The organism is Prochlorococcus sp. MIT 0701 (assembly GCF_000760295.1).
Classification (GTDB): domain Bacteria; phylum Cyanobacteriota; class Cyanobacteriia; order PCC-6307; family Cyanobiaceae; genus Prochlorococcus.
The window spans coordinates 1-54,088 of record NZ_JNBA01000011.1 but is presented as its reverse complement, the minus strand read 5'-3'; the positions used below and the strand labels follow the sequence as shown (position 1 = coordinate 54,088).

Annotated in this window: 58 protein-coding genes and 1 tRNA gene; 29 read left to right on the top strand and 30 right to left on the bottom strand. The window is 53.4% G+C overall.

The genetic code is table 11. The features are described 5' to 3' along the window. On the bottom strand, positions 1 to 257 hold a 257-nt coding region (locus EV12_RS02595), incomplete at its 3' end, for an S-layer homology domain-containing protein (protein WP_036911549.1). Positions 258 to 640: 383 nt separating this feature from the next. Here EV12_RS02595 and EV12_RS02585 point away from each other — a divergent pair. The 3 genes from EV12_RS02585 (at position 641) to EV12_RS02575 (ending at position 5,699) form a co-directional block, all read left to right on the top strand. Continuing rightward, entirely contained in the window at positions 641 to 2,206 is a 1,566-nt protein-coding gene (locus EV12_RS02585; RefSeq protein WP_241466481.1) for an ArnT family glycosyltransferase, read from the top strand. 449 nt (positions 2,207 to 2,655) lie between these two features. After that, on the top strand, positions 2,656 to 4,203 hold the full coding sequence (locus EV12_RS02580; protein ID WP_036911545.1) for an ArnT family glycosyltransferase: 1,548 nt from the start codon (positions 2,656 to 2,658) through the stop codon (positions 4,201 to 4,203). Positions 4,204 to 4,250: 47 nt separating this feature from the next. After that, positions 4,251 to 5,699, top strand: coding sequence for a DUF2079 domain-containing protein (locus tag EV12_RS02575; RefSeq protein WP_241466480.1), 1,449 nt, complete (start codon positions 4,251 to 4,253; stop codon positions 5,697 to 5,699). A 115-nt stretch (positions 5,700 to 5,814) separates the two neighbouring features. Here EV12_RS02575 and EV12_RS13945 read toward each other — a convergent pair whose 3' ends face one another. From EV12_RS13945 to EV12_RS02565, 3 genes are all read right to left on the bottom strand, one after another. Continuing rightward, the gene (locus EV12_RS13945; protein ID WP_193742120.1) at positions 5,815 to 5,991 is read right to left on the bottom strand and encodes a hypothetical protein; all 177 of its coding nucleotides are present in this window, start codon (positions 5,989 to 5,991) and stop codon (positions 5,815 to 5,817) included. Positions 5,992 to 6,008: 17 nt separating this feature from the next. Beyond that, positions 6,009 to 7,637: a DUF2079 domain-containing protein gene (locus EV12_RS02570; RefSeq protein ID WP_241466479.1), complete on the bottom strand. Its 1,629-nt coding sequence runs from the start codon at positions 7,635 to 7,637 to the stop codon at positions 6,009 to 6,011. A gap of 234 nt (positions 7,638 to 7,871) precedes the next feature. Further along, positions 7,872 to 8,867: a hypothetical protein gene (locus EV12_RS02565; protein ID WP_036911541.1), complete on the bottom strand. Its 996-nt coding sequence runs from the start codon at positions 8,865 to 8,867 to the stop codon at positions 7,872 to 7,874. A 624-nt stretch (positions 8,868 to 9,491) separates the two neighbouring features. Here EV12_RS02565 and EV12_RS02560 point away from each other — a divergent pair. The 4 genes from EV12_RS02560 (at position 9,492) to EV12_RS02545 (ending at position 11,657) form a co-directional block, all read left to right on the top strand. Next, positions 9,492 to 9,755, top strand: a complete 264-nt coding sequence (locus tag EV12_RS02560; RefSeq protein WP_036911563.1) for a hypothetical protein — start codon at positions 9,492 to 9,494, stop codon at positions 9,753 to 9,755. A gap of 41 nt (positions 9,756 to 9,796) precedes the next feature. Then, positions 9,797 to 10,474 (top strand): ABC transporter ATP-binding protein, encoded by a 678-nt coding sequence (locus tag EV12_RS02555; protein ID WP_036911539.1) that lies wholly within the window; start codon positions 9,797 to 9,799, stop codon positions 10,472 to 10,474. Between the two features lie 23 nt (positions 10,475 to 10,497). Further along, positions 10,498 to 10,569: transfer RNA gene (locus EV12_RS02550), tRNA-Asn, on the top strand. Between the two features lie 281 nt (positions 10,570 to 10,850). Then, on the top strand, positions 10,851 to 11,657 hold the full coding sequence (locus tag EV12_RS02545) for a response regulator transcription factor (protein WP_036911537.1): 807 nt from the start codon (positions 10,851 to 10,853) through the stop codon (positions 11,655 to 11,657). Here EV12_RS02545 and EV12_RS02540 read toward each other — a convergent pair. From EV12_RS02540 to EV12_RS02530, 3 genes are read right to left on the bottom strand one after another with little or no spacing between them, the layout of a single operon-like run. After that, on the bottom strand, positions 11,654 to 12,634 hold the full coding sequence (locus EV12_RS02540) for a DNA polymerase III subunit delta' (protein ID WP_036911535.1): 981 nt from the start codon (positions 12,632 to 12,634) through the stop codon (positions 11,654 to 11,656). The genes EV12_RS02545 and EV12_RS02540 overlap by 4 nt on opposite strands. Then, on the bottom strand, positions 12,631 to 13,281 hold the full coding sequence (gene tmk, locus EV12_RS02535) for a dTMP kinase (protein WP_036911533.1): 651 nt from the start codon (positions 13,279 to 13,281) through the stop codon (positions 12,631 to 12,633). The genes EV12_RS02540 and tmk overlap by 4 nt, the downstream gene beginning before the upstream one ends. Further along, the gene (locus tag EV12_RS02530; protein ID WP_036911530.1) at positions 13,278 to 15,611 is read right to left on the bottom strand and encodes a heavy metal translocating P-type ATPase; all 2,334 of its coding nucleotides are present in this window, start codon (positions 15,609 to 15,611) and stop codon (positions 13,278 to 13,280) included. Before EV12_RS02530 ends, tmk begins: the two co-directional genes overlap by 4 nt. 144 nt (positions 15,612 to 15,755) lie before the next feature. Here EV12_RS02530 and EV12_RS02525 point away from each other — a divergent pair, with 144 nt between their 5' ends. Then, positions 15,756 to 16,277, top strand: coding sequence for a photosystem I assembly protein Ycf3 (locus EV12_RS02525; RefSeq protein WP_036911528.1), 522 nt, complete (start codon positions 15,756 to 15,758; stop codon positions 16,275 to 16,277). 14 nt (positions 16,278 to 16,291) lie between these two features. On the opposite strand, the gene radA is transcribed toward EV12_RS02525, so the two are convergent. Continuing rightward, a complete protein-coding gene (gene radA, locus EV12_RS02520; RefSeq protein ID WP_036911526.1) occupies positions 16,292 to 17,683 on the bottom strand; it encodes a DNA repair protein RadA in 1,392 nt (463 codons plus the stop codon). 105 nt (positions 17,684 to 17,788) lie between these two features. Here radA and rpaB point away from each other — a divergent pair, with 105 nt between their 5' ends. The 5 genes from rpaB to EV12_RS02495 are packed head-to-tail and all read left to right on the top strand — an operon-like array spanning position 17,789 to position 22,570. Beyond that, the gene (rpaB, locus tag EV12_RS02515) at positions 17,789 to 18,535 is read left to right on the top strand and encodes a response regulator transcription factor RpaB (RefSeq protein WP_036911524.1); all 747 of its coding nucleotides are present in this window, start codon (positions 17,789 to 17,791) and stop codon (positions 18,533 to 18,535) included. Then, positions 18,516 to 19,886 (top strand): phosphate acyltransferase PlsX, encoded by a 1,371-nt coding sequence (plsX, locus tag EV12_RS02510; RefSeq protein ID WP_036911522.1) that lies wholly within the window; start codon positions 18,516 to 18,518, stop codon positions 19,884 to 19,886. The genes rpaB and plsX overlap by 20 nt, the downstream gene beginning before the upstream one ends. 31 nt (positions 19,887 to 19,917) lie before the next feature. Next, the gene (locus tag EV12_RS02505; RefSeq protein ID WP_036911521.1) at positions 19,918 to 20,937 is read left to right on the top strand and encodes a beta-ketoacyl-ACP synthase III; all 1,020 of its coding nucleotides are present in this window, start codon (positions 19,918 to 19,920) and stop codon (positions 20,935 to 20,937) included. 28 nt (positions 20,938 to 20,965) lie between these two features. Continuing rightward, positions 20,966 to 21,862: an ACP S-malonyltransferase gene (gene fabD / locus EV12_RS02500; protein WP_036911519.1), complete on the top strand. Its 897-nt coding sequence runs from the start codon at positions 20,966 to 20,968 to the stop codon at positions 21,860 to 21,862. Positions 21,863 to 21,898: 36 nt separating this feature from the next. After that, positions 21,899 to 22,570: a lysophospholipid acyltransferase family protein gene (locus EV12_RS02495; RefSeq protein WP_193742123.1), complete on the top strand. Its 672-nt coding sequence runs from the start codon at positions 21,899 to 21,901 to the stop codon at positions 22,568 to 22,570. Here EV12_RS02495 and EV12_RS02490 read toward each other — a convergent pair. The 3 genes from EV12_RS02490 to EV12_RS02480 are packed head-to-tail and all read right to left on the bottom strand — an operon-like array spanning position 22,506 to position 24,069. Beyond that, positions 22,506 to 23,147 carry a YdcF family protein gene (locus tag EV12_RS02490; RefSeq protein ID WP_036911516.1) on the bottom strand — a complete coding sequence of 214 codons (642 nt, stop codon included), beginning with the start codon at positions 23,145 to 23,147 and terminating at the stop codon, positions 22,506 to 22,508. The genes EV12_RS02495 and EV12_RS02490 overlap by 65 nt on opposite strands. Continuing rightward, a complete protein-coding gene (gene tsaB / locus EV12_RS02485) occupies positions 23,144 to 23,821 on the bottom strand; it encodes a tRNA (adenosine(37)-N6)-threonylcarbamoyltransferase complex dimerization subunit type 1 TsaB (protein ID WP_052039445.1) in 678 nt (225 codons plus the stop codon). The genes EV12_RS02490 and tsaB overlap by 4 nt, the downstream gene beginning before the upstream one ends. Beyond that, entirely contained in the window at positions 23,818 to 24,069 is a 252-nt protein-coding gene (locus EV12_RS02480; protein WP_036911514.1) for a Ycf34 family protein, read from the bottom strand. The genes tsaB and EV12_RS02480 overlap by 4 nt, the downstream gene beginning before the upstream one ends. Here EV12_RS02480 and EV12_RS02475 point away from each other — a divergent pair. Both EV12_RS02475 and EV12_RS02470 read left to right on the top strand, forming a co-directional pair. Then, a complete protein-coding gene (locus EV12_RS02475; RefSeq protein ID WP_036911513.1) occupies positions 24,068 to 25,306 on the top strand; it encodes a tRNA nucleotidyltransferase in 1,239 nt (412 codons plus the stop codon). The genes EV12_RS02480 and EV12_RS02475 overlap by 2 nt on opposite strands. Before the next feature lie 70 nt (positions 25,307 to 25,376). After that, positions 25,377 to 25,820, top strand: coding sequence for an RNA recognition motif domain-containing protein (locus EV12_RS02470; RefSeq protein WP_036911511.1), 444 nt, complete (start codon positions 25,377 to 25,379; stop codon positions 25,818 to 25,820). A 41-nt stretch (positions 25,821 to 25,861) separates the two neighbouring features. Here EV12_RS02470 and EV12_RS02465 read toward each other — a convergent pair whose 3' ends face one another. Next, a complete protein-coding gene (locus EV12_RS02465; protein WP_036911509.1) occupies positions 25,862 to 26,803 on the bottom strand; it encodes a phytoene synthase in 942 nt (313 codons plus the stop codon). Positions 26,804 to 26,806: 3 nt separating this feature from the next. Further along, positions 26,807 to 28,225 (bottom strand): 15-cis-phytoene desaturase, encoded by a 1,419-nt coding sequence (gene pds, locus EV12_RS02460; RefSeq protein ID WP_036911507.1) that lies wholly within the window; start codon positions 28,223 to 28,225, stop codon positions 26,807 to 26,809. A 108-nt stretch (positions 28,226 to 28,333) separates the two neighbouring features. Here pds and EV12_RS02455 point away from each other — a divergent pair, with 108 nt between their 5' ends. Further along, positions 28,334 to 28,681 (top strand): NAD(P)H-quinone oxidoreductase subunit M, encoded by a 348-nt coding sequence (locus EV12_RS02455; protein WP_036911505.1) that lies wholly within the window; start codon positions 28,334 to 28,336, stop codon positions 28,679 to 28,681. Further along, entirely contained in the window at positions 28,678 to 29,331 is a 654-nt protein-coding gene (locus EV12_RS02450) for a DUF3172 domain-containing protein (protein WP_036911503.1), read from the top strand. Before EV12_RS02455 ends, EV12_RS02450 begins: the two co-directional genes overlap by 4 nt. An 8-nt stretch (positions 29,332 to 29,339) precedes the next feature. On the opposite strand, the gene EV12_RS02445 is transcribed toward EV12_RS02450, so the two are convergent. Beyond that, a complete protein-coding gene (locus EV12_RS02445) occupies positions 29,340 to 30,311 on the bottom strand; it encodes a LysR family transcriptional regulator (protein ID WP_036911501.1) in 972 nt (323 codons plus the stop codon). 133 nt (positions 30,312 to 30,444) lie between these two features. Here EV12_RS02445 and EV12_RS02440 point away from each other — a divergent pair, with 133 nt between their 5' ends. The 5 genes from EV12_RS02440 to EV12_RS02420 all read left to right on the top strand — a co-directional run bounded on the left by EV12_RS02440 (position 30,445) and on the right by EV12_RS02420 (position 37,546). Continuing rightward, a complete protein-coding gene (locus EV12_RS02440) occupies positions 30,445 to 31,146 on the top strand; it encodes an NnrU family protein (protein ID WP_193742122.1) in 702 nt (233 codons plus the stop codon). 34 nt (positions 31,147 to 31,180) lie between these two features. Then, positions 31,181 to 33,193, top strand: coding sequence for an NAD(P)H-quinone oxidoreductase subunit 5 (locus EV12_RS02435; RefSeq protein WP_036911498.1), 2,013 nt, complete (start codon positions 31,181 to 31,183; stop codon positions 33,191 to 33,193). 89 nt (positions 33,194 to 33,282) lie between these two features. Continuing rightward, on the top strand, positions 33,283 to 34,974 hold the full coding sequence (locus EV12_RS02430) for an NAD(P)H-quinone oxidoreductase subunit 4 (protein WP_036911496.1): 1,692 nt from the start codon (positions 33,283 to 33,285) through the stop codon (positions 34,972 to 34,974). Positions 34,975 to 35,419: 445 nt separating this feature from the next. Then, positions 35,420 to 36,322 carry a segregation/condensation protein A gene (locus tag EV12_RS02425; RefSeq protein ID WP_036911557.1) on the top strand — a complete coding sequence of 301 codons (903 nt, stop codon included), beginning with the start codon at positions 35,420 to 35,422 and terminating at the stop codon, positions 36,320 to 36,322. A 45-nt stretch (positions 36,323 to 36,367) separates the two neighbouring features. After that, the gene (locus tag EV12_RS02420; protein WP_036911494.1) at positions 36,368 to 37,546 is read left to right on the top strand and encodes a nucleotidyltransferase family protein; all 1,179 of its coding nucleotides are present in this window, start codon (positions 36,368 to 36,370) and stop codon (positions 37,544 to 37,546) included. On the opposite strand, the gene EV12_RS02415 is transcribed toward EV12_RS02420, so the two are convergent. After that, positions 37,527 to 38,420, bottom strand: a complete 894-nt coding sequence (locus tag EV12_RS02415) for a methylenetetrahydrofolate reductase (protein ID WP_036911555.1) — start codon at positions 38,418 to 38,420, stop codon at positions 37,527 to 37,529. The genes EV12_RS02420 and EV12_RS02415 overlap by 20 nt on opposite strands. An 86-nt stretch (positions 38,421 to 38,506) precedes the next feature. Between EV12_RS02415 and pedR the strand changes: the two genes are divergently transcribed. Continuing rightward, on the top strand, positions 38,507 to 38,785 hold the full coding sequence (pedR, locus tag EV12_RS02410; protein ID WP_036911492.1) for a photosynthetic electron transport-dependent transcriptional regulator PedR: 279 nt from the start codon (positions 38,507 to 38,509) through the stop codon (positions 38,783 to 38,785). Further along, the gene (locus EV12_RS13940; RefSeq protein ID WP_193742124.1) at positions 38,736 to 38,975 is read left to right on the top strand and encodes a hypothetical protein; all 240 of its coding nucleotides are present in this window, start codon (positions 38,736 to 38,738) and stop codon (positions 38,973 to 38,975) included. The genes pedR and EV12_RS13940 overlap by 50 nt, the downstream gene beginning before the upstream one ends. 43 nt (positions 38,976 to 39,018) lie before the next feature. Here EV12_RS13940 and EV12_RS02405 read toward each other — a convergent pair whose 3' ends face one another. From EV12_RS02405 to EV12_RS02365, 9 genes are all read right to left on the bottom strand, one after another. Then, positions 39,019 to 39,519 carry a CYTH domain-containing protein gene (locus tag EV12_RS02405; protein ID WP_036911490.1) on the bottom strand — a complete coding sequence of 167 codons (501 nt, stop codon included), beginning with the start codon at positions 39,517 to 39,519 and terminating at the stop codon, positions 39,019 to 39,021. A 5-nt stretch (positions 39,520 to 39,524) separates the two neighbouring features. Then, positions 39,525 to 40,475: an NAD(+) kinase gene (locus tag EV12_RS02400; RefSeq protein ID WP_036911488.1), complete on the bottom strand. Its 951-nt coding sequence runs from the start codon at positions 40,473 to 40,475 to the stop codon at positions 39,525 to 39,527. A 12-nt stretch (positions 40,476 to 40,487) separates the two neighbouring features. Continuing rightward, positions 40,488 to 40,817, bottom strand: a complete 330-nt coding sequence (nuoK, locus tag EV12_RS02395) for an NADH-quinone oxidoreductase subunit NuoK (protein WP_011827260.1) — start codon at positions 40,815 to 40,817, stop codon at positions 40,488 to 40,490. Positions 40,818 to 40,856: 39 nt separating this feature from the next. Then, positions 40,857 to 41,459 carry an NADH-quinone oxidoreductase subunit J gene (locus tag EV12_RS02390; protein ID WP_036911487.1) on the bottom strand — a complete coding sequence of 201 codons (603 nt, stop codon included), beginning with the start codon at positions 41,457 to 41,459 and terminating at the stop codon, positions 40,857 to 40,859. Then, positions 41,456 to 42,112, bottom strand: a complete 657-nt coding sequence (gene ndhI / locus EV12_RS02385; protein WP_036911485.1) for an NAD(P)H-quinone oxidoreductase subunit I — start codon at positions 42,110 to 42,112, stop codon at positions 41,456 to 41,458. The genes EV12_RS02390 and ndhI overlap by 4 nt, the downstream gene beginning before the upstream one ends. Before the next feature lie 127 nt (positions 42,113 to 42,239). Next, positions 42,240 to 43,358, bottom strand: a complete 1,119-nt coding sequence (gene nuoH / locus EV12_RS02380) for an NADH-quinone oxidoreductase subunit NuoH (RefSeq protein WP_193742121.1) — start codon at positions 43,356 to 43,358, stop codon at positions 42,240 to 42,242. Between the two features lie 60 nt (positions 43,359 to 43,418). Then, complete coding sequence (locus EV12_RS02375; RefSeq protein WP_036911551.1) at positions 43,419 to 44,609, bottom strand: citrate synthase; 1,191 nt, start codon at positions 44,607 to 44,609, stop codon at positions 43,419 to 43,421. Positions 44,610 to 44,634: 25 nt separating this feature from the next. Then, positions 44,635 to 45,135, bottom strand: coding sequence for a SixA phosphatase family protein (locus tag EV12_RS02370; RefSeq protein ID WP_241466478.1), 501 nt, complete (start codon positions 45,133 to 45,135; stop codon positions 44,635 to 44,637). After that, the gene (locus EV12_RS02365; protein WP_036911479.1) at positions 45,113 to 46,726 is read right to left on the bottom strand and encodes a DUF3352 domain-containing protein; all 1,614 of its coding nucleotides are present in this window, start codon (positions 46,724 to 46,726) and stop codon (positions 45,113 to 45,115) included. Before EV12_RS02365 ends, EV12_RS02370 begins: the two co-directional genes overlap by 23 nt. 339 nt (positions 46,727 to 47,065) lie before the next feature. On the opposite strand from EV12_RS02365, the gene hrcA reads away from it, so the two are divergent. Then, a complete protein-coding gene (gene hrcA, locus EV12_RS02360) occupies positions 47,066 to 48,064 on the top strand; it encodes a heat-inducible transcriptional repressor HrcA (RefSeq protein WP_036911476.1) in 999 nt (332 codons plus the stop codon). A gap of 238 nt (positions 48,065 to 48,302) precedes the next feature. Then, positions 48,303 to 49,088, top strand: a complete 786-nt coding sequence (locus EV12_RS02355; RefSeq protein WP_036911475.1) for a transposase — start codon at positions 48,303 to 48,305, stop codon at positions 49,086 to 49,088. A 228-nt stretch (positions 49,089 to 49,316) separates the two neighbouring features. On the opposite strand, the gene EV12_RS02350 is transcribed toward EV12_RS02355, so the two are convergent. From EV12_RS02350 to EV12_RS02340, 3 genes are all read right to left on the bottom strand, one after another. Continuing rightward, positions 49,317 to 50,426: an inverse autotransporter beta-barrel domain-containing protein gene (locus EV12_RS02350; protein ID WP_036911473.1), complete on the bottom strand. Its 1,110-nt coding sequence runs from the start codon at positions 50,424 to 50,426 to the stop codon at positions 49,317 to 49,319. 445 nt (positions 50,427 to 50,871) lie between these two features. Then, positions 50,872 to 51,132 (bottom strand): hypothetical protein, encoded by a 261-nt coding sequence (locus EV12_RS02345; RefSeq protein ID WP_036911471.1) that lies wholly within the window; start codon positions 51,130 to 51,132, stop codon positions 50,872 to 50,874. 558 nt (positions 51,133 to 51,690) lie between these two features. Further along, positions 51,691 to 51,882 (bottom strand): hypothetical protein, encoded by a 192-nt coding sequence (locus EV12_RS02340; protein ID WP_036911469.1) that lies wholly within the window; start codon positions 51,880 to 51,882, stop codon positions 51,691 to 51,693. Between the two features lie 26 nt (positions 51,883 to 51,908). On the opposite strand from EV12_RS02340, the gene EV12_RS13935 reads away from it, so the two are divergent. Beyond that, positions 51,909 to 52,067 (top strand): hypothetical protein, encoded by a 159-nt coding sequence (locus EV12_RS13935; protein WP_193742119.1) that lies wholly within the window; start codon positions 51,909 to 51,911, stop codon positions 52,065 to 52,067. 396 nt (positions 52,068 to 52,463) lie between these two features. Here the strand turns inward: EV12_RS13935 and EV12_RS02335 are convergent, their stop codons facing one another. Together EV12_RS02335 and EV12_RS13930 are read right to left on the bottom strand one after the other, a co-directional pair. Further along, on the bottom strand, positions 52,464 to 52,700 hold the full coding sequence (locus EV12_RS02335; RefSeq protein WP_036911467.1) for a hypothetical protein: 237 nt from the start codon (positions 52,698 to 52,700) through the stop codon (positions 52,464 to 52,466). A gap of 292 nt (positions 52,701 to 52,992) precedes the next feature. After that, the gene (locus EV12_RS13930; RefSeq protein WP_193742118.1) at positions 52,993 to 53,169 is read right to left on the bottom strand and encodes a hypothetical protein; all 177 of its coding nucleotides are present in this window, start codon (positions 53,167 to 53,169) and stop codon (positions 52,993 to 52,995) included. Positions 53,170 to 53,195: 26 nt separating this feature from the next. Here EV12_RS13930 and EV12_RS13550 point away from each other — a divergent pair, with 26 nt between their 5' ends. After that, positions 53,196 to 53,423: a hypothetical protein gene (locus EV12_RS13550; RefSeq protein WP_152563010.1), complete on the top strand. Its 228-nt coding sequence runs from the start codon at positions 53,196 to 53,198 to the stop codon at positions 53,421 to 53,423. 103 nt (positions 53,424 to 53,526) lie between these two features. Here the strand turns inward: EV12_RS13550 and EV12_RS02330 are convergent, their stop codons facing one another. Then, the gene (locus EV12_RS02330; protein ID WP_036911465.1) at positions 53,527 to 53,814 is read right to left on the bottom strand and encodes a hypothetical protein; all 288 of its coding nucleotides are present in this window, start codon (positions 53,812 to 53,814) and stop codon (positions 53,527 to 53,529) included. Positions 53,815 to 53,840: 26 nt separating this feature from the next. Between EV12_RS02330 and EV12_RS14425 the strand changes: the two genes are divergently transcribed. Next, positions 53,841 to 54,088 (top strand): hypothetical protein (locus tag EV12_RS14425; RefSeq protein WP_206537830.1); only part of this gene is annotated, 248 nt, incomplete at its 3' end.

The window sequence follows — 54,088 nt, the reverse complement described above, 5'->3', positions numbered from 1 at the left end:
GTCATTGCTCTGTTGCCGAGGTAGCTACCGCTTGGATAGCCAGCTACACAGCCGTAGCGCTCAATCAGGTTGCTAAGAGCCTGATAAGCCCAATCGGTTGGGTAAACATCTTGGAATTGGGAGATGCTGGTGACCTGCTCGCTGGAGGCCGAATAATCGGACACACCTTTGATATCTAGGTCTGCGGCATTAGCAGCCATAGGGGCCATCAGGCCCAAGGCAGCAGGTGCCACCAGCAATTGCTGGAAGAGTTTCATTTGGTTCCTCACACGGATGGGCGCAATGCGCCGTTTCGATGCTGGCCCTTACTCTCTGTTTAAACACCTGTTGGTGTGACAGATGTATCAATGGTTTCAATGGTGGGTATCAGAAACACCAAGTCAAACCATGCCAGCCAGCATCCCTTCTAGGTCTCGCCAGTGCTGACTTGCCCCCTGAAGTCATCCCTTGCGAACTGAACCAAGCTGAAGCAGAAAAAGGATGTGAATGACCAATAAAAAGGAACTTTTGGTCGACAGCTCTCATCCCGAATCCCCATGCCATGTTCGCCTACCAGCCCTAACCATTGCTCTCGCCATCAGCTGATCACAGGCCATCCATTCAAAGAGCGCCTCTTGTGGGGTTGCTAGTGCTGTGGCTCGTGGCTTGCGTGCTTGCACTGGTGGGGCTAGGAGATCTGCCCCTGCGCGATTTTGATGAAGGCATCGTTGCCAGAGTGGCCTTTGAGTTAAGCCAAAAACAGGGCGCCGAAGCTCTACTTCCCACCCTGTGGGATTCGCCCTACCTCAATAAACCACCAGGCTTGCATTGGCTGATAGCTGCCGCCGTTCAACTCAACAACAACGGCGGGGACTCTTCACCTCTGCTCCCCTCAAACACTCTGGTGAGACTGGTGCCTGCATTGCTATCGACGCTGATTGTTCCCTTAGGGGGGCTCGTTCAATGGCATCTAAGACCAAATGATCGAACGAGCTGCCTTGCTACAGCTGGGGTTCTGCTGACGCTGATGCCAGTGGTACGACATGGTCGGCTGGCCATGCTCGATGGCCCACAACTCAGTGCCATGGCCTTGTTGTGGTTACTCGTTTTAAGCCTCGACCGCAGCCCAATGGACCGCTGGCGAACGCTTGGGGCAGGACTCATCAGCAGTGGCATGCTTCTGCTCAAAGCGCCTCTGCTGCTGCCAGCAGCAGCAGCAGCCTTGATTCCTATCCTCTGGGGTGGTGAATTCAGGCGATGGTGGCGATGGCCACTGGCAGGCTGGTTTGGAGTGGGGCTGATCCCTGGCCTGGCCTGGCACCTGTGGCATGGCTTACATAGAGGTACTGGGGCGCTGTGGCTCTGGGGAGGCGATGGTGCAGGCCGCGTCCTGTTTGATGCTGGAGAAGGCAGCGACCTCGGCTGGAGAGTCCCGGCAATTGAGATGCTCGAGGGTGGTTGGCCATGGCTTTTGCTATGGCCCTTCGCAATGGCCTGGGCCTGGCGTCAACGACACAGCCGTTGGGGCAAATGGGCACTCGGCACGCAGGTCATTTTGGCCATTGCAATCCTGCCACTGAAGACCCAACTCCCCTGGTACAGCCACCCCCTATGGCTCCCATTTGCACTGCTCTGTGGAGCACCACTGGCCTGGCTCATTCACAGGAAGGGTCTAACAAATCCTGCCGGTGCAGCAGTTTTAAAACATGTTCCGTTCCTCTGGCTGGCCCTAGGAGTCACCCTTGTTCTATTAGGGCTGATCGGCGCATCAGGGCAAGTTCTCACGTTTTATCCCTATAGCGGTATTGCACTCGCTGCTGGGGTTGGCTGGAGTATCGGCGGATGGCTGATGCTGCGCCCAACCCATGCCAAACGCAAATTGGGCGCAATCAGCATGGTGGCTGGAAGCGTCGCAGCTCTATACCTATTAATGGGCTCCTCACTCTGGCTCTGGGAACTCAATGAGAACTGGCCCGTTGAACCTGTCGCCCAGCTCGCCGCACAAGCAAAGGGAGCGAAGGTGGTGCTCGAGGGGAATGATGAAAGGCCCAGCCTCAACTGGTATGCAGGCCAGCGCATCAGCTCCTTAGATGCTGTTCCAGACGCTGAATGGATCTTGACGCGCAATCCCCAGCGAATCAGCAGCATGGCTCAGAAGCGGCAGTGCAAGGTTGCGGAAAGCAAGCAAGACTGGGCGCTGCTTTTTTGTGGCCCGCAAACCCAATAACTTGCCTCGATCTAGGGAAGCCGAGGCCTGTCACGCATTCTGCCGAACACACCAAACAGAACGCCTGTAGGCGATTCGGCAAAACCACAACGAACGCGACAACAGCCTCACCACTCAGCTCAAGGAACTGCTTGCTCTGGCGAAGCCCTATGAGCTCAAAAAATTCGTGGTGGCTGGCGTTTCAAACCATCGCACCGCAGCACTCATCCTGGCGCTGACCCTCCAAGATCAACGCATCCAACTCATTCATCGTTTCAGCAACTAAGACTTAACGAACACAATGAAAGGAAGCTGAATTTGTTTACCAGAAGCCACTGGAGGTGGCTACAAAAACGTTGTAGCAATTACCTTTTGGGCTCAAATAGCAGTGAGCCTGATGATCATTGCCTGGAAGGATGTCACCTGATCAAGTTGCATCCGGTATATCCCTTGATTGAAAACAGTTGCTGATGGCGAAGTCTGTTGACCGCTGGGCACAACAAATCTGGTTTCCCGTGGGCTTAGGGGTGATCCTGCGCCTTATCCAAGTGCAGGCTCCCATCCTCGGCATCCATAGCTGGCGTCAGGCGGATACAGCAGCCATGGCGAGACATTTTGCCCTAGAAGGCACACCGATCTGGTTACCGCAAATTGATTGGAGTGGAGCCAGTGCTGGATATGTGGAATGCGAGTTCCCGTTATATCCCTATCTGCTTGGCCAGCTTTACAAACTTGCAGGCTTGCACGAATGGTTGGGACGAGGCCTTTCAGTTTTATGTAGCGCACTCGCCATCGTGTTCATCATCCGCATCGGTCGTCGCCTGCTGGATCCGATTAGCGCTTGGTGGGGCGGGGTCTTCTTCGCTGTCCTGCCACTAGGGGTTTACTACGGCCGCACTTTGCAGGCAGAAGCGCTTCTAATGCTACTGGCAGCACTGAGTATCGAGCGTCTGCTTGTCTGGAAACAGCGGCGATCTCGCTGGGCTCTGCTCACCAGCTGGTTGGCATTTTGCCTTGCCTGCTTAATCAAAGTACTGCCCTTGATCTGGCTCGGCATACCCCTTTTGGTCGTGCAAATGCAGCCTCAGCCACTTGGACCAGCACTACCACTGGCGACATTCATTCAAGGCTTAGGAAAACTTCTACGTTCACCTGGTCCTTGGCTCTATGCGGGTAGCTCAATACTGATTGGAGCCCTTTGGTATAGCCATGCTTATCAACTTGGCCAAACCAGTGACTTGAGCTTCGGGTTCTGGGGCAACAACTCTGATCGCAGCAGCCTGAGCCTGCTACTGGATGTCAATCTCTGGCTAAACCTATTGCTGAGAATCAGCGTACGCAACCTAGCTGTGCTGGGTGTACCGATCGTGCTTTTTGGCCTATGGGAATGCCGCCGAGATGCAGGTGGTCAAATTCTGGCAGCAGGCCTACTAGGCATGGGAGCCTGCACAGCAGTCTTCTTACGAGCAAGCTCCATTCATGAGTACTACCAACTGCCCCTATTGATTTTTCTCTGTCCATTAATGGGACGGGGCTGGCAATCTTTAACGAAGCTAATCGCATCCAAAGGGCTACACCACCAATGGTTGATCAACATCAACCTGGCACTGATTATTGCCATCAGTCTCGCTGTACTCAATTTTGATTATTGGGCTCTCGAGCGCCAACAAACAGAAATCTGGATGCCATTAGCCCAAAGCATCCGCAAAGAGGTGCCAAGCAAGGCCCGGATCGTGAGCGTGACTGGCAATGATCCCAGTTTGTTGAACCTTGCACGGCGTCAAGGCTGGCTCACCACTGCCAAAAGTATTAATCAGAAACAGCTACAAGCATGGGCAGCACAAGGTGCTACCCATGTAGTGGGCAGCCTTAACTGGGAAGAAAGCTTTAAACCTCTTACTCAAGGAAATACAAGAAATCGCCTGCATAAGCTTTTGTGCAAACAATCAAACTCCAAGTTCTGCCCCCAAACATCTAATCAAACTTATCTGGCGCCCATCAACCTGTTAATCCGATAAATCATCAGCACCGGCAACGTGCTGTATCTGACCCGAGGCGAAAGCCTATGGGAAGCTCAACAACACTCGAGCATTACCGCTTGAACACCAAGGCTTGCCCACCCCGCCGCCTGAGCCTCACCTGCCTGGCAATCTTCCTGCTGCTTTGGGCCGCCGCCGCAACACGTCATGCTCTGCTGCAGAGTAATGCTTACGATCTTGGCCTTTTCGACCAGTGGATCTGGTTGGCCAGCCAAGGGTTGCCGCCCTATTCCTCGATGCAAGGAGGGTTGCATCTGCTAGGCGATCACGGAGCCTGGGCTCTCTATCTGGCAGCCCTGCCATATCACTTCCATGCCAGCGCTCAATGGCTACTCGCCAGCCAAGCGGCTGGACTAAGCCTGACAGCACTACCCCTTTGGTGGGTGGGCCGCCAAGCAGGCCTTACTCCAAAATTGTGTTGGCTGATCTGCGCTCTTTGGTGGCTGCAGCCAGTGGTATTCAACGCAAATCTGTTCGACTTCCACCCCGAAACATGGGTGATGCCAGCCCTGGCAGGTTGCTACTGGGCCAGTCGAGCCAAAAAAGCCTGGCTCTGGTTTGGCTTGCTGCTCTTATTGCTTGGCTGCCGTGATGGACTTGTGCTTGTGGTGGTAGGCCTGGGGTTAGAGCAGGCCTTGCGCAAGCGCTGGATCTGGGCCGGTGCCGCCATTGGACTGGCCTTGGGCTGGTTAGCCATGCTCAATCACTGGCTTTACCCCTGGCTGAAAGGCAGTACTGGAGGCCCTAAGGCAGCCGGAGCCCTTTTCTCCTACCTAGGCGACAGCTTCGATGAGGTTCTCTTCAATCTGATCACAAAGCCTCAGTTGTTAATCGAGCATGTGGATTGGATCGGTGGACTGCTGTATCTGCTGTTCATCAGCATTGCCGTCGTTCCATTCTGGCGTCGAGACTCCCTACCCGTTCTGATGGGAGGTTTACCGCTAGTGCTGGTGAATCTGCTATCGGAAGACTCACAACTACGGGCACTGACCAATCACTACAGCCTGCCAATTGCGGTCATAGCTGTCGTGGCTGCCATCGATGGCCTTGCGATAAGCCCAAAACAAGCCGTTCCCTGGCTGCTGCTGACCTGGAGCGCCATCTGCTGGGTAAGCCTTGCCAAACCCTGGTTTTTTAGTGGGCCTTATCTGGAAAGACTCCATGCTCTAGCTCCAAGCTATGAAGCAATCGCAAGCATTCCTAGCAATAGCCGCCTTGCTACCACAAGCTATCTCGCCCCCCATCTCAGCCAACGCATTGCGCTTAGCTTTCCGCGCCGCAAGAGCAAGGCCTTAGATCTAGAAAACTTTGATGTACTGCTTCTCAACCCAAAAGATCCAGGTTGGGGATCCAGCCGAAAACATCAACAAAACCTATTGGGCCAAGCCAAACAAGCTGGCTGGACATGCAAAAGCTGGGAGAACGGCTTGGAACTTTGTAAGCGGTCCGAGCACAAATCCATCAAACAACCTTGAGGCCCCAATCAAATAAACGACTGCAAAACGATGCCCCCGCCATGCATGCATGGCGGGGGCTCTCGTCGGGTCCACTCTGGCGCGGAACCGTTTGATCAGGGAACAGGTGTAAAAATCAGCCGGCGTTCTCCGCGATCAGCAGACCCTGCATCGAACAACTGGAACTCATGAGCACCTCCTCCTTTGGGGATAACGACAATTCACGAAGCATGCGACGAATGCCTATTTCAGACAACGTCACTTCGCTATTGCCAAAGCAAATCAACAGTAACCGGAATCGAGCAGAAGGCACGTTCTGAACCTTCTATTTCATCCAGGCTCAAGTGCTAGCAATGCATCAAGGCAACGTCTTGCATCAGAAGAAGACTCGACGCCATTGCGCAAGACCACCAACCCATCCGCGCAGCTCACCACCCCGTAACGCCCCTCGTCAATGAGTTCCTGCAAGGCCTTATTGATGGATCGCCAACGAGACGTTTCCTGGCGAAACAGTGGCATCAACGAACGGTAATAGCCAGGGAAAGCCAAGACCCATTGAACCGATTCAATTTGATCCTGACGGTTGTAGTACTCGATATTTTTCGGAAAGCGCAAGGCAACCTCCCGTTCCGCCAGAAGCGGCAACAAGGGAGTATCAGCAGCGACCGAGGCGTTATCTGGCACCAGCCCAACGGCATGACGGGCCGTTGCAGCTCGCTGCAGCATGGCGACCGGCGAGACATGAACCAATGGACTAAAACTATCCGGTACAAGAGCGGAGAAGGTGCGATGGGGATTGCTTGCCAAAGTCAAAACAAGCCCTAGGGCAAGACATCCCGTCCAGAAACGCCGGAACCAAAGATGAGACCAGAAACCTGGATGGGCCTGCCACCAAAGCATTGCGCCCATAAATAACCCTGGGACCAAAGCAAGCACATACCTGAGCGTTACCGACAACGCACTCATACCCTGGGACACCAAGGCGATGAATAAAGGCACAGCCACCATCAGGGCCACATCCAGCGAGAAAAAGGGGATAAAGGCCAAAGGCAACGCTGGTGCCAGCAGAAAAGCCAAGGTGGTTCCAGGAGGAGACACCAAGGCCGCCAGCAAACGAAGCGGATGGGTGACCATCGTCCATAGAACGGTGAAGGTCCCACCAGAGCGGCCTTGCAAAAGATGCCCAAACTTTTCCTGCAGGAAGCGATCAGAGAGGGTGGAATCAAACTGGGGTTGGATCCAGCCAGTCATGACTGCCACATAAACCAACGACATCGCCATGACCATGAGGCCCATGGCGCGTGCACCAGGTCGACGAAGCGATGCCCACAATCCAAGTGAAAACAGGGTTAGTCCGGAATCTTCACGCACCAACAGCATCAGGAGACTGCAGGCCATCACCTGGCGCCATCCCTGCTTGAGGAGACCATCAACAACCAAAAAGCCCAGTAATGGCAACCAACAAAGGTCGTGAAAGTTTTCAACAAGTGGGCCAATCACGGTTCCACTCAGGTAGTAAGAAGCTGTCAAACGAATCGCCAAGGGCCTCGACAATCGGGCCGACGCCATCCGCCACAACACCAAACCTGCAAGAGCCAACAGCCCCACTTGAATCAACGGCAAGGCCCAGCGACCAAAGAGTGCTACTAAGGGCGCTGCTAACACAGTCAGCACATTGGCGTGCTGGCCAAGATGGAGATAGTCGATGCTTGGCAAAGCATCTTGATTGGCAACAGCTGCCGACAACTCCGACGAAAGGCTGCTTTCAAAAAAATGACCTCTGGCAGTAGACCACAGCTCTTGCAAAAAAAGAGCTTGGTCGTAAGTAGCAGTAAGGCTTTCAAGGCGCCAAAACTGAATCAACAGCCCGACCAGCCCAAAGCCACCAGCCATCCCAAGAACAACCCAAGGGAAGTTGTCTCTGCGATAGGACCTCAACCCACTGACAAGAGATGACATTCGCATCATTCCTCAGCTGCCAAAATGAATAATAGACAGCCGACAAATACCACCCTAACGAAAAAATAAAGACCAGGAGATAAGAGCATAGCCAGTGTTGACTGGAGGCTTACTCTAAGTCCAGACATCAATAGAATAATAGGCAAAAATAATTATACTTAACACCATAAGATAACCTCAACTCATAGCAACACTGACTCAGGCTAGATATCTATCAATATCGGCAGATATCTATCAGCTATTCTGGCGCTGTAATGGATTGGCTAGCAAAACATAGGTTCGCAACAACCCTAGACCGAAGGAGAGATAAAGCATCAATTCTGCCCACTCCTGATCGATGTTGAGAACCAAAGCTGTCGCTGACCTAGTAGCGACAAAATAAGATAAAAACGCAGCACAAAAGAATAGAGGCCAGAAATACCTAGGCAGAAAAAATGTTCCGACAGGAATGACATCGACTCGAGATAGTCTTGTTTTCAATACTCCAAGAGATGGCCGCCATAACACCAAAACCAGAATCAATGCTGAGACCAGAAAAAGATTAATATCGAGATAATCCTGAAAAAACTCGAGGTTATGAATTGTTGTCTGATTCTGAGCATTAAGAGAGGCTATATTCTCAGGTGTTCTCCAGCCAAACAAAACCTGCCCCCAAGCAAGCTCCTCTAAGCCAACAAAGAGCAGTCCTAAAGCGATAATCCCATAAATTACTCCATGCAAGCGCATCAACAAACGCCTCCATAGGTCCCTAGAAATCAGCCAAGAGACCCAGGCAGAAGTGAAAAGAATTAGAGCCTGTAAATACTCAAGAATTCCTCCTTCTCCAAGCAGACGTTTGTAACGCAAAACATCCTGAACTGAAAGCTTGAAGAGAGCTACAGATCCCATAATAAATAAGGCAAAGATCAACATCAACAGAGATCTTCTTGCTCTAGCCGAAGAACTAACCTCCGAAAGCAAAGACTTTAAAAAGGTTGAGCGTCGCAGGAAATTACCTAAAAAAACTAACAGCAGGCCAGCGACTCCAAGCTGCAGCTCAGGCCAAGGAGAGACCTCTAACGAGAAAGCGCTAACAAATTTATACAGAGAAACTGCAACAATCAATACCCCAAAATAGATGACAGCCTGGCCGCAAATACGTTGCACCAGCTTTTGTCTAATCAAGCTCTCGCAAAGATAATCTCCAGCATCTCGCTGAGCCTGGGCATTCGATGGAAGGGGAGTACTCATTAGGCACTGCTCTGTCTCTTAAGGGAAGATTAATACAATCTAATCCGCCATGTGATACTCAAGAGAACAAGCCATCACAGCTACCAAGGCCATTGGCCTCACAAAACGACTCAAAGTAAAGGACTTAAATCAATAGATTCACTGCTCACGCAGGGATTGATTTAAAATTAAAATCCAACCCTTGATGCCATTGATTGCACGGCATTGCCTGCAGCAAGTAGATCGCAAAGGGAAACACTGTTTTAAAAATACTTGTCCACAAAGGGCTTGCAGGCTCTAATCACGGCATTCAAAAATAAATACTCAATCTAAAAGCTGTCGAACTCTGGCTCCTCTGGGGAGCAGATCTCCTGTGAGAAGGAATCGGTGAGCCGCAGATCGACAACCAAACACACAAAGCCGACAAGACAAGATCAAGGCCTAAAGCGACATAAATAACCAATCAGAGCAAAAGAACCTTGCCTTTCCACAGGAAGCTAAGGACACTGGCCCCATGGAGAGGATGCCTGACGGCCACTCAAGCAAAACCGTCCATTCCAAGTGCAAATGCTCATCTGCTTTGGTCTGCATGGCAGATAGTGGAGCTTGATTCGCAAGAATGAAGCAATCCTGCCAACGTTGTCCGTGTACGTCATTGAGCTGGCCCTCAAATTGAGCCCCTTGCCGGTATCTGTGCAGCGCAAAGCATTGGCAGATGCGGAAGCCGTTTACCAGCAAGTGCGAAAGTGCCTGGAGAGAGGTCAGCCTCACCTTCTGGAGCTCAGTTGCGAAAAAGTCGAAGACAAAAAAGTCACTGTTTTGGTCAGTGAAGTAGTTGCTGTACAGCTCTATGAGAAGACAGCAGCCACTGGAGGCAGTAAGCGGCCTGGCTTTTCCTTTGAGACCTGAGGCCATGGTGGCCGAAAACGCTGATCAAAGCATCTTTAGAGATGGCCCCCCTCCTAAGTTTTGAGCAGGTGAGCTTCATTTGGCCCTGCGGCACAAAAGCCTTGGACCAATGCAGTTTTGCAATCCCAGAACCAGGCCTATGGATGCTCGTAGGTAGCAATGGCAGCGGCAAAAGCACCCTTGCCAAGCTAATCAGCGGTTTATTGCAGCCGCAGCGTGGCCAGGTGACTTGCCTGCTCAAACCTGCTCTGGTGTTTCAAAACCCTGACCATCAACTGCTGTTGCCAAGTTGCGGCAGCGACTTGCTACTGAATTTGCCTAGCGGTCTCACAATCAAACAACGGCAACAGCGCATTGGCGATTCCCTCGAGCAGGTGGGTTTGGCCGGCATGGAATCGCGCCCGATTCACACCCTTAGCGGAGGCCAAAAACAACGCCTCGCAATTGCCGGCGCCCTGGCCAGTGAAGCCAAGCTACTGCTGCTGGATGAACCAACAGCACTCCTAGACCCAGCAAGCCAACAAAGAATTCTGGCAACAGTTCAACAGCTTTGCCATCGCTCCCACGCACCCCTGACAGCCCTATGGGTCACTCATCGTCTAGAGGAACTCGACCACGCTGATGGGGCTGCCAGGATGGAACACGGCCAAGTAGGAGCCTGGCAATCTGGCCATCAGCTAAGACAAAACCTCCAACCCCTTGCAGGTCGGCGGGGATGAGGGGTAGGTTCTTCGGGTTGCAATCCTCGGTAGCTCAGCGGTAGAGCGGTCGACTGTTAATCGATTGGTCGCAGGTTCGAATCCCGCCCGGGGAGTTTTTCAGATCCACAGCCGGTGGCTGTGGTTTTTGATTGCCTATGAGAGGGCATCCACAACAGTGCGTGGACAGATTCGGAAGACTTCCTAAAAAGAGGACACCTTTAAGGCATTCTTCAGCCAGTCAAAAGGTCCGTCTGCATGGGAGTTTCAGTGATTGGGCTCTATGCCACCACAAAGATGCCAATGATGCACCTCAAAGCAAATCTTGAGAGAATCTGACAAGAGCTGACTTCACAGCACCCCGATGATTTCAAATTCCTCCTGGACTCCGATCTAAATGAAGCCTTGCATCCTGCTGATCGAAGACGACCAGGACATGCGTGAACTGGTGAGCAGCCATTTAGAGCACAATGGTTTTGACGTACAGAAGGCTGATGACGGCATCAAAGGTCAGGCTCTTGCTCTTCAGTACACCCCAGACCTGATTTTGCTCGACTTGATGCTTCCCAACGTAGATGGGCTAACTCTCTGCCAGAGGTTGCGTCGAGACGAGCGCACCGCGGGGATTCCGATCTTGATGATCACCGCCTTGGGGGGCACAAAAGATAAGGTCACCGGCTTCAATTCAGGCGCGGATGATTACCTAACAAAGCCTTTTGATCTTGAAGAATTGCAAGTGAGGGTGAAAGCCCTACTACGTCGCACCGATCGAGCGCCGGTGGGAACCAACGCTCATCACGAGATCCTCAGCTACGGCCCTCTCACACTTGTGCCTGAGCGATTTGAAGCGATTTGGTTTGACCGGCCCGTACGGCTTACTCACCTGGAATTTGAGCTGCTCCACTGCCTACTTCAGCGCCATGGACAAACCGTGGCACCTTCCCTAATCCTCAAGGAGGTGTGGGGCTATGAACCTGATGATGACATCGAAACCATCCGAGTACACGTTCGCCACCTGCGCACCAAGCTTGAGCCCGATCCGCGCAAACCTCGTTTCATCAAAACCGTCTACGGTGCCGGGTACTGCCTTGAATTGCCTACGGGAGGACAACTCGAAGGACTTCAAGACCTGCTAATTCAGGCACGCCAAGAGAGGGAAGCCAGGGAAGCACAAAACAAGCAAGGAGAACGCGCCAGCGTTTAAACGCAAGCAATCAGTTCCAGCAAAGCCACTTCCCAGGCCAGCCTGGGCTGCACAAACCCCAGCAGGTGTGAACGCAGCCTTTCTAAACGTTTTAGTGGTCTTGGATCAGGCCGTTGGATCCAAAAATGTTGCTGCCACCAATCAATCAGCCAAAGCTGCTGCTCCCCATTAAGAGCCTCAGTCAGATCCCTCGCCAGAGCTAAGGCTTCCATTGGCTTTTGGGGACGCTCTTCAAGGCGTAGCCAAAACTCCTCTGGAACTGCCTGCCAGAGCCAAAAATGCTGCAACAGCGCCCCCGGAGAACCAGCGGCCATCGCAACCAGTTCCGGCTGATCCAATGCCAACAAGGACGACCCCATCTCAGCTTTGCTCGTCCTGGCCAGAGCAGCCTGCATGTCAGCTGCTTCAAGACGAGCAAAAAGGATCTGTTGGCATCGAGAACGAATTGTCGTGAGCAAGCGCTCAGAAGCGGCCGAAAGCAGAATCAACAAGCCATGACCTGGTTCTTCCAGCGTTTTAAGCAAGGCATTGGCAGCAGCTTCGGGCATAGAGTCCGCTGCTTCAATCACCACCATGCCCCTTGGGGCCTCAACAGGTCGTCGTCCTAGGAATCTTGTCACCCCCCGAATCTGCTCGAGGCGCACCTGTGGGGGGGAACGGCGGTTGACGCCTTCTTCCTCTGCCTGGGACTTGGGGACCAGACGGCCTTGATGCTGATAAGTCGGCTCGACCCAAAGCAGATCAGGATGGTTGAACGCCTCTAGACGACGGCGTTCACGCAGAGCCGGCTTGCCACTGCTGATGACGCCCTCGAGAAAACGCAATGCCGCCAGACTGCGACCCACTCCATCTGGACCAGAAAAGAGATATGCGGGAGCCAGTCGACCCTGACTCAACGCTGCCTCCAGCAATGCAACTGCAAACGGCTGAGCGATCAAATCTTCAAACAGCCCACGCGACTCAATCTCAAGGCTCATCGCATGCTCTCTTGCAAAGGCCCGAAATGATGCTTCAGCTGGCTCTCCAAAGCAGAACTAACTAACTCAACTTGTTGATCCGCCTGCAACGGCACCCAAGATCGTTCCCTAGCCAAAACAGCAAATCCAGTTGCCACCCTGGTTAAAAAATCAACTCCCTCCGCTTCGATTCGATCGTTAGATCTTGCATCCCGCCGAACCAGACTTTCTTCTACAGACAACTCCAACAAAAACGTTAGGTCCGGGACAAGTCCAGCCGTGGCGATCTGCTCGAGTTGCTGAATCAAATCCAGATCCAACTCTCTTCCATAACCCTGATAAGCAAGGGTAGAGCCACTAAAACGATCACTGAGTACCCAGTGACCCTGCTCAAGCGCCGGTCGGATCAACTGAGCCACATGCTGGGCCCGATCAGCCGCATACAACAACAGTTCCGCAAGAGGCTCAGGAGAGGCATCCCCAGGCGGGTGAAGAACCAACTTGCGCAAGGCAACACCCAAAGCCGTCCCACCGGGCTCACGGGTGAGATGCAACCTTGCACCCTCAGGCATCAAACCACTGCGTGGCAGCCAGTTAGCAAGGTGACGGAGCTGAGTGGTCTTGCCACAGCCATCAATGCCCTCCAGAACAAGAAGGCGACCACTCATGTAGTACGCAGCGCCAAAGCGTTAACGACCACTGTGATCGAACTAAGGGCCATCAATAGAGCTGCGATGGGTGGGGAGAGCAGCAACCCAAAGCCCGGCAGCAACAATCCTGCAGCAATGGGCAAAGCAATGAGGTTGTAGCCAAAGGCCCAAGTCAGGTTTTGACGCACTTTTGCCATGGTGCGGCGAGCCAACAAGAGGGCTTCCGGCAAACCCTCCAGGCGATCCCCAAGCAACACCAGATCAGCAGAATCCTGAGCAATCTGCGTGCCGGTACCCACAGCGATACCAAGATCTGCTGCCGCCAGGGCTGGGGCATCATTAATGCCATCCCCAACCATTGCCAACAGTCCAGCCTTGCGAAGACGTTGCAAGCGCTCCAGCTTCTGATCAGGCAACAACTGCCAGCCCAGCTGATGGGGTTGAAAACCCAGCTGCTCACCCAGGCGTTCCACAGCCTGACGTCTGTCACCACTAAGCATGGCCAGAGTCATCCCCTGCTCTCGTAATCGATCCAAAGCAACAGACACATCAGGTCGAAGCCGATCATCAATGGTCACAAGACCCAAAGGCTCTTCCCCAAGAGCCACGGCTACCACCGATTGCCCCAGAAGAGACGCCTGATCAACATCAGCCTGAAGTTCAGCAGTCCAATGAACCCCTTCAGCCTGAAGCCATTCCGGTGTGCCGACTCTCACCGTTCCTTCTACACCTTCAAGCTCACCGGCCAGGCCGGAGCCTGGATAGGTACGGGTTGCCAAAGTGGGCAGTAGCGACAGCCGATGCCGTTGAGCCTCTTGCAAAACAGCATGGGCCAAGGGATGGCGACTGTTCTGCTCAAGACTTGCAGCTAGCTTCATCAATTGATCAGGCTTTTTTGTGCCAAGAACCCCCGCCACCAAAGGGCGGCCCAGGGTAAGAGTGCCAGTTTTGTCGAAGACAACCTGCCTCAGCGAGGCTGCCATTTCAATCACATCCCCACCGCGAAATAACCACCCCCGGCGGGCCGCCTGACCAGAGGCCACAGTGATCACTGTGGGCGTTGCCAATCCCAATGCACAGGGACAAGCCACGACTAGAACAGAGATGGCCAGCTGTAAAGCCAATCCTAACGAGGTTTCAGCGACGCCTCCAAGCGGGGCATGCAGACCACCATGTCCATATCCATGCACCAACCCCTGACCCGAAGCGTGCAACACCTGTGGCCAAAGACGTGCACCCAGCTGCCACCAAAACAGAAAGGTCAACAGTGCCAGGCTGACAACGCCGTAGCAAAAGCGACCTGCAACCCGATCAGCCAGGCCTTGAATAGGAGCCTTACGCGCCTGGGCCTGTTCCACCAAACTAATGATTCTTGCCAGAGCTGTCTCAGCTCCCACACGTCGCACCTCTAGCAACAAGGTGGCTTCAAGATTGAGGCTGCCTGAAGTCAGCTCCATTCCTGGAGCTGCATCCAACGGCAAGGGCTCACCAGTAATGCTGGACACGTCGACAGCGGAATGTCCCTCCAGCACCATGCCATCAACAGGAATGCGATCCCCTGCCAACAACTGAACCCTCTCTCCAGGCCTGAGAGCACCGACTCTTACCTCACGGATAGTCCCATCACCTGCCAGCAACCTGGCAGTATCAGGCTGCAATTGAGCCAACTGTTGGAGGGCCCGCCCAGTGCGGAAGCGAGCCCGCTCCTCAAGGAACCTTCCCAGCAAGACAAAGCCGAGCAACATCACGGGTTCATTGAAGAAGCAAGGCCAACCCACCTGAGGCCAAAGCAGAGCAACCAGGCTCGCCAGATAAGCACTGCTAACGCCCAACCCCACCAAGGTGTCCATGGTGGGGGTTAAGGCAAGAGCTGCCCGAGCTCCGCCAACCAGAATCGGCCGACCAGGGCCCAACAAAGCCACCGTGGCCAATCCGGCATGGAAGGGCAACGCCCCTAAAATCATCACTTGAAGATGCCCACCTGCAGCAAGGTGGCCAAGGACCGAAAGCAGCAACAACACCAAGGCCACCATCAACTGACGCCACTGACTCCACCAATCCGCGAGGGAATCACGCGTTGAAGAGGTCAGCTGTTCTAATGAGCCCGTATTTCTTTGCTGAGCAGAGAAACCGCGAGCTGCCAGAGCAGCAAGGATCGGCTCAAGAGACTGGCCTGGATCATTGAGATCAAGCCAAGCAGTTCGAGTTACCAAGTTGACACTGGCATGAGCAACACTGGGCTGCTCAAGCAAAATACGCTCCACAGATTGAACGCAGCCGCCGCATTTCATCCCCTCGATATCGAGTGAGACGGATTGATGAGCCAATGGACGGTCGTTGCGGCTCACGGAACGGTGAAGTGTTCTCGCACGCTAATGACAATCGTTACGGATAGCCCATCCCATAAAAGCAGCTCAAAGATCTCACCAGAGACTCAAAACAGTCTTTTCAGAATAAGGCGAGGATAATGGTGTGATTCCTTTATTCACGCCGTGCCACGCACCCAAAACAAAGACAACTTCATTGACAAGACCTTCACGGTGATGGCCGATCTAATCGTGAAGATGATGCCAATCAACGATAAGGCCAAAAGAGCCTATGTGTATTACCGCGATGGTCTATCAGCCCAGAATGCCGGCGACTATGCAGAGGCACTGGAAAACTATGAAGAGAGTCTGAAGATTGAGGAAAGCCCCTTCGACCGCAGTGAAACCCTCAAGAACATGGCGATCATCTATATGAGCAACGGGGACGAGGACCTCGCTCTTGACACATATCAGAAGGCCCTTGACCAAAACTCAAATCAGCCCTCCTGCCTCAAAAACATGGGCTTGATTTACGAAAAGCGCGGCCGCACAGCGCAAGAAGCTGGTCTTCAAGACGAAGCTGATCGATTGTTCGACCGAGCTGCAGATGTGTGGACCCAAGCGGTACGGCTCTATCCCGGCGGCTACCTAGATATTGAGAATTGGCTGAAGACAACAGGCCGCAGCAACATCGACGTCTACTTCTAAAGCGAAAACATCATTCAGCAGTCATCATCAGCTGGATCCACACCGAGGGCCATTACCAAAGCCTCAGTAACACTCGCAGCTTCAAGTAGCTCCAACTCCAGCCCCTCCCCGATGGGTCCTAGGCCACTGCCCCGCGGCACTACTGCACGATGAAAACCTAAGCGAACTGCTTCCTTAAGACGCTGCGCAAGTTGCCCCACTGGCCGCAATTGCCCCCCCAGGCCCAACTCCCCAAGCAAAACTGTGCCTTTTGGCAACGTGAGATCCCGATAACTGGAGACAACAGCAGCGGCGACACCCAAATCAGCAGCAGGCTCTTCGACCTCTAGTCCGCCAGCAACAGCCAGATAACAGTCATAGCGTGACAATGGCAAGCCCATGTGCTTCTCCAATACGGCCAGAATTTGGTGCAAGCGGTTGGTGCCTAATCCCGTAGCGGTACGGCGTGGACTGGCATAGCTGGTGACACCCACCAAAGCCTGCAGATCCACCACCAATGAACGGGTCCCTTCAAAGGCCACGATGGTGGCCACGCCAGAGGCAGACTCACCCTTGAGGAAGAGTTCGCTGGGGTTCCCTACTTCCGCCAAACCCTTCCCCTGCATCTCGAACACCCCCAACTCATGGGTGGCTCCAAAGCGGTTTTTTACAGCCCTCAGAAGGCGATGACTGGCAAACCGATCGCCCTCAAAAGTGAGTACTGCATCGACCAGATGCTCAAGCACCTTGGGGCCGGCAAGCATCCCCTCCTTGGTGACATGGCCCACCAAAACCAATGCTGTGTCCTGACGCTTAGCCAAGCGCTGTAAAGCCGCTGCACACTCGCGCACCTGAGCAACGGAGCCAGGCGCACTAGAAAGGGCCCCATCATGCAAAGCCTGGATGCTGTCGATAATCGCCACCGCAGGCCGCAGTGCTTCCAATTCCTGAAGCACCAATTCCAAGTCCGTTTCCGCCAAAAGCTGCAGGTCCGACGCAATCCCCTCAAGACGCAGCCAACGCAACTTCACCTGCTGGGCAGACTCCTCAGCACTCACATAGAGCACTGAGTGTTGCAGTGCCATAGCCGTGGCGCTCTGCAACAGCAGCGTGCTCTTGCCAATACCAGGATCACCTCCAACTAACACCATTGATCCAGGCACCAGACCTCCTCCCAAGACTCGATCAAGTTCGTCGTAACCACTGGCAAGACGCCGCACGGGTTGATCCCCGAGAGAAGCCATCGCCATCGAGCGACGCGCCGCTGGTTCCACGGCCGGATCCAAACCGTTACGGCGGCGGCTATCGGTTGAATGAGCGACCTGTTCGACCAGGGAATTCCAAGTCCCGCAACTGGCGCAGCGACCAAAAAACTGGCTGGTCTTAGCGCCACAGCTCTGGCAGACGTAGACGGAAGCAGTGCGCACTTACTAAGATAGGTAAAGAAAGTTGGCTTTAAATGAACCAAAAGGCCGGCAAGCCTTAACAGCTCTTATCTAAGATTCATTGATTGCAGCCGCCAAAGAAAAAAAATGACGGCCACCAGCCCATCTAAAGAGACGATCCTCGTGGTCGACGATGAGGCCAGCATTCGTCGGATCCTCGAAACCCGCCTCTCGATGATCGGCTATCAAGTGGTCACGGCATGTGACGGCAACGAAGCCCTCGATATCTTCCACAACTGTGAGCCTGATCTTGTCGTGCTCGACGTGATGATGCCAAAGCTTGATGGCTATGGCGTATGTCAAGAGATTCGCAAAGAATCGGATGTCCCGATCGTGATGCTCACGGCCCTTGGAGATGTCGCTGACAGAATCACGGGGCTTGAGCTGGGTGCAGACGACTACGTCGTCAAACCCTTCAGCCCCAAGGAACTTGAAGCGCGCATACGCTGCGTGCTTCGGCGCGTCGAGAAAGAGCACGTTGCCGGCATCCCTAACTCAGGGGTGATTCAAGTGGCTGAACTAAGAGTCGACACCAACAAGCGACAGGTTTTCCGAGGAGATGAGCGCATTCGCCTTACCGGTATGGAATTCAGCCTGCTTGAGCTACTGGTCAGCCGCTCAGGGGAGCCTTTCAGCCGCGGCGAAATCCTCAAGGAGGTATGGGGTTATACACCCGAACGACATGTAGATACCAGGGTCGTGGATGTTCATATTTCACGTCTTCGCTCCAAACTGGAAGACGATCCCGCCAATCCCGAGCTGATCCTCACCGCTCGGGGGACCGGCTACCTGTTCCAGCGCATCATCGACTCCGTTGCCCCCGAAGGACTCTGAACCCTCCGCGGCCTCCGGGCCCCGGAGCAAGACCACCCGCCCCAGAGCCATTAGGCGTCTGGTGATTTGGTATCGCCGCAATGCAGCCGTTACCAGCCTGGTAGGAAGTGCCACGAACTCTGCTTCCGCCGCTGGAAACGTAGCCGGAACAGTTGTTTCCAGTGCTGGATCCGTCGTGTCGAATGCTGGATCAATGGCAGGAAGCATGCTTCAGCCACTCGTTTTTGATCCTCTGCGGCGACTACAAGGCAGCGAGAACAACACTGAAGCTGAGGACATCAAAAATAGCGATCGGCTCTGGGTTGCCGTCGATGGCATGGGTGGAGACCAGGCCCCTGGCCCCATTCTTGATGGCTGTCTAAAAGCGATTCAAAGACTTCCCCTACGCATCAAGTTCGTCGGAGAGACCAAGAAAGTGCTAGGCGCTGTCCAAACCATGGGTCTCACCGAACTCTTCAACCAAGCCACAGCCGCGGGTCATCTGGAGCTTGTCGCAAGCGGCCCCTCTGTGGGCATGGATGAAGAGGCCACTGTGGTGCGCCGCAAACGCGACGCCAGCATCAACCTGACCATGGACCTGGTCAAGAAGGGCGAAGCTCTAGCGATGTATTCAGCTGGAAATTCCGGAGCCATGATGGCCTCAGCCATCTTCCGGCTGGGGCGTCTAGCAGGGATAGACCGTCCCGCCATAGGTGCTCTATTCCCAACAAAGGATCCAACACAACCAGTGCTGGTGCTGGATGTGGGCGCCAACATGGATTGCAAGCCCATCTACCTCCACCAATTTGCCCTACTTGGCAATATCTATTCCCGCGATGTTCTCCAGGTGGCTCGACCACGCATCGGGCTTCTGAATATTGGCGAAGAGGAGTGCAAGGGCAACGATCTAGCCATTCGCACTCATGAGCTACTCAGCGAAGAGCATCGCCTTCAATTCGCGGGCAACTGCGAAGGACGAGATGTTCTTTCAGGGGCTTTCGACGTGGTGGTATGCGATGGCTTCACCGGCAATGTGCTCCTCAAATTCCTGGAATCTGTCGGCAGCGTGCTGCTTGATGTATTGCGAGCCGAACTGCCCCGAGGCAGACGCGGCAAAGTGGGTTCTGCGTTCCTACGCAGCAACCTCAAGCGAATTAAAAAACGCCTCGACCATGCAGAACATGGTGGGGCACTATTGCTGGGTGTAAATGGCATCTGTGTGATCGGCCATGGCAGCAGTAAGGCGCTATCGGTGGTCAGTGCACTACGACTAGCCCACTCCGCAGCGAGCCATGGTGTCATGGACGATTTAGCCGAACTGCAAAAGTCTCCTGCTGCAAGCGCCTCAAGGCACTCTCCTGAAACGCTGTGATTGACTGACGCCACCTTGGACCACTTGCCCCTTGGCTGAAACGTCCACAATCGGTAGTGGAGTAGCTCTGGTGGGCTGCGGCAGTGCCACACCATCCCAACGGATTAGCAACGACCAACTCGGCCAAAGGGTTGATACAAGCGATGCATGGATCCGTAGCCGTACTGGCATCAGTGCCCGACGTGTCATCGGACCGGATGAAACGCTCACAGGTCTCAGCCATCAAGCTGCAGCCAACGCCCTGACAATGGCTGGCTGGGAATCCGAAAGTGTTGATCTGATCATCCTGGCCACATCGACCCCTGATGATCTATTTGGTTCAGCCCCGCAACTACAAGCCATTTTGGGAGCTCGAGGAGCAGTGGCTTTTGATCTCACAGCCGCTTGCAGTGGTTTTCTATTCGCCCTGGTCACTGCCGCCCAGTTCCTTCGCACTGGTGCGATGCGGCGAGCACTCGTGATCGGTGCGGACCAACTAAGCCGCTGGGTCAACTGGGACGATCGTCGCAGTTGTGTGCTGTTTGGCGATGGAGCCGGAGCTGTTGCTCTGGAAGCAACGAGTGCTGCTCAGAACGGGCTGCTGGGCTTTCAGCTGAAATCTGATGGCAGCCGCGGCGACTGCCTCAACCTGCCGCAAGTTCAAAACTATCTATCCCTGGTAGCGGGCAATAGCCATCAACAAGGCGGTTTTCAGTCAATTCAGATGAACGGACAGGAGGTCTACAAATTCGCTGTCCGAGAAGTGCCTGCCATCCTCCAAACCCTTCTCAAAGCCACCAACACAGCCCCGGAGTCACTGGACTGGCTCCTGCTTCATCAAGCCAATCAACGCATCCTCGATGCTGTCGGGGATCGATTCGCCATTCCGCAGGCCAAGGTGCTCAGCAACCTGGCTGAGTACGGCAACACATCGGCAGCCACCATCCCACTCATGCTTGATGAAGCCGTACAAGACGGGAGGATTAAGCCTGGTCAACTGATCGCAAGCAGCGGTTTTGGAGCTGGTCTCAGTTGGGGTGCAGCGTTAGTCCGCTGGCAAGGGCCCATCTAGGCTCCCGCTAAATCGCTATAGCGTTCTGATGTCGATTGCCTGGGTGTTCCCTGGTCAGGGCTCACAAAAGCTGGGCATGGCTGACCCGATCATCAGCTTGCCCGATGCCGAAGAGCGCTTTGCTCTCGCCTCTCGACTCATGGGACGTGATCTCCTTGCTATTTGCCGTGATAGCGACCAAACCAATAATGACCCGGCCGACCTCAATGACACCCGTAATACCCAGCCGGCACTTTTTGTCGTTGAATCATTGCTGGTGGATGAACTTCGCAGGCAGGGTCGTGACGCCTCGCTAATCGCAGGACACAGCCTGGGTGAACTTGTAGCCCTCTACGCAGCTGAGGTTTTTGATGTGAACACCGCCCTGATGCTGCTGCGACGCCGCTCAGAGCTGATGGCCTCAGCCGGCGGTGGTGCCATGACAGCAATATTGGGCTTTGACCGCACACAGCTAGAAGCTCAGGTAGCAGCAACAGAAGGAGTCGTGATTGCCAATGACAACAGTGCTGCCCAGGTGGTTTTATCGGGCACCCCAGAGGCTGTTAGCAAGGTCAGCAGCCAGTTGACATGCAAGCGAGCAATTCCCTTGCCAGTCTCGGGAGCCTTCCATTCGCCTTTCATGGCCAAAGCGGCCACAGAATTTGCAGCTGAACTGGATCAGGTGACTTTCAAAGATGCCCGTGTCCCCGTTCTCTGCAATGCCGATCCAACTCCAACCTGCGATGCCAACCTGCTTAAGCAACGGCTAAAAGATCAGATGACAACAGGCGTCCGTTGGCGCGAAACGATGGATACCATGGCCAGTCAAGGGATCAACACAGTGGTCGAAATCGGCCCTGGCAATGTGCTGAGTGGTCTCGTAAAACGATCTCTTCAAGGAGTTGCGACCATCCAGCTGAGCTGTGCTGCAGACCTGGGGAATTGAACTTTGACCCAAGCCAAACCCCTGTTGAACTCAAGCATGCCGGTGCTGATGACACCGCAGCCAAGTCTCACCTACCGACTCGTTAGCTATCTACTGGTGTTTCCCATCTTCAGGGGTCTATTTAGGGGATGCACCTTTGGCAACGAAAATGTTCCTCATCAAGGTGCTGTCGTGGTTGTAGCCAACCACGGTTCTCACCTTGACCCCCCCCTGCTTGGCCATGCTCTTGGGCGGCCTGTGGCCTTCATGGCCAAAGCAGAACTTTTCCGGATCCCCCTCTTAGGAGCACTCATCCGTGCCTGTGGTGCTTACCCGGTGAAACGCGGCGCCAGTGACAGAGAAGCCATCCGCATGGCCACTGCCCGCCTGGGCGAAGGCTGGGCCATAGGGGTCTTCCTTGATGGCACTCGCCAAGCCAACGGCCGCGTCAATGCCCCCATGCCTGGAGCCGCACTGCTAGCGGCTCGCAGCGATGCACCCCTACTTCCAGTAGCGATCATCAATAGCCACCGTGCCCTTGGTAAACGTGGACAATTACCCCGACTCATACCAATACAGCTGCGGATCGGCAAACCAATTCCCCCACCTTCCAGCCGTCGTAAACACGACCTGGAAGCCACCAGCGCAGAACTCCAAAAAAGAATCAATGCGCTGCTGGATCAAGGGCTTTTGAGTTCTGCAGAAGAGCGTCTCCGCCGCCAGCGCTGAGTGCCTCTGACCAGCGCCGCTGGGCCCAATCCTTAAGATCACGACCTGTAGCCACCCAAGCCCAAGCCCTTACCCAATCGCTGATCCGCTTACGCAACCCCTCCTCCCGACATTGATTAGCGCAAGAGACAGAGATGCCTGTCAGGCGGATCCCTCGGCTACCAGCCACAACATGACCCACGGCCATGGAACGGGGCAGATGATCCTCACTAGTCACCAGTAAGACATGTTGGATGCCCTTTAACCGCAGTTCATCCACAAGAGACGTGAAGTTACCAAGGGTGTCCTTAGCGCGGTAGTCGAGCTGAACCTGACTCGGAGGAATCCCCACCTCACGAACCAACCACTGGGCATATTCCAGGTTGCTGCCACCACTAACAACCAGAGGCAAATTCAAATCCCTCGCTAATCGGATGCCTAGATGCTCACGATCAACATCACCTCCTAGTACCAAGATCAACTGAGGAGGCTTCCCATTCGTTAGCGCTTGCCGATACGGACGCAAAGGTCCGGCAGCAATCAGCCAGAACAACAGGCCTCCAACAACAATCGGCCCAGGACGACACCAACTCCTCAAGGCGAGACCACCACCGGAGATGTTGGATAAACAGGAAGCACATCAGTCCAGGCGACCTCCTGGCCCAAACTGTGCGCCGTGGCGCACAGCTCAAGCAAATGCTCTACATCCTTAGCCACATCATCTTGGGCATATAGGGCAGGGAAGGCCTTGAAATCCTCTGCCAACAAATGGGGCGATTCCAACTCCACAACAACCTTTGCAGCGCCAACTTCTGCAGCCATTTGCAACTGATAGCGACCGGCCACAGTTCCTCGCCGCGGCAGGGGTTTCACGATCCAAAATGGCTGCTCCATTTGCTCATGGCTTAACGCAATCGCCAACCGAGGAGCCATCAAAGCAAAACTGCTCACCCCATCGAGGGAACAACCAAGCTGCTGGGCCAGAGTTCTTGCCATCACTACGGTTAAACGAGTCCCAGTAAATCCGCCAGGACCAATGGCCACTGCCAAGCGAGCCAATTGAGGCCAAGAGGCTGCTGGCAAAAGCTCCTCTACACAATTGAGCAAACTATTTGAGAGCCCGCGGCCCAGTGGGAAAGTTGCGGTACGCCGACTGGTCTTGGGATCACGGCAATCGAGAACAGCTACACCAAGCGTTTCTGAAGAACTGTGGAGAGCCAAAAGCAAACAAGCTTTATCTGCTTCCAAGGATGAACCGGTCTGAAAGGTCATCGAGGCAGCTCCTGACCAGGGCACAATCGCTTCCAGCGCCCATGATCTAAAAGAAAACTACCGCAATCACGTACATCCCATTCCACGCCTGTCACGCCTTCAGGCAAATCAATCACACTGATATGGATGCGTGGATTCTGAGGCTCCAGATCCGGTACCGCATTGAGATGGGCAACCCCGTGCTGCCGCTCCACCGCGTGATAGGCCTGGCAACGATCAACCCAGCGGCAGTCGACACAAATACACATGCCCTCCCTTCGCTCTGCTGCACCCATTCTGGAGGGCGATCCCACCATCCGGGTCCAGGCCCTTTGGGAACAATTACATCCTGATCGCTGGCCACTATCGACTCAAGAACTGCCTGCTGGAACGGTCCTAGTAGGAGGTGCCGTTCGTGATGGCCTGCTTGGCCGACTCCAGAAGCAACCGGATCTCGACTTAATTGTGCCAAGCAAGGCCCTAGAGCTCACCCGCAGTCTGGCCAAGACACTGGGAGGCACATGTGTGGTGCTAGACGCAGAAAGGGACATAGCGCGATTGGTTATCAAAGGGTGGACCATCGACATGGCCGCCCAAGAGGGATCCAACCTTGAAGAGGACCTTTGGCGGCGGGACTTCCGTCTCAACGCCATTGCCCTCACCCTCGAGGCCACCCCTCAGCTCGTGGACCCAACGGGAGGGCTGAGTGATCTGGAGCAAAAAAAACTTGTTGCGGTACGTGAGCAAAACCTGCTCGACGATCCCCTGAGGTTGCTGCGCGGTCTGCGACTAATGGCCGAACTGCAGCTCAGCCTGGACAAACAAACCTTGTCGTGGATCAATTGCCACCACAGACTTCTGCCCCAAGCAGCTCCTGAACGAATTCAGGCGGAACTACAACGGATCGTGACTGCGCCTTGGGCCGATGACGCGCTGCCACTGCTGCTGCGAACTGGCCTACTGGATTGTTGGCAAAACACCATTGCAGGAATCAGCCGACCAGCACCATGTTTAAAGGTTGCCAAATCCCTCAAACCTGAAGAGCAAGCCGTAGCACTTCCCTTGGCTCGTCTCACTCATCTGCTCAGCAATGAGGGGCTGAGCGCATTGCGCTTCAGCCGACGACAATGTCAACGCTGCCAACTCCTTCGTTACTGGGAAGAACGCAACGACGGCATGGCTTTTGCAAGCCTCAGCGAATTTGATCGGCTGCAATTGCACCTCGATCTAGAAACAGACCTTCCAGCCCTCATCCTGCAGCTACCGCAAATCAGCCAGTTGCAGTGGCTAGAGCGTTGGCGGAACGCCGATGATCCTCTTTTCCATCCCTCACCTCCTGTGGACGGCTATGCACTGCAAAAGACCCTCAAACTCCCAAAGGGGCAAGCTCTAGGTGAGCTGCTTCGCCATCTCTGCAAAGAAAAAGCCTTTGGTCGGGTACAGAGTCGAAAGCAAGCTTTTAAGGCAGCAACTTACTGGTGGGAACAAAAACAAACCTTGCTGTGATTAACTGCACTGGCAATAAGGACATCGATCGGCCTGATCCACATCCTTTTCTCGTTCCCCTCTCTTTTTCATGAGCGTTCGCCTTTACATCGGCAACCTGCCGCAAACTTTTGAAAGCAAAGAGCTGGAAACGCAGCTGGCCAGCGTTGGAGAGGGGATTCGCTTCAAGGCAGTTCTCGACCGAGAAACCGGAGGTTGTCGTGGATTCGGCTTCGCCAATGTCAATGATGAGAAAATTGCCAATGCGGTAATTGAACAGTTCAACGGCCGAGAATTCAACGGAAATAACTTACGAGTTGAGCGTTCTGAACGCCGCAATACAAACGAAGGATCCGGTGGTGGTTCACGCCGCAACGGTACAAATTCAAGCGGCAATGCCCCAGGATCAGCCCGAAAATCAGCCAACAAAGTTGTACACAGTGATGGGCCTGCTGAAGAAGCACCCGACCCACGCTGGGCTGGAGAACTTTCAAAACTGAAGGATCTCCTCGCCAATCAAAAAACAACTGTTTGAACTGAACCGTTAATCCTCTTTCAAAATCTGCTTGTCCAGCCTCAGCGTGCCTGGGCCATCAGATATGAAAGAGGCAGATCAATCAACTTCATCCAGCGACTCACATAAGCCCGATTATTAAAAACGTCATAGTCCAAGCGTTCGATGGAATCGAGGATTCCTCTATAAAGACGCAATGAAGCCCATACTGGCCAACGGGCATCTTGAGATAGCCAGCGCACTCCAGCTTCCGACCGGGCAAACCACTCGCGAGCACGCTCCAATTGAAAAGCCATCAAAGCCTTCCAAGCACTATTCAAACGTCCAGCCATCAAATCAGCTTCTGAATAACCAAACCGGTCGAGATCTTCCTGAGGAATGTAAATACGGCCACGACCACGGTCCTCTCCTACATCACGAAGAATGTTGGTCAGTTGATTGGCAATTCCCAGAGCGATAGCAGCATCTGATGTCTCTGGAGAAGAACTCCAAGGGGCTGTTGTGTATGCAGGGTCAAGACCCATGACGTGCTGGGTCATCAAACCCACAGTGCCTGCGACTCGATAGCAATAGAGCTCTAGCTGCTGAAAGGTGGCGTATCGATGCTGATTCAGATCCATGCGCTGCCCCTCAATCATGTCCAGATAAGGCTGTATGGACTGAGGGAAACGTTCAAGAGTGTCTGCCATGACAGCATCCAGGCCATCCCGCACCTGACCAGCGAACATGGCCCGAGTGCGTTCTTCCCATTGATCCAGCCGATTGGCTAATTCTGAAACAGGACGCGTCTGAGCCTCTGCGCTATCCATAAGCTCATCAGTTCGCCGACACCACACATAGATGGCCCAAATCGCTCTGCGTTTGATCGAAGGAAGCAACATGGTGCCGAGATAGAAGGTTTTCGCCCACTGAGCTGTTTCCTTCCGACAAGCCTCATAAGCCTCCTCAAGACTCAAGCAAGCCTGAGTACTGATAATCGACGAATCCGGCGCTAGCTGAGTCATTCTTCAGGCCGGGAGAGACTTGCTAACAGACTGGGCCGTGGACAACTTCTCCCCACAGCTATCCACGGCGTTTGCACACAACTTGCCGCTGAGCACCGCACCCTCCATCGACGCCAGGTATCGCTGCATTGTGAAGTCACCAGCGAGAAAAAAGTTGGCAATCGGAGTCTCCTGGCTCGGGCGAAGCTTCTGACACCCAGGGGTGGTCTTATAAACCGAAAGGGGTGTCTTGATGACCTTGTACTTGCGCAGTTTGGCCTGATTTTCGCCTGTGAAGTGCATCGGGAAAAGCTTCTTGAGCTCAGCCAATGTGGCTTCAATGATGTCTTCATCGCTACGGCCGATCCAATCCTTGGCTGGAGCAAAGACCAGTTCCAACATAGAGCGATCTGGATCTTCGTACTCCTTGCAGGTAATACTCATATCGGCGTAGACACTCAAAAGAGGGGAACGACTGAAGAGCAGGTGATCGATATCCGTGAGCTTGCGGTCGAACCAGAGATGAATGTTGATCACTGGAACACCGCGCAGACCGTCGAGTTTGCGAAACACCTCCATCTGCTTCCAAGGGGCCGGCAAAAGCAATTTGAGCGGATCCACAGGAAGAGCACTGACATAAGCATCGGCTTGAACATTCCTGGATTCACTCCCCCGCTCACCGCCAATCAGGAAGCTCTCCACACTGCTGTCTTCACTGAGCTTGATCTCCCGCAAGGGGCTGTTGAGATAAACCTCCCCACCACGAGCCTGAATATGTTCCACCATCGGCTGACAAAGCCGCTCAGGAGGGGCTCCATCAAGGAAGGCCATCTTGGAACCATTCTTTTCCTGAAGAAATCGATTGAGCGCCGTGAGGATGACAGTGGCTGAAATCTCATCAGGGTCAATAAAGTTCAATGCCTTACTCATGGCGATGAAAACCTCCTCATTCACCCGCTCAGGGATGTTGTGGATCCTCAGCCATTCAGTCCAAGAATATTGATCACACTCCTCCACGTAGCCCTGACCACGCAACATTGCCGGTACGAGACCCAAGCCGAAGGCAACCTTCTCTGGCCAGCTGAGCAGATCGTTATTACCCAAAATGGCAGCCACTCCATTGAATGGAGCGGGAAGATCAGGAAAGTCAAATCGGCTGTATGTTCCAGGCTCCTCAAGCTGGTTGAAGATCATCGAGTGACTTTTCCACTGCAAACGCTCCTCGATGCCCAATTCTTGGAACAACTGGAGCATATTTGGATAAGCACCAAAAAAGATATGTAAACCGGTCTCATACCAGTCACCATCAGCATCCTTCCAAGCAGCAACTTTGCCCCCGAGCACATCGCGGGACTCATAAACCACTGGGATATGTCCAGCATCAACGAGATATTTGGCACATGAGAGGCCAGCAAGACCTGCTCCTGCGATGGCAACGCGCATGCTTCTCACGATAAGTAAACATCAACCCTAAAAGGAGCCCTCCCCCATCCTCTTCCTAGAGTCACTTCAATTGCTCTAGCGGTCCCCATTGGCGGACCGGTCCATGCCATGAACGAGACCCTGTTGAAGTGCACGACCCGTCACGTAAGGATCTTCACGGCCAGGGTTGAAAACAATGATCTCGTTCCAGACCCCGACCAGCTCACGCTTGATCTCGATCCTGACAACGAGTTCCTTTGGACAGAATCGATCACAAAAGAGATCCAGCAACGCTTCCAAGAGTTGGTGGCCTCACATGCCGGAGGCGAACTGAGTGATTACAACCTGCGGCGAATCGGCTCAGAGCTAGAAGGGACCATCCGCCAGCTGCTTCAGGCTGGAAAATTAAGCTACAACCCAGAGTGCCGCGTGTTGAATTACTCCATGGGGCTCCCGCGTACACCTGAGCTGTTGTGAATCGCTCCCGTTACAACCGCCAATCACCTCCTGAGAACTACGGTCAAGAGGGAGGCCGCGGGGACCGCTACTCCCGCCGCAACCGCTATGAAAGCGATGGCTCCAACTATGACCGTTCCCCTTCAAATCGTTCTGGCCCTCCCTCCCCACCTGGAGGCAATGGAATCCGCTTGAATACAGCCAGCCTGGCTGTGCTCGCAGGGGTTCTGATCGTGGGGATCGGGATCGGCAGTGCTGTCACTAGCACCACTGGGGGCGATCAAGGCAATATTGCTAGCGGTCAGCAGCTGGATATGGCTGTACCCGATCCTGAATTCTGCCGGCAATGGGGAGCCAGTGCCCTCGTCATTGACGTTGAGATGTACACCACGCTTAACCCTTCAAGCAGTTTCGTCACCCAGCCCAGCCTGCAGCCTGGCTGTGTCATTCGTCGGGAAAACTGGACGGTGCTGGAAAAACAAGGTGCGGTCACCAATAACCAGGTGAGAGAGTGCAAGCAACGCATGAACACCTTTGCCTACATCGGTTCAATCCGCGATAAACCCATCGTCCGCTGCGTCTACCAGACAGATATCAGAGAGAATAAATTTATTACTAAAGGAGTTGCTGACGATTCCGTGGGCATAACACCCGAAGCGGATCAATTCTGAGTCGACTCTTAGCCGTTGCTATCTGCAATCACAGCCCTACTCTGACGCAGGGGGCTGTCGGCACTAGCGAACACTGGCAGCACATCCCGTCTAAAGGCTTCTGCTGCGCGTGAACAGTAACGCGCAGGATGGCTGATCAACTTCAACTGACGCCGCACCTGCAGATCAACCACCACCGGCTTATGCACTGTGCCAGCGGTTAGTTCACGTTCAATCGATACCACAGGCAGAAAGGCTGCCCCAAGACCAGATTGAACTGCATTCTTGATCGCCTCAAGAGAATTGAGCTCCATCTCTATCCGCAAGCGCTGCACATCCAAGCCGGATCGAGCTAGGAGCTGGTCCAGCATCTTGCGAGTGGTGGACTGGGAATCAAGACTGATAAAACCCAAGCGATAGAGATCTTCCTTGGTGAGTTCAACAAGCCTCGACAAGGGATGTTTCACCGGAAGAACTAGGGCCAGTTCATCGCTGGCGTAAGGCAAAACCTGAAGAAGTTCGTTGAGCTCCGACGGAAGCTCGCCACCAATGATCGCTAGATCAATTTGACCATTGGCAATGCTCCAGCCGGTGCGTCGGGTGCTGTGCACTTGCAATTGCACGGAAACGTCCGGGTACTTTTGGCGAAATAAGCCAATCATGCGCGGCATCAAATAGGTGCCAGTCGTCTGGCTAGCCCCAATGACTAATGATCCACCTTTGAGGTTATGAAGATCATCAAGAGCTCGGCAGGCTTCCTGGCACTGACTAAGAATCCTCTCGCAGTAGCTCAACAGAAGTCGGCCCGCTTCGGTTAGCTGAGCCTTGCGGCCCCCACGATCAAACAAGGAGACCTCTAACTGCTTCTCCAGGTTCTGAATCTGCAGGCTCACCGCCGGCTGAGTGACGTAAAGGCTATCGGCTGCTTTCTTGAAGCTGCCCTCACTCACGATTGCGTGGAGGATGCGCAACTGATCGAGGGTGAAAGGCAGATCGGCCATGGAGGACCTGCCAACCCGGCAGCAACAATAGAAAAACTGTAAGCGGAAAAGCCTGGGCGCCAGAATCGAGCACCATTGCCACGGCCGCTTGGCACAATTGTCATCCACTGGGCTCCATCACAGCACCCTTGTGATGCTTGGGCTGTTGTTTCTCTTCGCTGTGATCCACAGCGGCGGAGCAGCCCTACGTAGCCATGCCGAAACCAAGATCGGGGCCAGGGCATGGAGATTGATTTTTGCCGCAACAAGCATTCCCTCTGCTGTGGTGGTGATCGGTTACTTCCTCGCACATCGCTATGACGGGGTGCGGCTCTGGAATCTGCAAGGGGTGCCAGGCATGGTGCCAATGATCTGGGCCCTCACGGCCATCAGTTTCCTCTTCCTCTATCCCGCTACCTACAACCTGCTGGAAATCCCCGCCTTGCTCAAGCCGAAAGTACGGCTTTATGCCACGGGGATCATCCGCATCAGTAGACATCCCCAAGCCATTGGCCAAATCCTCTGGTGTTTTACCCATGCACTCTGGATTGGCAGCAGCTTCATGCTGGTGACTTGTGTAGGCCTGATCGGCCATCACTTATTTGCTGTATGGCATGGCGATCGCAGATTGCAAGCTCGTTTCGGTGATGCTTTTGAGGAACTGCGTCAAAACACCTCCGTAATCCCCTTCAGGGCGGTAATCGATGGACGACAACAATTGCTATGGCAAGAGGCTCTGAAGCCTTCCCAGCTAGGAATCGCTATTGCTGTGGGAGTGTTCTGGTATGCCCATCGCTTCATCCCCATCGGCAGCGCGGCCTTCCTTTCCTCCAAGCTGGAGGGCCTTCTGAGCTGAATTGCCTACACTCCCAGGATCCTGCCTGGACCGGATGACCTCGGCCGCCGACCTCGCCTGGTTAATCCCGGTGTTCCCCCTCCTCGGAGCGATCGCCACAGGCCTGGGACTAATCAGTTTCAACCGCACCATTAACCGCCTGCGTAAGCCGGTAGCAGTGCTGCTGCTCACCTCTCTTGGTGCTGCAGCCGTCTTGAGCTATGCAGTCCTCGCGGAGCAGCTGGCCGGTGGCGAACCTGTCGAACATCTCTTCGTCTGGGCCAGCGCCGGCAGTTTCATTCTGCCAATGGGTTATGTGATTGATCCCCTTGGAGCCGTGATGCTTGCCCTGGTCACCACCATCGCTCTGCTGGTGATGATCTACTCCCACGGCTACATGGCCCACGACAAGGGCTACGTGCGCTTCTTTACCTATCTAGCCCTGTTCAGCAGCTCGATGCTGGGCTTGATTATCAGCCCAAACCTTCTCGAAATCTATGTGTTCTGGGAGCTGGTAGGGATGTGCTCATATCTCCTGGTGGGCTTCTGGTACGACCGAGATGGTGCCGCCCATGCAGCTCAAAAGGCCTTTGTCGTCAACCGTGTGGGTGATTTTGGCTTGCTCCTGGGCATTCTCGGGCTGTTCTGGGCAACAGGCAGTTTTGATTTCAATGGCATCGCTAATGGCTTATCAGATGCCATCGCGAGCGGCACCGTGCCCGGCTGGGCGGCTGTGACGTTATGTCTGTTGGTCTTCATGGGGCCGATGGCAAAGTCAGCTCAATTCCCCCTTCATGTTTGGCTTCCCGATGCCATGGAAGGGCCCACACCAATTTCAGCTCTCATCCATGCGGCAACCATGGTGGCAGCCGGTGTCTTCCTCGTTGCCAGGCTCGAACCTCTCTACAGTCAGTTCCCCTTGGTGGGTTTGGTGATCGCCGTGATCGGCACGATCACCTGTTTTCTGGGAGCGTCCATCGCGCTCACCCAGATGGACCTCAAGAAGGGACTTGCTTACAGCACGGTGTCTCAACTTGGATACATGATGCTGGCGATGGGCTGCGGCGCACCCGTAGCAGGAATGTTCCACCTGGTGACCCATGCCTTTTTCAAGGCCATGCTTTTCCTTGGCTCAGGTTCAGTGATCCACTCCATGGAAGACGTTGTTGGTCACGAGCCCATCCTGGCCCAAGACATGCGGCTGATGGGCGGCCTGCGCCAAAAAATGCCGATCACCGCCATCACCTTCCTGATCGGCTGCATTGCCATCAGCGGTATTCCACCTCTAGCCGGCTTCTGGAGCAAGGACGAAATTCTGGGACAAGCATTCACGACCTTCCCATTGCTCTGGGTTGTCGGCTTTCTGACAGCAGGGATGACGGCCTTCTACATGTTCCGCCTCTACTTCCTCACATTTGAAGGGCCATTCCGCGGAAACGACAAAGCCCTACAGACAAAACTGCTTGCTGCTGCAGGCAAAGGCAGTGAAGACGAACACCCTCATCAAGCCGGGGTACTGCATGAGTCGCCCTGGTCCATGACTCTGCCATTAGCAATCTTGGCAGTGCCCTCGATGCTGATCGGTCTACTCGGCACCCCCTGGAACAGCCGCTTTGCAGGCCTGCTCAACCCAGAGGAGGCCCTTGAAATGGCCGCAACATTCAGCTGGAGTGAATTCCTGCCACTCGCAGGTGCTTCAGTGGCGATTTCAACGGCAGGCATCAGCTTGGCTGTCTTGGCCTATGCACTGCACCGCCTGGATCTCGAAGAACTATTAGCCAATCGCTTCCCTGCCATCAATACCTTCCTGGCCAACAAGTGGTATTTGGATGACATCAATGAAAAGATCTTCGTACGCGGCAGCCGCAAACTGGCTCGTGAAGTGCTTGAGGTGGATGCCAAGGTTGTGGACGGCGTGGTTAATCTCACCGGCCTACTCACGCTTGGAAGTGGCGAAGGTCTTAAGTACTTTGAAACAGGCCGCGCTCAGTTTTACGCCCTAATCGTTTTCGGTGGTGTCATCGCCTTGGTCGTGCTTTTCGGCGTCCTAGGCAGTCCTGTGAGCTGATCAAACCAAATTGTGTGTTAACCCCTATCGAGGCAGTGTCAGAACGCCAAGCATTTCTACACTCCGTCCAGTGCTGAAAAGGCCTGTCCGTGCTGGAGTTTGCCATAAGCGCACCCTTGGAAACAGGTGCAGAGCTGCTGAGCGATGAAGTGAGCGCTAACTTCCCCTGGCTGAGCCTCTCAATTCTGTTCCCAATTGTGGGTGCCTTTCTGGTGCCGTTCATCCCTGATGAAGGGGAGGGGAAGCAGGTTCGTTGGTTTGCACTCGGCATCGCCCTGGTGACCTTTCTGATCACCGTGGCTGCCTACCTATACGGCTATGACCCCAGTCTTAGCGGCTTACAACTATCCGAACGGGTGAGCTGGCTACCTGATCTGGGCCTCACCTGGGCCGTCGGAGCAGATGGCATCTCGATGCCACTCATTCTGCTCACCAGTTTCATCACAGCACTGGCTGTCCTGGCAGCCTGGCCAGTGACTTTCAAGCCCAAGCTGTTCTTTTTCCTGATCCTGGCCATGGATGGCGGCCAGATCGCAGTTTTTGCCGTTCAAGACATGCTGCTGTTCTTCCTGGCCTGGGAACTGGAATTGTTGCCGGTCTATCTGCTGCTAGCGATCTGGGGTGGCAAAAAACGGCAATATGCAGCCACAAAATTCATCATTTATACAGCTGGCAGTTCGCTGTTCATTCTGCTGGTGGCCCTAGCGATGGGGTTCTTCGGCGGAGGCACACCCAACTTCGAATACACCAACCTCGCCCAACAAAGCTTTGGTACAGGTTTCCAGTTGCTCTGTTATGCGGGACTGCTGATTGCCTTCGGCGTCAAGCTGCCGATTGTGCCTCTACACACCTGGCTGCCAGACGCCCATGGAGAAGCAACGGCGCCAGTTCACATGCTGCTTGCTGGAATCCTGCTGAAGATGGGCGGCTATGCCTTGATGCGCTTTAACGCTCAACTGCTACCTGAAGCCCATGCCCAGTTCGCACCACTTCTGATCGTGCTTGGGGTGGTCAACATCATCTATGCCGCTCTCACCTCCTTCGCCCAGCGCAACCTCAAACGCAAGATCGCCTATAGCTCAATTAGCCACATGGGCTTTGTACTGATCGGCATTGGCAGCTTCAGTGCCCTAGGAACGAGTGGCGCCATGTTGCAGATGATCAGTCATGGTCTAATCGGAGCCAGTCTGTTCTTCCTTGTAGGAGCCACCTACGACCGCACTCACACCTTGCAACTTGATGAGATGGGAGGAGTGGGTCAAAAGATGCGAATCATGTTCGCGCTATGGACAGTCTGTGCACTCGCCTCACTCGCCCTTCCTGGCATGAGTGGCTTCGTATCTGAATTGATGGTGTTCGTGGGCTTTGCGACCGATGAGGCCTACACGCTGACATTCCGGATTGTGATTGCAGGGCTTGCGGCAATCGGCGTCATTCTTACTCCCATCTATCTACTCTCCATGCTGAGAGAAATCTTCTTCGGCAAAGAAAATGACCAACTTGTCTCCCATACCAACCTTGTTGATGCGGAACCAAGAGAGGTCTACATCATTAGCTGCTTACTCGTGCCGATCATCGGCATTGGCCTCTACCCCCGACTAGTGACCGATAGCTATACCGCATCCATCCAAGCACTAGTAAAGCGAGATGAGCTCGCCATGCAACGCATCAAAAAACCCTCAGCATTGATGATTCGAAACACCACCATGACACCTGCTGTGATCTCATCCCCAAGGCTGCCGATCAGTCAAACGCGATCGGAGCAGCTCACTAGGAAATAAGAGACTTCGGCCTTTCTCTTCACAGAGACTTAACCCTGAAGTCTGACGCAGTAATTGTTAGCTAATTGCTATTTCAAGGGATTCGTAAGATCAATTTCATCTTGATCTTGTGCCTCGAACTCAACAAAGCGATTCACAATTCTCTCGAACCCTTTTTAGATGTCATTGCAGGTCTAAGGGCTAACAATTGATGGTTATTCGCTGCCTGGAGTGGCTGATCTAGAACCATGCCAAGCAATCCCGACCTAAACCTCTAAGCCACCAACTCAAGTGACCAAGACAAAGCAAGACGATCAACCTTTGAATTGAAAGCTGACTAGAAACCATCTCATCAGCTTCCTCTTAACAAAATTCATATAGCTTTTTAAAAGCATGATGATCTATGAAATCCCCCCTAGCGCACGCCTAACAAGATCGATAGCTTATTTAAAGCGTGATCTTTACCTTGCAGGATGATGGACTGACCAGGGGGACTGATTCAGGCGCACGCCTTGCGATCCGCCTGCTGCAAGATGCCGCAGAGCGAGGCGAATTAGATCCCTGGGATGTCGATGTGATCGCTGTGGTTGATGGTTTCCTCGATCAACTACGCCAACGGATTGAGGTGCCCCGGCAAGTGGCCGTACAAGTTCAACGGCAAGGCGGCAGTTATGAACAGGATTTAGCTGACAGCAGTGAAGCCTTTTTGGCCGCATCCGTACTGGTTGGTCTAAAAGCAGAGGTTCTAGAAGCCCAAACCTTTCCACCGGAACCTCTATATGAAGAAGGCTTCGAAGCAGAGCTGGGAGAGCAAGGCTGGCTAGATCCAAGTTTTGCACTGCCCAGGCGCCCAGAGCGCCACCTATTACGTCGTCCGGCAGCACCACCACCCCTTCGCAGGCCAGTGACCCTTGGGGAGTTAATCGAACAACTGGAATCCATCGCCGAGCAACTCGAATCCGACGAACTGCAACAGCGACGCCGCAAACGCAATAAACGTTTTAGCGAGCGTGAGGCCATTGCCCAAGTCACCGCTCTGGCTCACCGGGAAAAACTTCCTGAAACGACTGCAGCCTTAGGAGTCTTCCTCAACGATTGGGAACAGGCTCTGCATTGGGTTGATTTCGAAGTGTTGGTTGGTCAGTGGGAACAGGTCTCAACAGCAGACCTGGACACTGATCGGGTGGGCGTGTTCTGGGCTCTGTTATTTCTATGCTCACAGGGGAAAGTGGAGCTGGCGCAGGAAGGATCTCTCTATGCCCCCCTACTCCTCAAGCGACTGCTGGCCCCAGGAACAATTGCTCAACTGCCGCTTACCAGCCTTCACGTGCCAGCTGCCACGCCGGCCGAGGCCGTGAATGCCGCCTGAATGGAGGTCTATGTTGTTTGAACGACCTGAGGCCTAACAACGCCAATGAAGGCGATGATTTTGGCGGCCGGCAAAGGGACGCGCGTCCAGCCGATCACCCACGTGATCCCCAAGCCGATGATTCCCATCCTTCAGAAACCCGTGATGGAGTTTCTGCTCGAACTGCTGAAGGAGCACGGCTTCAAAGAAGTGATGGTGAATGTGTCTCACCTAGCTGAGGAAATTGAAAACTACTTCCGAGATGGCCAGCGCTTTGGCGTAGAAATCGCCTACAGCTTCGAGGGACGCATCGAAGAGGGAGAACTAATTGGCGATGCCCTTGGTTCCGCTGGCGGCCTCAAAAAAATCCAAGACTTTCAGCAATTCTTTGATGACACCTTTGTGGTGCTCTGTGGTGACGCCCTCATTGATCTCGACCTCTCAGAAGCCGTGAGACGCCATCGTGCCAAAGGCGCTCTGGCCAGCTTGGTGACCAAACGAGTCCCTAAAGATCAAGTAAGCAGCTATGGCGTGGTGGTCACAGACGAGAATGATTGTGTTCAGGCATTCCAAGAAAAACCCGCCACTGATGCAGCGCTAAGCGACACAATCAACACAGGCATCTATCTCTTTGAACCAGAGATTTTCGAGCACATTCCTTCGGACCAACCCTTCGATATCGGCTCTGACCTATTCCCCAAGCTGGTGGAGATGGGCTTACCTTTCTTCGCCCTACCAATGGATTTCGAATGGGTGGACATTGGCAAGGTTCCCGATTATTGGAGGGCCATTCGCAGCGTGCTGCAAGGAGAGGTTCGCCAAGTAGGCATCCCTGGTAAAGAGGTCCGTCCTGGCATCTACACAGGCTTGAACGTTGCCGCAAACTGGGACAAGATCAATGTGCAAGGCCCAATTTATGTAGGTGGCATGACCCGCATCGAAGATGGAGCAACAATTATTGGGCCATCAATGATCGGCCCTAGCTGTTGCATCTGCGAGGGGGCAACCGTCGACAACTCGATCATCTTTGACTATTCCCGTATTGGACCTGGTGTGCAGCTGGTGGAAAAGCTGGTGTTTGGCCGTTACTGCGTTGGCAAAAATGGCGATCACTTTGACCTTCAAGAAGCAGCCCTTGATTGGCTGATCACCGATGCAAGGCGCCAAGACCTTGTGGAACCATCTCCTCAGCAGAAGGCCATGGCCGAACTGCTTGGCACAGACCTCACACCGGCACCAAGCTGATTCCTGCTTGATCAAGAATCTCGGGGATGCGCTCTTCTGCTTTCACGGCCATCAGATGAACGCCCTGGGTAAGAGACAAATAACTCCTTACCTGCTCAGCAGCAATAGCGATCCCCTCAGCCATTGGATCAGATGCTTCCTCCAGCCGAACCACAAGTGATTCAGGAATGCATGCTCCAGGCACAACCCTATTAATGAAGCTTGCATTACGAGCTGATTTCAGCAAAAACACCCCAGCAAGCACAGGTAAGCCAAGGGGATTGGCCACCTCATTGCAAAAGTGTTCAAGCACAGCGGGTTTCATCACCATCTGAGTCTGAAGAAAGCGAGCGCCGGCCTCCTTCTTTCGTTCGAGGCGACGACGCAGACCACTCAAGCTCTGGCAATTGGGATCAGCAGCGGCCCCAGCAAACAAAGCAGTCGCTCCATCAGGGAGTAATCCCGAAACAGGGTCCTCCGCACGGTTGAAGGCAGCGACCTGATGCAGCAATTTCACCGACTCGTAGTCATGAACAGGTCTCGCCTCAGGTTGATCACCGACCCGGACCGGATCACCTGTGAGGCAGAGCAAGTTGCGAATACCCAGGGCATGAGCGCCAAGTAAATCTGATTGAAGGGCTATCCGATTGCGATCACGGCAAGCGAGCTGCAAAATCGGTTCAAGACCCTCATCTAACAGCAACCGGCAGAGAGCAAGGCTGCTCATCCGCATCACTGCACGGCTGCCATCAGTCACATTGATGGCATGAACATAACCTTTCAAACCTTGAGCCATCGACAAGGAATGAGCAGGATCTGCACCACGAGGAGGCATGACCTCAGCAGTGATCGTCACCGCTCCGGCATCGATGGAGCGCTGCAAGGCTGAACTCAAATCACGATGTCCTTCACTCACTCACCAACTATGAGGGATCGCTTGCCCAAAGTCTGCGTAAGATGACCGGAGATCATGAATAGGGAATGGCCACAGGCAAAATCCCCAGTTCCGTTCATATCTCACTCTCTTCGAGAGAAATGGAAATCATTGACCTTGTCGCCGACGGGCTAACCAACCAAGAAATCGCCGAAAAGCTAACCATCAGCAAGCGAACTGTCGACAATCATGTCAGCAACATGTTCACCAAAACAGGCTCAAAAAATCGTGTGGCCCTTCTGAACTGGGCCATGGATCACGGCAAGATCTGCCGCGATGGTTTCAATTGCTGCTCCTTGCCAGACGAATCCGACTCTGACTCCTAAACCCAAGCACAGCCGGCTCTGGTATGGGCATCAGAGAACATCCGTCCGACTCGAGATCAAACAACTCGACATAGGCCATACAAGCCTCACGATCCCGGCATGTAAAGCGGAGGATGCCATCGGTATCGTACAAACCAAACACAAGTTGCCTTCCCGCAGCATCGGCTGCCCGAACAACCAGTTCGCTTAATCGGAACTGTTAAGAGATTCTAAAGGGCCTGGGGGTGCTTTGGTCAAGCCAGGCCGTAATCTCGGCGCCTCTGATCGGACCATTGCTGAATAGGGGTGCGTGCCAAAGCGGCATTGTTCCACTCAGATTCACCAGTCACCTCCTGCCAGCACCACGCGGGAATCTCTAGCAGCTCATCCGCAGAGACAAGTTCCACCTCCGCTAACACAAGAGGAGCATTCGCTCCTTCGAAGCAATCGACCACCCAATCACCACCTTTAAGGCTTAGTTCATAACGTGTCTTGATCAGACGATCAGGTGCCAAACCCCAGAGAGCCTCTGCATCGACTAGAGGGATCAAATATTCGAACTCATGGCGAGCAATACCCTCAGCAGGAGCCTTGAGGGTGAGCCAAGCCTGATCCATCGCCAGGATTCTCATCCTGACAGTGAATCCCTGAGGAGACCCGGCCAGGTAACCCTGACGCAAAGGCAAGGCCGGTCCTGCCAAAGATCGCCACTCTTCTCCCACCACCAAAAACCTCCGTTCGATCTCGAGGCCCATGAGCTTCAGCTGGGAGATTGTTGATTGTTGAGCAGACTTCCCGCCCAATGCAGCTTGTGCGTGAGAGTTCTGTAATAAGAGGGGCTCTGTTCAAGAACCACCATCAATGCATGGTGCCGAGCCCTCTGAACAACACAACACTCGCCTGGTTCAAGCAGGGCACCACTCGCCCCATCTTTCCAGAGCTTCACCCGGCGAGTGTTTTCTCCCAGAAGCCCAATCACTAGCCGTGAGGCTGGAGGCACGATGACGGGACGACTAGAGAGACTCATCGGACAGATTGGACTAACGATGATGGCATCAATGCCAGGGTGAAGAATCGGTCCTCCAGACGCCATCGAGTAGCCGGTAGACCCTGTCGGTGTCGCCAAGATCAAACCATCGCCACGGTAATGATCCACCACCTCACCATCGATCTCAAGTTCAAGGGTGCAGGTAGGCGACACATCATCGCGATAAGGACGCATATAAAAATCATTCAGGGCCCAGTGCGGTGCCTTACTCCCATTCAAATCCTGGAGCGAAGCAATAGGTCGAGCAGTTCGTTCAACAGGGGAGCGGCTGTCCACCGCAGCCTGCAACATCATTCTGCGCTCCAAAGCAAAGTTGTCCTGCAACAATCGCTGCCATAGCTGACCGCCGCCATCAAGCAGAGCGCGTTCATGCGTCAGAAAACCTAGATGCCCTCCGACGTTGAAACTAAGGATTGGTACATCATGAACGGCAAGATGACGGGCCGCACCGAGCACCGTGCCATCGCCCCCAAGCACAACAGCCAAATCAGGCAGGCCGGATTCTGAGGCCAATAAATCGGGGAAAGGGTTGGCCCTCACTCCACTCATGGCCATCACCACTTTCACTCCAAGCGCTTGGAGCTCGTCAACACAACAACAGGCTTCACGATGCGCAGAATGACTTCCCGCCCGATAGATCACCCAGACCAAATCGAGACGCATGCTTGGGTCTCCTTACCAGCGCAACAGATTGAAGCGCTCCATATCCACAGTGACGCGATTGCGATACAAGGAAAGGAGGATCGCAAGACCCACAGCTGCCTCTGCAGCAGCAACAGTAATGACAAACACAGCAAAGACCTGACCGCGGATCAGATCGCCATCAATATATGAAGAGAATGCCATCAGATTGATATTCACCGCATTGAGCATCAGCTCAATGCTCATCAAAACCCGAACAGCATTACGGCTATTGATCAGCCCCCACACGCCGATACAGAAAAGCATCGCAGCAAGCAAGAGATAGGCCTGAAGAGGAACAAGACCGGACGAGGACTCGAGCATGGGATCGATCAGGGGAAAAAACAAAGTGTCCTGAACTGATCAGGGCGTGGACTTATCGACAAGCAACGGTGTTCGAGCCTTCTCGATCAGACCCTGATTGACAGCATCACCTGTACCAACATCAACCTCCAGCACATCTCTGCGGGCCAACACAATTGCACCGATCATGGCCATCAGTAGAAGCACAGATGCCAGCTCAAAAGGCAAAAGGTAGTCAGTAAATAGGTGTTCACCAATTCGCTCAGTAGCCCCTACTCCAATCGCTGCGGGGCCTGGCACTGCCCAAGGCGTGGTGATCACCACACGAAAGAAAAGAACAAACAGCCCTGCACAGACTCCACCAGAGAGCAGCCTTCGAATAGGCAATCCCTCGATAGGCTTCAAATCTTCGCGCTTATTCACCAGCATGATCGCAAAGAGAATCAGCACGTTGACGGCACCCACATAAACCAGCACCTGTGCTGCTGCAACAAAACTGGCATTGAGGAGCAGATAGAGACCAGCCACAGCCATAAATACGCCACCAAGCAAAAAGGCGGAGTAGACGATATTGCCCAGCAAGACAACACCAAGACTGCCGAGAACCACCACGGCGCCTAGAACCAGGAAACAGATTAATTCTGTGGAAGTAGCAATCGTCATCCTTTGGGCTGGTCTTGATCAGGAGCATCCTGCAACGATTCTCTCTTATCCCCTTGAGGAGAGTCTTGCTGCAAGCTCAGACTCTTGAGCACCTCTGCCGGGAGCTGTCCGGCACGAGGTTGATTGGCAGGTACATCATGGGGATCCATGACCCCTTTAGGCAGATAGGCCAGCTCTCGTAAAGGCTGCACAGATGGGTCTGTCGTCACACTGGTTGGCAAACGACCCAATGCAACATTGTCGTAGTTGAGGCTATGACGATCGTACGCAGCCAGCTCATATTCCTCCGTCATCGATAGGCAATTGGTAGGGCAGTACTCCACACAGTTGCCACAGAAGATGCAGACACCGAAATCAATGGAATAATTGCGCAGCTCCTTTTTCTTCGTCTCCTTATTCATCACCCAGTCCACAACAGGCAGGTTGATGGGACAAACCCTGACGCAAACCTCACAAGCAATGCATTTATCAAACTCGTAGTGGATACGACCGCGATAACGCTCTGAGGGGATGAGCTTCTCGTATGGATACTGCACCGTGATCGGACGCCGGCGCAGGTGATCGAATGTGACCGCAAGGCCCTGGATCAGATAGTTCGCTGCATCCGCAGCGTCGCGGGTGTAGTCAGCAACTTTTTTGAGGAACCCGAACATGCGAAAGGAACCTCTAAGAGGCCCACTAGGAGCATGCAAGAAATCCTACAAGCTTTTTAACCAGGATAAGTAAAAGTGCTTAGCCTTGCCGGGACGAGATCCAGCACCTTCAAGCGCCTTCGCCGCATCAACCGCCAAAGGCAACAGGGAAAGCCAACTTAAGAGCAGCGGTGATCAACAGATTTCCAAGAGCGATCGGCAAAAGAAACTTCCAGCCCAAATCAAGCAATTGATCAATGCGTACGCGTGGAGTCGTCCAGCGCAACAAGATGGCTAAGAACACCAGCAGATAAGCCTTCAGCACTGTCATCACAATGCCAACGGAGCCAGTGATCACCTGCACCAAGGGAGCATCAACCGACTGACCAAGCCAACCAGCCAGCCATTCCACCGGGATGGGGAAGCCCCATCCCCCTAGGTAGAGCACTGCGACCAACAAGGACGACAGCACAAGGTTGATGTAACTACCGAGATAAAACAGGGCAAACTTCATCCCTGCGTACTCGGTCTGATAACCCGCCACCAGCTCTTCCTCCGCTTCAGGGAGATCGAAAGGAAGTCGTTCGCACTCGGCCAGCGCACAGATCCAAAAGATCAAAAAGCCCACAGGCTGCCGCCACACATTCCAGCTCAGCAAGCCAGCACCATTTTGTTGGGCAACAATGTCGACCGTGCTGAGTGAATTGCTCATCATCACCACTGCCAGAACAGCCAAGGCAAGAGGGATTTCGTAACTGATCGATTGAGCTGCAGCCCTCAGCCCACCCAAGAGTGAGTACTTGTTATTGGAGGCATAGCCACTCATCAATAGGCCAATGGGCTGAATGCTGCTGAGGGAGATCCAGAGGAAAATCCCTATCCCCACATTGCTGATCAGCAGATTTTGACCAAAGGGCACGATCAGCCAGGAGAGGATCACAGGCACAAGCACCAGGACCGGACCAAGAGTGAACAGCAGGCCATCCGCCCTGACAGGGATCACGTCTTCCTTCACCAGCAACTTCAAGCCATCGGCCATCGGTTGCAACACTCCGAGAGCTCCTGCGTATTCCGGTCCGATCCGCTGCTGAACAGCCGCCGAAATCTTCCGCTCCAGCCACACGGTGACCAAAACGCCCACCATCGCCGCTGTCAACACCAACAGCATCGGTAGCGGCAGCCAAAGCAGATGAGCCACCTGAGGGGAAAGTCCCAGCCCTTGTAATGACTGACTAAAGCTCAACTCCAGATCAAGGCCAGAACTCACCAAGCCTGAGGTTTCAGTGGCAAAGGTGGTCACCATGGTGATGGCTGAGCTGGCTGCAACTTAGGCGCCCGTAGAAGAGACACGCTCATCACTAGGGATCCAAGTTCTGTTCTGGGCACCTGTGTAAATCTGCGAAGGCCTGAAAATCCGATTCGCGCCAAGTTGCTCTCGCCAATGAGCTAGCCAACCAGCCACCCTTGAGATGGCAAACACAGGAGTAAAAAGATCGCGTGGAATTCCAAGCTTGCGATACACAAGACCGGAATAGAAGTCCACATTCGGATAGATCCCTTTAGGGCCTAAACAGGTGGCAGCCGCCTGCTCCAACGCCTTGGCCACGTCGTACATCTCATCGGTGCCGAATCGAGCAAACAACTCCTCTGCAAGACCCTGAAGGATCACAGCGCGAGGATCCTTGACCCGATATTCCCTATGACCAAAGCCCATCACCTTGCGCTTAGAAGTGGTGGCTTCATTGAGATAATCATCAGCATGCTCTGGGCTGCCGATCTCTTCGAGCATCGCCAAAACATCCTCATTGGCACCACCATGTAGAGGTCCTGCAAGGGTGCCCACTGCGGAGGCCACCACTGCATAAGGGTCTGTGAGCGTACTGGCGGTCACTCGAGCACTAAAAGTACTGGCATTAAGACTGTGTTCCGCATGCAGGATCAAGCAGCGATCAAGAACCCTTGCCGCCAAAGGGTCCGGTTCACGCTCGGTGAGCATGTAGAGGAAATTGGCTGAGTAGGCCAGGTCGTCACGAGGCTGAATGGGATCTTGCCCTTTGCGTATCAACTTGAAGGCCGCCACCATCGTGGGAATCTTGGCGATCAGCCTCACCACGGCGTCATAGACGTACTTCGGGTCATCGATGGCTCGACGGGAATAGAACAGCCCCAGGGATGCCGCACTCGACTGAAGTGCATCCATCGGATGCCCCGAAGCTGGGAAGCACTTCATCATGTCCCGTACACGGAAACTCACACGACGGTGCATCTGCACCTCAGCTTCGAAATCACGAAGTTGCTGTGGGCTAGGCAGATCGCCCCAGATCAACAGATAGGTGGTTTCCAAAAAGCTGCTATGTGCTGAGAGCTCCGCAATTGGATAACCCCGATAAGCAAGCCTCCCCTGCAGTCCATCGATATCACAGATGGCGGATTGGGTTACTGGCACTCCCTCCAGCCCCGGACGAAAGGTGATGCCACTGCGATCGTGGCGAATCTCCCCAACCTGCTCCTGCCCCACCGCATCTCGACAACTGCTTGGCAACCTAAGCGGAACAGGGCAGCAACACCGACGGCCTCAACAACACCTGCAGCGTTGCCCTACCAGCAGGGCTTCGTTTCTGCTGCGACCATCTGAGGTGAGCAAAACCAGCCTTCTTCAACACCAGGCAGCCCGAAGGGATGCCAAGCAACCTTGCTGCTAGATGGGTCAAATCAGGTTCATGACCCACCAAAAGGCAGCGCCCAACCAATCCTTCAAGTAAAGGCCAAGGATCCCTTCCAGGAAGCAAGCAACTCTCGAATTCCACCCGCCCCGCCAGACCCGCCTGCTGCGCAAGTTCGGCCGTCTGAACAGCACGCAGATAAGGACTACTCAACAGACGATCAGCAGCAAAGCCAAGGCTTCGCAAGCGACGAGCGACCTCCATCGTGCGCAGAATTCCTTGTTCTGTAAGTGGGCGTAGCGAATCATCAACGCCATGGCATCGCTGCTCAGCGATGCCATGGCGAAATAAGAAAAGATCAACCGAGGTTGAGGCGGGCACGCATGCGAAGAGAAGAGCTTTGCTCATCCTGGTCAGGCCCCACAGCCATGGCCAACCCCTGCACACTGGGCTGCAATGAGCCACCAGCAAGCGTTTGCATCAACGTCCAGGGGCGCCAATGCTGAAGCTGCACGCGACCAGGATTTGCACCAAGAACCAGCTGTTGATTAAGCGGACGATCATCTCTATTGAGATTGTTCAGCTGACGAAGACGAGGCTGCAACGCCTTACCCTGCTTGCGCTGCTGTAGAGCCGCAAGGGTCTGACCCCACCAGGCCAGGTCTGGCTCCTCGGCCAAAGCAACGCCCAACTGAGCTTCAAGCAAGTTCTTACTGGAGCTTTGTTGACGTGCCAAGCGCGTCCACACCTGCAGAGATTCGTCATCAGACGGCAAATCCGAACGAATAAAACCCTGCTCAGTCAGCGCATCATCCACCACCGAGACAGCTGGATGGTCCTGCTTGGTCGCAACCACCCAGCCTTCGGGCTGCTGAAGCCACAACAACGGTCCATCGTCCAAACCAGCAATCGTGGCAGCCGAAGACAGTTCATTTGCCGTCAACTGCTGACGCAGTAAGGGGCCTAACCACTGCACCAGAGGATCCTGATCTGAAGGATCAAGTAATCGAGAAGGTGAACTCAACAAAGCGAGTGCCTCCGCCTGACCACCAGCAGAGGCAGTGAGCTGAGCAAGTCCATCACCTGCCCCAGCCTCACTTGCAACGACTTCCAGGGGTTGCTGGAAACGCAACAGCCCTTCCAACGCCAAATCGGACCCTTCAGGCTTCAAGGCAGCCACCAAACCCAACAGATCCTCACGCTGGCTGAGCTGCTTAGGCAGGCCTAACCAAGAGTGAATAGCGGGCGGCGAGGCAACCATCAGCGCCACACCCTCACCAAGCTGGCGCACGATCTCGACAAGCTCCTGATCCCCAAGTTGATGCTGATCAGACAACTGGGAAACATCAAGAGCCTGTTCCAATACCCCCCGGCCGGAGGCAAGCAACAGCAGGTCATCGTCGATCAATGCTGTTGCCAAAGGCTGGGGATTGCGTCCGCTCAAAGCCCCTTTGCCACTAATCACTCCCATTCCTCGATAGCGGCTGATCTGCAGATCTGTGCCAGCCAAGCTGCGTGCTTGCCAAAAGCGCTGCAAAAACCGCCTCGCACCATCCTGATCTCGACTCTCTAGAACCAAAAGCCAACCCATGGATCCTTCTGACCCGTCGGGTTCCAACAGAGCCATGCTCACTTGCGGACCAAGCCAGTCGACCAACTCCGACTCAAAATCCAAACCAGCGAGTGCGAAGGCACCATCACGAATCTGCTGAGCACCATCGCGAGCCTTACGACGGTTGCGTGCCGGAGCTACAGCCTGGGCATAGGCAGGCACACGCACTGGATCCATCAACCAATGAACGGCAAGAGCAGCATCTCGAGGCACAAACCTTGCAGCACGTGGCAACTCCAGTGGTTGATCAACCAAACGCAGAGGGTTTTGGCGGGCCATAGCCCATCCAAGCCCCGCCACCAATGAGAACAGGACAAACACCGTGGCCACCACGGCAATCAAAAACGGGCGGGCCTTCATGGGCCGGCAATGGGACTCTTTAGATCATCTTTATCCATTAATCGTCTGATCGTCTTGCGACCAGTATGAAGCGCTCACAAAGTCAACATCAATGAGGCGATTGACAGGTCTCTTTGTGCAAGCCAACTAAATCGCGAACAGCTACACAATTTCCGCCACAAAATCTTGTCTAGCTGCACGACGAGAAACACAACAGCTGCAATCTGGAAAGAACCCTCGACAGTGGTGATGCTGGGTTGCAAGCAAACTGCGCCAACACTGAGACCGGCTTAGTGAGTTCGTGACAGAGCACAAAAGCAGGGCGCCCCCCCGTACCATCAAGATCCCGACGTCACCGCTTTGGAGTCGCTACCGGCACGACAACAGCAGGTGCTTCAAGCAACGGTGCACCACTACGTGGACACGATTGAGCCCGTCGGCAGCAAAACCCTGGTGCAACGCTTTGGCCTCAAAGCCAGCGCCGCAACGGTTCGTTCGGCAATGGGAGCCCTTGAACAGCGTGGCCTGCTCACCCAACCTCATACCTCGGCGGGAAGAGTGCCGAGCCCGCAGGGCTATCGCCACTATGTGGACTGCTTGCTGCCGCCTCCAGGATCGGCGGCGCAGCACCTGGAACGGGAACTGACAAACCTCAGTCTGCGCTGGGCAGCTCTCGATGACTTGATGTGGCAATTGGCCCGACGCCTCACCGATTTCACTGGCCTGATGAGCTTGATCACAAGGCCAGCACGGCCAAAGCCAACGCTTCAAGCCGTACGCCTGGTGCGCAGTGGCGACAGGCTGCTGGTGATGCTGGTGGAAAGCTCCAACCAAGCCAGTCATCTCAATCTGCGGCTGCCCCATGAAGCCAGCAACGAACTCGAAGCCATCGAGGAGTGGACCCGCGATCAACTGGCCACAACCGGCAACGGCAGCCTCGACTGGTCGAGCCTGCCACCGCAGCTCAATCTGAGCGGATCTTTACTGCGAGAGGCGATTCACAGCCACAGCCAAGCTCAAACACCGGCTGAATCAGATGCAGTGTTCCATGGGATGTCAAGGCTGCTTGCGCAGCCAGAATTCAGCAGTAGCGCCAGCCTCCAACCTTTACTTGAACTGATGGATACGCAGCCTGCTGCAGTGGTTCCAGTTGGCAATGAGCAACTGGGAGGCGTGTGGATCGGCGCGGAGCACCCCAAGAGCGCCCTGGAAGCCTGTTCCGTGGTGCAAGCGACCTATCACAGCTCCGGGGAAGGCATCGGACAGGTTGCTCTCGTTGGCCCGATGCGCATGGCTTATGCCACAGCCAAGGCAGCCGTGAGCAGCGTGGCGAATCACCTTGAAAGGCTGCTCTGCTAAGCGAGACAGCTAGCTATTAGTAGCAAACTTTTTTGCTACGTCTACCGATGTTCGGCGACTAGGTTTTCGGCGGTATAAACGATTCAACAAAAGCTGAACAATGGAGCCCATGAACTGATTGATCTTTGCGTTATTCGTTCTCTTGATCAGTTACTCGGTAACCCCTTGCTGATGATCGAGCTCTGATGCCGTCTGCCCATGGCTCGGATGACCTACTGCCGACAACTGGGTACTACGCATGGCTCGAGCCAAACGCTTACTGCCAGCAGGCCACTCCTTTCACATCACGCTCAGATGCAATAGCCGTCAGGTTCTGATTGCTAAAGCCCTTAGGCGAGATGTGCTGCTAGCTGTGCTTGCTAAAGCCAAGCAGAAGGTTCCTCATCGCTTGTATGCGGTGTGCCTGATGGCCAACCACCTGCACTTGCTGCTGCGTCCTGATGATGCAAGTGAGCTGCCGAAATTGATGCATTGGATTGGCTGGTATTCAGCGATGGCACTTAATCGTCTTTCTGGTCGTTGCGGACATTTTTGGGAGGCTAGGTATTACGCCACTGCAATTGCTCCAAAAGATCACAGACGAGTGCTGAATACCTTGCGCTACATCCACGCCAACCCAAAGGCAGCAGGAATCAGGAAAGGGTTTTATGATCCCTATTCCAATTACGGGCATTACGGCAGGTTGGAATGTGATGGCATTAGTGAGTGGCACCCCAGCTTTCTGCAGCTGGCATCAAGCCTGAAAGGCTGCTCCAAACGGTATGCATGGTTTTGCCAGAACTACCGGCACCAAAGCAAAAGCGGCTCAAGGTGCCATTGGGGCTCAAGGATGCTGAAACGATTAGTAGAGAAGGGCAGAGGCAGACAAAGCAAAAAGAACCGAGTATCACCAGGACAACAGAAATTACCCTTTGCCTTTGACATCAGACTCAATCAAATCCCAGAAGATTGGCAGCAAGTTGCGGTGAGATTTAGAAGAGCGAATGGCATCCGCGATGGTGACACAAGAATACTGCTTTCATAAATTATTTTCGCGATTAACGACGCAATAATAGAGCAAATAACTACATTACTAGCGGACTCAAATGCGAAAATGTATTCACTTTGCCCAGGCTTTAATGCAACTTAGATATTAAATAAATTGACCCAAGCAAGCTAGCTCTGCACTTAGATAGTGCCAGGTATTGAAAGGCTGGTTGGCTGCTTTTTATGAGAGTTTTGATGAGATATTAAATCCTAGATAGGCCAGTACTTAAGCGGGTTCCCAGCCGGCCGGAGTTGCTTTGGGCGCGCCAGGGTTACAATGAAGGTAGTAACGAACGGGGGAGGTGGTTGGAATGGTCGCGTGGTGGAAGGTCGGGGAGACGGACTTAAGGAAGTGGCCATTGCGCGGATCAAATAGCTTGCACTTCGTCAAGGAAGTGCCATGGATCCCATCATGAACGCGGATATTCCTGTTTTTAACGCTTTCAGATAAGGCTTGAATCGTTGGCTTTTGCCATGCTTTTTTCTTCGTTTCTGCAGCTGTACTATTGCTACCAAAGCGATAGCTGATGTTGCCTGAAACTCTGGTTTCAAAGACTTCGTCATAGGAAACATTGACACCAGCAGTTAAACCATCAGCGATCTGATAATCCAGCTCCACCTGCACGCCAGAACCATCAGCATCATCCAGATCACCTTGCTGGTAGTAATAACCAACAGAAGCATTAAGAGCAGGGGTGATGAAATAACCAACATCCAGGCCATAGGTATCAAGCGCCCCACCGAGATAACGCACATTGAGGCGTTGCTCTGTATCACCAACAGGAATTAAGGCATAGGCATTGAAGTTCCAGGTATCCGATACAGCTTCTAGACCTGCTGCGATCTGCTGGAAGAAGGCACTTTCCTTGTCGTAGAGGGTGACACCTGAATCAGCATTGCCTGTATTCATTGGCCGGCTGTCATAGCCAGCATTCACTCCATACATCCAGCTGCGATCACCGTTCAGCCAGCGGTAACCAATCCTGGTTGAGGTGGAGATGGTGGTACCAGCAACCTCTGTATTGATGATGCTGCTGTAGCCGTCGTAATCAGCAAAGTTGGCATTGAGCAGTACATCAGCAAAGAACACACTGTTCTCGCCAACAGCGATTGGCAAGAACCCACCAATACCTGCCTGGTTTGGTGTGCCTGCTCCTTGCAAGGCACCTTGAAAACCCCAGTTGAAGCGCACAGCATCTTTGAGGTTGATCTCCATCACGCCGAGATCTGCTGCACTGCCGTTGTCTTGAGCCGCGACTGGTTGGATAGGAGTGTTGGCTAGAGCTAGTGCAGCAGCACCAGTGAGCGATAAGGAGAGACGAATCGAACGCTGCACTGGGATTGAACGCTTAAAAGTTCACTCATGATCTCGGCTATTTTTGGTTTCAGCCACTAGGCCACATCAACTGCAGCAATCGATCTCACCAGGCCAACAACGATTGCCGTGGGATTGGGATGTTCGCCTCAATTAAATACCAGAAGAGTGGCATCAAGTTGCAGTGAGATTTAGAAAAGCGAATAGATCCAGAGATGGTGATGTCAATTCCGCTGCTGATGATTAGTGACAGAGGTAAGGATATTAGCTAGAGACGGACAGTTGATGGTTGGATTTGCAGTTTCCAGGGACCATAGGAAGCATTTGCTTCTATCAATCACACGTCTTTACAGGCCTCTTATTTACAATGCAGGGCCAGGCATCGGGTGGCTTTTGGGGAAGGTTCTAAGCGTATCAATAGGCAATTGAAAACCCCGCACAATGGCGGGGTTCGACATTAATTCAATTAGAATGTAAGTGTGAGCGGGCCTAATTGCACTTGCTGCCCTTCAAAAAATCCAAACTCTCGTCCTAAGCCCCTCCACGAATCAACTCTTTTGGCCGCATCCCATGCTTCCTTTGGATATTGTGAAATTTCCAAACGCCTGTCCTCACTCATGTTGTGAAATTCGCTAAGCATGCCACCAGAAAATCGTGTCAGCTCTGCAGTAGTCAGCTCTTGATCGAGCAGTTCAGTGTTGTTGTAGTCAGTGTTGAAACCAGTCATTGTTTTAAAGGTGATAAGTGTGTGAGTTGTGTTGGGTTGTTTTCCCTCGACTCCTACAAGATCTCAGCATTTCTGGTGAAAACTCCTATTTCTTTCTGGTGGAGAGAGCAGGGGTTACTGGTGAAAAGCTGGTGAAAAGCTAAGATCCACCTTCTCGACGAGTTTTTGCTACTACCTGGAGTTGAGATTAGGTCCAAAGGCTGAATCAGACTCCAGTAGAGTGCAATCAATTTGCAGTCAGGCTCCGTAGGGCAAATGGAATCAGAGATGGTGATCTCTCGCACAATATTTGATGAATAGCCGAGGAGATACAGGTATTAACTAGAGCCAAGAAGTTGGCAGCTGTAATTTACTTGTCTAGCAGATACTTCAAACTTGCGTTTGATAAATGACACTCCTACCTGACCATCTCTTCGGAAACAAGGCGCCAATTGTCTGTAATTTTTCCAAGCGATTTAGATTGTATGCAAACAAAAATCCCCTCCTATTGGAAGGGATCGATGGAGACGCTGGTTAGATGATCTCACTTTAAACCATAACTCTGTATGGCCCGGAGCACTATTTTAGGCCAAGCGGATCTTGTGGATCGATCCCTAATGCTCGGTACAAGTATTTAAATGGAAATGGATCTACATTGAAATCCCCCGGCCCAATAGGAAGTAACCCACCAGACAAAGCTGATAGATCTTCATGAATCAGCTCTTGGTCGAGCAGTTCAGTGTTGTTGTAGTCAGTGTTGAAACCAGTCATTGTTTTAAAGGTGATAAGTGTGTGAGTTGTGTTGGGTTGTTTTCCCTCGACTCCTACAAGATCTCAGCATTTCTGGTGAAAACTCCTATTTCTTTCTGGTGGAGAGAGCAGGGGTTGTTGGTGAAAAGCTGGTGAAAAGCTCAGATCAACCTTCTCGACAAGTTTTTGCTACTACCTGGAGTTGAGATGGGGATCTAAGGCTGAATCAGACTCCAGTAGAGTGCAATCAATTTGCAGTCAGGCTCCGTAGGGCAAATGGAATCAGAGATGGTGATGTGAGTTCCGCTTCTGATGGGTTCTCTGATGGGTTAGTTGAGGATTCAAAAGAAGTCAAGGGGCTAATGGATGTATCCTATTTTTTTAGTCTCAAAGAAATAGCAACAGTTTTACTCTGATCTAGTGCATACGTATTTATGCAGATAAAGTCAAGAAGGAGTCAGGTATTGGATGGCTTTAGGCATTTAAAAGCCCCGCACAATGGCGGGGCTCGGGGTTCACCAACAACTCAACTCAAAAGAGGGCGCCTGTTTTGAGAAAGGAGTTAAAGGTTCAGGCTGATCACAGACCTAGATCGAATCGGACTAAAGAGCTACATCATCGGAAGTTGCCGAGTCTAATAGCTGAGGAAAAAAAAGGTCAATCGCTGCTCTTGCTATGGGATAGAAGATAATACCGGCGGGCATGCCACCAAACCCAGGATCCAGGTCGGGATTGATGGTGTCACCACCAAGCCCACCAGATACTTCTGATAGTTCTGTAGTAGTCAGCTCTTGATCGAGCAGTTCAGTGTTGTTGTAGTCAGTGTTGAAATCAGTCATTGTTTTAAAGGTGATAAGTGTGTGAGTTGTGTTGGGTTGTTTCCCTCGACTCCTACAAGATCTCAGCCTTTCTGGTGATCTCCACTACACAGCTCTGGTGTAGACCCCAAGAGGTATTGGTGAGCTTCTGGTGAACCGCTCAGATCCTTGTAAGAGGATGAAGTGCAGACACCACAGACATGAAAAAACCCCGCTCATGGCGGGGCGTTGTGGGGCCTTAAGTGATCCAGTCCCTGACTATGTTGTCTTTACTCTGCTTTCTCCAGGCCTACTAATTGGGGTGTCCAGTCGGTCAGATACTAATGGCACGATTCACATCAGGCTTTGGGTAGTAGTTGTAGATACCACCTGGCAGCCGAAGCATTGGAGGCATAATCACGCTGCCGCCTGCAACAAGTTCCAATTGGTCATCAGTCAGCTCTTGATCGAGCAGTTCAGTGTTGTTGTAGTCAGTGTTGAAAGTAGTCATTGTTTTAAAGGTGATAAGTGTGTGAGTTGTGTTGGGTTATTTTCCCTCGACTCCTACAAGATCTCAGCCTTTCTGGTGAACCCCACTACATAGCTCTGGTGAAGCGCCGGAATACTTCTGGTGAGCTTCTGGTGAACCGCTCCGATCCCAGTCAAAGCCTGGAAGTGGTCACCACAGCCAATAAAAAACCCCGCTCGTGGCAGGACTCAGTATTAATTAGTGCCAGGTATCAGATGATGTTTAGGCGTGATTAGGCAGTGATCGAAGCAATAAAAAGCCCCGAGTTAGTGCGGGGCTTTCTGTTGATAGGAGCATATGGAATTAACAAGAGGCAAGTAGCTTAGGATTAAGTTTTGCTCAAAGTCCGAATATTTTCAGAATAGTTCTAACCCCTTTGATTGCTGCATTTTGTGGAGTTGGTAGGTTCCCCAGGGTAGCCTCGTGCACCTCTGCAATGGTGTTTGGCTTGCCTGCTCTTCTAGCAGCTTCAGCAGGGCTATCAGAAAATCTAGGACCGTCATATCCTTCAGGGTAAATTTGATTGCCCAAATTGGGTAAACCACCAGCAATAGCGATTAATTGACTAGTAGTCAGCTCTTGATCGAGCAGTTCAGTGTTGTTGTAGTCAGTGTTGAAAGTAGTCATTGTTTTAAAGGTGATAAGTGTGTGAATTGTGTTGGGTTGTTTTCCCTCGACTCCTACAAGATCTCAGACTTTCTGGTGAAAACTCCTATTTCTTTCTGGTGGAGAGAGCAGGGGTTACTGGTGAAAAGCTGGTGAAGCACTTAGCACTTCCCCTGCAGCGCCTCTCACAACTAGATCAATCCCTTACAAGCAATTTAAACACTGTATCAAGCAAGCAATGTGACTTCAGAAAAGCCAATTCCTGCAACCAGAAAAAATGTCGACATCAGCTGCC

Excerpts from the sequence above, each read along its gene's own strand:
- fabD (WP_036911519.1), top strand. The coding sequence starts at position 20,966 with ATGTCGATTGCCTGGGTGTTCCCTGGTCAGGGCTCACAAAAGCTGGGC.
- EV12_RS13940 (WP_193742124.1), top strand. The coding sequence starts at position 38,736 with ATGGTTTCAATTGCTGCTCCTTGCCAGACGAATCCGACTCTGACTCCT.
- nuoK (WP_011827260.1), bottom strand. The coding sequence starts at position 40,817 with ATGCTCGAGTCCTCGTCCGGTCTTGTTCCTCTTCAGGCCTATCTCTTG.
- EV12_RS02475 (WP_036911513.1), top strand. The coding sequence starts at position 24,068 with ATGCCCTCCCTTCGCTCTGCTGCACCCATTCTGGAGGGCGATCCCACC.
- EV12_RS13930 (WP_193742118.1), bottom strand. The coding sequence starts at position 53,169 with ATGACTACTTTCAACACTGACTACAACAACACTGAACTGCTCGATCAA.
- EV12_RS02580 (WP_036911545.1), top strand. The coding sequence starts at position 2,656 with ATGGCGAAGTCTGTTGACCGCTGGGCACAACAAATCTGGTTTCCCGTG.
- EV12_RS02440 (WP_193742122.1), top strand. The coding sequence starts at position 30,445 with ATGCTTGGGCTGTTGTTTCTCTTCGCTGTGATCCACAGCGGCGGAGCA.
- EV12_RS02365 (WP_036911479.1), bottom strand. The coding sequence starts at position 46,726 with ATGAAGGCCCGCCCGTTTTTGATTGCCGTGGTGGCCACGGTGTTTGTC.
- EV12_RS02400 (WP_036911488.1), bottom strand. The coding sequence starts at position 40,475 with ATGCGTCTCGATTTGGTCTGGGTGATCTATCGGGCGGGAAGTCATTCT.
- EV12_RS02390 (WP_036911487.1), bottom strand. The coding sequence starts at position 41,459 with ATGACGATTGCTACTTCCACAGAATTAATCTGTTTCCTGGTTCTAGGC.
- EV12_RS02495 (WP_193742123.1), top strand. The coding sequence starts at position 21,899 with ATGCCGGTGCTGATGACACCGCAGCCAAGTCTCACCTACCGACTCGTT.
- EV12_RS02330 (WP_036911465.1), bottom strand. The coding sequence starts at position 53,814 with ATGACTACTTTCAACACTGACTACAACAACACTGAACTGCTCGATCAA.
- EV12_RS02555 (WP_036911539.1), top strand. The coding sequence starts at position 9,797 with ATGGCCCCCCTCCTAAGTTTTGAGCAGGTGAGCTTCATTTGGCCCTGC.
- EV12_RS02470 (WP_036911511.1), top strand. The coding sequence starts at position 25,377 with ATGAGCGTTCGCCTTTACATCGGCAACCTGCCGCAAACTTTTGAAAGC.
- EV12_RS02405 (WP_036911490.1), bottom strand. The coding sequence starts at position 39,519 with ATGGGCCTCGAGATCGAACGGAGGTTTTTGGTGGTGGGAGAAGAGTGG.
- rpaB (WP_036911524.1), top strand. The coding sequence starts at position 17,789 with ATGACGGCCACCAGCCCATCTAAAGAGACGATCCTCGTGGTCGACGAT.
- EV12_RS02575 (WP_241466480.1), top strand. The coding sequence starts at position 4,251 with ATGGGAAGCTCAACAACACTCGAGCATTACCGCTTGAACACCAAGGCT.
- EV12_RS02435 (WP_036911498.1), top strand. The coding sequence starts at position 31,181 with ATGACCTCGGCCGCCGACCTCGCCTGGTTAATCCCGGTGTTCCCCCTC.
- ndhI (WP_036911485.1), bottom strand. The coding sequence starts at position 42,112 with ATGTTCGGGTTCCTCAAAAAAGTTGCTGACTACACCCGCGACGCTGCG.
- EV12_RS02335 (WP_036911467.1), bottom strand. The coding sequence starts at position 52,700 with ATGACTGATTTCAACACTGACTACAACAACACTGAACTGCTCGATCAA.
- EV12_RS02540 (WP_036911535.1), bottom strand. The coding sequence starts at position 12,634 with ATGAGCCTTGAGATTGAGTCGCGTGGGCTGTTTGAAGATTTGATCGCT.
- EV12_RS02480 (WP_036911514.1), bottom strand. The coding sequence starts at position 24,069 with ATGTGTATTTGTGTCGACTGCCGCTGGGTTGATCGTTGCCAGGCCTAT.
- tmk (WP_036911533.1), bottom strand. The coding sequence starts at position 13,281 with ATGAGTGGTCGCCTTCTTGTTCTGGAGGGCATTGATGGCTGTGGCAAG.
- EV12_RS02570 (WP_241466479.1), bottom strand. The coding sequence starts at position 7,637 with ATGTCATCTCTTGTCAGTGGGTTGAGGTCCTATCGCAGAGACAACTTC.
- EV12_RS02465 (WP_036911509.1), bottom strand. The coding sequence starts at position 26,803 with ATGACTCAGCTAGCGCCGGATTCGTCGATTATCAGTACTCAGGCTTGC.
- EV12_RS02565 (WP_036911541.1), bottom strand. The coding sequence starts at position 8,867 with ATGAGTACTCCCCTTCCATCGAATGCCCAGGCTCAGCGAGATGCTGGA.
- pedR (WP_036911492.1), top strand. The coding sequence starts at position 38,507 with ATGGCCACAGGCAAAATCCCCAGTTCCGTTCATATCTCACTCTCTTCG.
- EV12_RS02345 (WP_036911471.1), bottom strand. The coding sequence starts at position 51,132 with ATGACTGGTTTCAACACTGACTACAACAACACTGAACTGCTCGATCAA.
- EV12_RS02545 (WP_036911537.1), top strand. The coding sequence starts at position 10,851 with ATGAAGCCTTGCATCCTGCTGATCGAAGACGACCAGGACATGCGTGAA.
- EV12_RS02340 (WP_036911469.1), bottom strand. The coding sequence starts at position 51,882 with ATGACTGGTTTCAACACTGACTACAACAACACTGAACTGCTCGACCAA.
- EV12_RS02455 (WP_036911505.1), top strand. The coding sequence starts at position 28,334 with ATGAACGAGACCCTGTTGAAGTGCACGACCCGTCACGTAAGGATCTTC.
- tsaB (WP_052039445.1), bottom strand. The coding sequence starts at position 23,821 with ATGACCTTTCAGACCGGTTCATCCTTGGAAGCAGATAAAGCTTGTTTG.
- EV12_RS02355 (WP_036911475.1), top strand. The coding sequence starts at position 48,303 with ATGGCTCGAGCCAAACGCTTACTGCCAGCAGGCCACTCCTTTCACATC.
- EV12_RS02420 (WP_036911494.1), top strand. The coding sequence starts at position 36,368 with ATGAAGGCGATGATTTTGGCGGCCGGCAAAGGGACGCGCGTCCAGCCG.
- EV12_RS02445 (WP_036911501.1), bottom strand. The coding sequence starts at position 30,311 with ATGGCCGATCTGCCTTTCACCCTCGATCAGTTGCGCATCCTCCACGCA.
- pds (WP_036911507.1), bottom strand. The coding sequence starts at position 28,225 with ATGCGCGTTGCCATCGCAGGAGCAGGTCTTGCTGGCCTCTCATGTGCC.